The organism is Lactobacillus sp. CBA3605 (assembly GCF_002970915.1).
Classification (GTDB): Bacteria; Bacillota; Bacilli; order Lactobacillales; family Lactobacillaceae; genus Lactiplantibacillus.
This window is the reverse complement of sequence record NZ_CP027190.1, coordinates 1,325,024-1,382,694: the sequence shown is the minus strand read 5'-3', so window position 1 is coordinate 1,382,694 and position 57,671 is coordinate 1,325,024. Positions and strand designations below refer to the sequence as shown.

At 39.7% G+C, this 57,671-nt stretch carries 48 protein-coding genes and 1 pseudogene (1 of these 49 cut by a window edge); 37 read left to right on the top strand and 12 right to left on the bottom strand.

The genetic code is table 11. From position 1 onward, the window contains the following. Window positions 1-99 precede the first annotated feature (99 nt). The 4 genes from C5Z25_RS06735 to C5Z25_RS06720 all read right to left on the bottom strand — a co-directional run bounded on the left by C5Z25_RS06735 (window position 100) and on the right by C5Z25_RS06720 (window position 5,610). Window positions 100-1,092, bottom strand: coding sequence for a LacI family DNA-binding transcriptional regulator (locus tag C5Z25_RS06735; RefSeq protein ID WP_105451936.1), 993 nt, complete (start codon window positions 1,090-1,092; stop codon window positions 100-102). A 178-nt stretch (window positions 1,093-1,270) separates the two neighbouring features. Further along, the gene (locus tag C5Z25_RS06730) at window positions 1,271-2,404 is read right to left on the bottom strand and encodes a glycoside hydrolase family 88 protein (RefSeq protein WP_105451935.1); all 1,134 of its coding nucleotides are present in this window, start codon (window positions 2,402-2,404) and stop codon (window positions 1,271-1,273) included. A 19-nt stretch (window positions 2,405-2,423) separates the two neighbouring features. Then, complete coding sequence (locus tag C5Z25_RS06725; protein ID WP_105451934.1) at window positions 2,424-4,280, bottom strand: DUF2264 domain-containing protein; 1,857 nt, start codon at window positions 4,278-4,280, stop codon at window positions 2,424-2,426. 43 nt (window positions 4,281-4,323) lie between these two features. Then, window positions 4,324-5,610, bottom strand: coding sequence for an MFS transporter (locus C5Z25_RS06720; protein WP_105451933.1), 1,287 nt, complete (start codon window positions 5,608-5,610; stop codon window positions 4,324-4,326). 976 nt (window positions 5,611-6,586) lie between these two features. Here C5Z25_RS06720 and C5Z25_RS06715 point away from each other — a divergent pair. The 4 genes from C5Z25_RS06715 to C5Z25_RS06700 all read left to right on the top strand — a co-directional run bounded on the left by C5Z25_RS06715 (window position 6,587) and on the right by C5Z25_RS06700 (window position 9,432). Continuing rightward, entirely contained in the window at window positions 6,587-7,417 is an 831-nt protein-coding gene (locus tag C5Z25_RS06715; protein WP_105451932.1) for a hypothetical protein, read from the top strand. Window positions 7,418-7,491: 74 nt separating this feature from the next. Beyond that, entirely contained in the window at window positions 7,492-8,511 is a 1,020-nt protein-coding gene (locus tag C5Z25_RS06710; protein ID WP_105451931.1) for a sugar kinase, read from the top strand. A 78-nt stretch (window positions 8,512-8,589) separates the two neighbouring features. Next, entirely contained in the window at window positions 8,590-9,045 is a 456-nt protein-coding gene (locus C5Z25_RS06705; protein ID WP_105451930.1) for a YueI family protein, read from the top strand. Between the two features lie 147 nt (window positions 9,046-9,192). Beyond that, window positions 9,193-9,432 (top strand): hypothetical protein, encoded by a 240-nt coding sequence (locus tag C5Z25_RS06700; RefSeq protein ID WP_105451929.1) that lies wholly within the window; start codon window positions 9,193-9,195, stop codon window positions 9,430-9,432. A gap of 827 nt (window positions 9,433-10,259) precedes the next feature. Here C5Z25_RS06700 and C5Z25_RS06695 read toward each other — a convergent pair. Continuing rightward, entirely contained in the window at window positions 10,260-13,001 is a 2,742-nt protein-coding gene (locus tag C5Z25_RS06695; RefSeq protein WP_105451928.1) for a sigma 54-interacting transcriptional regulator, read from the bottom strand. Window positions 13,002-13,301: 300 nt separating this feature from the next. Here C5Z25_RS06695 and C5Z25_RS06690 point away from each other — a divergent pair, with 300 nt between their 5' ends. From C5Z25_RS06690 to C5Z25_RS06660, 7 genes and pseudogenes are all read left to right on the top strand, one after another. Continuing rightward, the gene (locus tag C5Z25_RS06690; protein ID WP_105451927.1) at window positions 13,302-13,706 is read left to right on the top strand and encodes a PTS sugar transporter subunit IIA; all 405 of its coding nucleotides are present in this window, start codon (window positions 13,302-13,304) and stop codon (window positions 13,704-13,706) included. A gap of 33 nt (window positions 13,707-13,739) precedes the next feature. Then, on the top strand, window positions 13,740-14,228 hold the full coding sequence (locus C5Z25_RS06685; RefSeq protein ID WP_105451926.1) for a PTS sugar transporter subunit IIB: 489 nt from the start codon (window positions 13,740-13,742) through the stop codon (window positions 14,226-14,228). A 2-nt stretch (window positions 14,229-14,230) separates the two neighbouring features. Next, a complete protein-coding gene (locus C5Z25_RS06680) occupies window positions 14,231-15,028 on the top strand; it encodes a PTS mannose/fructose/sorbose/N-acetylgalactosamine transporter subunit IIC (protein WP_105451925.1) in 798 nt (265 codons plus the stop codon). Next, on the top strand, window positions 15,021-15,857 hold the full coding sequence (locus C5Z25_RS06675) for a PTS system mannose/fructose/sorbose family transporter subunit IID (protein ID WP_105451924.1): 837 nt from the start codon (window positions 15,021-15,023) through the stop codon (window positions 15,855-15,857). Before C5Z25_RS06680 ends, C5Z25_RS06675 begins: the two co-directional genes overlap by 8 nt. 140 nt (window positions 15,858-15,997) lie before the next feature. Continuing rightward, on the top strand, window positions 15,998-17,113 hold the full coding sequence (locus tag C5Z25_RS06670; protein WP_105451923.1) for a glycoside hydrolase family 88 protein: 1,116 nt from the start codon (window positions 15,998-16,000) through the stop codon (window positions 17,111-17,113). 74 nt (window positions 17,114-17,187) lie between these two features. Beyond that, window positions 17,188-17,886: pseudogene (locus tag C5Z25_RS06665) on the top strand (HAD hydrolase family protein). An 18-nt stretch (window positions 17,887-17,904) separates the two neighbouring features. Further along, window positions 17,905-19,503: a glycoside hydrolase family 43 protein gene (locus C5Z25_RS06660; protein WP_105451921.1), complete on the top strand. Its 1,599-nt coding sequence runs from the start codon at window positions 17,905-17,907 to the stop codon at window positions 19,501-19,503. A 560-nt stretch (window positions 19,504-20,063) separates the two neighbouring features. On the opposite strand, the gene C5Z25_RS06655 is transcribed toward C5Z25_RS06660, so the two are convergent. After that, window positions 20,064-20,534 (bottom strand): NanQ anomerase/TabA/YiaL family protein, encoded by a 471-nt coding sequence (locus tag C5Z25_RS06655; protein ID WP_105451920.1) that lies wholly within the window; start codon window positions 20,532-20,534, stop codon window positions 20,064-20,066. 380 nt (window positions 20,535-20,914) lie between these two features. Between C5Z25_RS06655 and C5Z25_RS06650 the strand changes: the two genes are divergently transcribed. From C5Z25_RS06650 to C5Z25_RS06635, 4 genes are all read left to right on the top strand, one after another. Beyond that, entirely contained in the window at window positions 20,915-22,012 is a 1,098-nt protein-coding gene (locus tag C5Z25_RS06650) for a glycoside hydrolase family 88/105 protein (RefSeq protein ID WP_105451919.1), read from the top strand. Between the two features lie 99 nt (window positions 22,013-22,111). Next, window positions 22,112-23,575 carry an MFS transporter gene (locus C5Z25_RS06645; protein WP_105451918.1) on the top strand — a complete coding sequence of 488 codons (1,464 nt, stop codon included), beginning with the start codon at window positions 22,112-22,114 and terminating at the stop codon, window positions 23,573-23,575. 83 nt (window positions 23,576-23,658) lie between these two features. Next, window positions 23,659-24,504 carry a GRP family sugar transporter gene (locus C5Z25_RS06640; RefSeq protein WP_105452860.1) on the top strand — a complete coding sequence of 282 codons (846 nt, stop codon included), beginning with the start codon at window positions 23,659-23,661 and terminating at the stop codon, window positions 24,502-24,504. Window positions 24,505-24,527: 23 nt separating this feature from the next. After that, window positions 24,528-24,758, top strand: coding sequence for a hypothetical protein (locus C5Z25_RS06635; RefSeq protein ID WP_105451917.1), 231 nt, complete (start codon window positions 24,528-24,530; stop codon window positions 24,756-24,758). A gap of 93 nt (window positions 24,759-24,851) precedes the next feature. On the opposite strand, the gene C5Z25_RS06630 is transcribed toward C5Z25_RS06635, so the two are convergent. Further along, entirely contained in the window at window positions 24,852-25,538 is a 687-nt protein-coding gene (locus C5Z25_RS06630; RefSeq protein WP_234002723.1) for an SGNH/GDSL hydrolase family protein, read from the bottom strand. A gap of 19 nt (window positions 25,539-25,557) precedes the next feature. Continuing rightward, a complete protein-coding gene (locus tag C5Z25_RS06625; RefSeq protein ID WP_105451916.1) occupies window positions 25,558-26,397 on the bottom strand; it encodes a sugar phosphate isomerase/epimerase family protein in 840 nt (279 codons plus the stop codon). A gap of 190 nt (window positions 26,398-26,587) precedes the next feature. Here C5Z25_RS06625 and C5Z25_RS06620 point away from each other — a divergent pair, with 190 nt between their 5' ends. The 11 genes from C5Z25_RS06620 to C5Z25_RS06570 all read left to right on the top strand — a co-directional run bounded on the left by C5Z25_RS06620 (window position 26,588) and on the right by C5Z25_RS06570 (window position 37,407). Further along, entirely contained in the window at window positions 26,588-27,574 is a 987-nt protein-coding gene (locus C5Z25_RS06620; protein ID WP_234002722.1) for an AraC family transcriptional regulator, read from the top strand. 294 nt (window positions 27,575-27,868) lie between these two features. Then, window positions 27,869-29,290, top strand: coding sequence for a rhamnulokinase (gene rhaB / locus C5Z25_RS06615; RefSeq protein ID WP_105452857.1), 1,422 nt, complete (start codon window positions 27,869-27,871; stop codon window positions 29,288-29,290). Next, window positions 29,291-29,605, top strand: a complete 315-nt coding sequence (gene rhaM / locus C5Z25_RS06610) for an L-rhamnose mutarotase (protein WP_105451915.1) — start codon at window positions 29,291-29,293, stop codon at window positions 29,603-29,605. A 12-nt stretch (window positions 29,606-29,617) separates the two neighbouring features. Then, on the top strand, window positions 29,618-30,889 hold the full coding sequence (locus C5Z25_RS06605) for an L-rhamnose isomerase (RefSeq protein WP_105451914.1): 1,272 nt from the start codon (window positions 29,618-29,620) through the stop codon (window positions 30,887-30,889). A gap of 49 nt (window positions 30,890-30,938) precedes the next feature. Next, window positions 30,939-31,784, top strand: a complete 846-nt coding sequence (gene rhaD, locus C5Z25_RS06600; RefSeq protein WP_105451913.1) for a rhamnulose-1-phosphate aldolase — start codon at window positions 30,939-30,941, stop codon at window positions 31,782-31,784. 414 nt (window positions 31,785-32,198) lie between these two features. Further along, the gene (locus tag C5Z25_RS06595) at window positions 32,199-33,002 is read left to right on the top strand and encodes an SDR family oxidoreductase (RefSeq protein WP_105451912.1); all 804 of its coding nucleotides are present in this window, start codon (window positions 32,199-32,201) and stop codon (window positions 33,000-33,002) included. A 29-nt stretch (window positions 33,003-33,031) separates the two neighbouring features. Then, window positions 33,032-34,900 carry a BglG family transcription antiterminator gene (locus tag C5Z25_RS06590; protein WP_234002721.1) on the top strand — a complete coding sequence of 623 codons (1,869 nt, stop codon included), beginning with the start codon at window positions 33,032-33,034 and terminating at the stop codon, window positions 34,898-34,900. Continuing rightward, complete coding sequence (locus C5Z25_RS06585) at window positions 34,900-35,382, top strand: transcriptional regulator GutM (protein ID WP_105451911.1); 483 nt, start codon at window positions 34,900-34,902, stop codon at window positions 35,380-35,382. Before C5Z25_RS06590 ends, C5Z25_RS06585 begins: the two co-directional genes overlap by 1 nt. Before the next feature lie 27 nt (window positions 35,383-35,409). Beyond that, on the top strand, window positions 35,410-35,961 hold the full coding sequence (gene srlA, locus C5Z25_RS06580; protein ID WP_105451910.1) for a PTS glucitol/sorbitol transporter subunit IIC: 552 nt from the start codon (window positions 35,410-35,412) through the stop codon (window positions 35,959-35,961). 23 nt (window positions 35,962-35,984) lie between these two features. Then, entirely contained in the window at window positions 35,985-37,001 is a 1,017-nt protein-coding gene (gene srlE / locus C5Z25_RS06575) for a PTS glucitol/sorbitol transporter subunit IIB (protein ID WP_105451909.1), read from the top strand. Between the two features lie 25 nt (window positions 37,002-37,026). Further along, complete coding sequence (locus C5Z25_RS06570) at window positions 37,027-37,407, top strand: PTS glucitol/sorbitol transporter subunit IIA (RefSeq protein ID WP_105451908.1); 381 nt, start codon at window positions 37,027-37,029, stop codon at window positions 37,405-37,407. 540 nt (window positions 37,408-37,947) lie between these two features. On the opposite strand, the gene C5Z25_RS06565 is transcribed toward C5Z25_RS06570, so the two are convergent. Then, window positions 37,948-38,565: an HAD family hydrolase gene (locus C5Z25_RS06565; protein WP_105451907.1), complete on the bottom strand. Its 618-nt coding sequence runs from the start codon at window positions 38,563-38,565 to the stop codon at window positions 37,948-37,950. A 318-nt stretch (window positions 38,566-38,883) separates the two neighbouring features. On the opposite strand from C5Z25_RS06565, the gene C5Z25_RS06560 reads away from it, so the two are divergent. From C5Z25_RS06560 to C5Z25_RS06540, 5 genes are all read left to right on the top strand, one after another. Beyond that, window positions 38,884-39,732: a PRD domain-containing protein gene (locus C5Z25_RS06560; RefSeq protein WP_105451906.1), complete on the top strand. Its 849-nt coding sequence runs from the start codon at window positions 38,884-38,886 to the stop codon at window positions 39,730-39,732. A gap of 156 nt (window positions 39,733-39,888) precedes the next feature. Further along, window positions 39,889-41,880 carry a beta-glucoside-specific PTS transporter subunit IIABC gene (locus C5Z25_RS06555; RefSeq protein ID WP_105451905.1) on the top strand — a complete coding sequence of 664 codons (1,992 nt, stop codon included), beginning with the start codon at window positions 39,889-39,891 and terminating at the stop codon, window positions 41,878-41,880. Between the two features lie 28 nt (window positions 41,881-41,908). After that, window positions 41,909-43,375 carry a glycoside hydrolase family 1 protein gene (locus C5Z25_RS06550; RefSeq protein ID WP_105451904.1) on the top strand — a complete coding sequence of 489 codons (1,467 nt, stop codon included), beginning with the start codon at window positions 41,909-41,911 and terminating at the stop codon, window positions 43,373-43,375. A gap of 101 nt (window positions 43,376-43,476) precedes the next feature. Beyond that, on the top strand, window positions 43,477-44,961 hold the full coding sequence (locus C5Z25_RS06545; protein WP_105451903.1) for a glycoside hydrolase family 1 protein: 1,485 nt from the start codon (window positions 43,477-43,479) through the stop codon (window positions 44,959-44,961). A gap of 202 nt (window positions 44,962-45,163) precedes the next feature. Further along, window positions 45,164-46,366: an MFS transporter gene (locus tag C5Z25_RS06540; RefSeq protein ID WP_105451902.1), complete on the top strand. Its 1,203-nt coding sequence runs from the start codon at window positions 45,164-45,166 to the stop codon at window positions 46,364-46,366. A 45-nt stretch (window positions 46,367-46,411) separates the two neighbouring features. Here C5Z25_RS06540 and C5Z25_RS06535 read toward each other — a convergent pair whose 3' ends face one another. Then, window positions 46,412-47,341, bottom strand: a complete 930-nt coding sequence (locus tag C5Z25_RS06535) for a LysR family transcriptional regulator (RefSeq protein ID WP_105451901.1) — start codon at window positions 47,339-47,341, stop codon at window positions 46,412-46,414. Window positions 47,342-47,482: 141 nt separating this feature from the next. On the opposite strand from C5Z25_RS06535, the gene C5Z25_RS06530 reads away from it, so the two are divergent. From C5Z25_RS06530 to C5Z25_RS06505, 6 genes are all read left to right on the top strand, one after another. Next, window positions 47,483-48,373, top strand: coding sequence for a shikimate dehydrogenase (locus C5Z25_RS06530; RefSeq protein WP_105449404.1), 891 nt, complete (start codon window positions 47,483-47,485; stop codon window positions 48,371-48,373). A 22-nt stretch (window positions 48,374-48,395) separates the two neighbouring features. Then, a complete protein-coding gene (locus C5Z25_RS06525) occupies window positions 48,396-49,628 on the top strand; it encodes an MFS transporter (RefSeq protein ID WP_105451900.1) in 1,233 nt (410 codons plus the stop codon). Further along, a complete protein-coding gene (gene aroD, locus C5Z25_RS06520) occupies window positions 49,612-50,370 on the top strand; it encodes a type I 3-dehydroquinate dehydratase (RefSeq protein WP_105451899.1) in 759 nt (252 codons plus the stop codon). The genes C5Z25_RS06525 and aroD overlap by 17 nt, the downstream gene beginning before the upstream one ends. Before the next feature lie 72 nt (window positions 50,371-50,442). Further along, a complete protein-coding gene (locus C5Z25_RS06515) occupies window positions 50,443-51,357 on the top strand; it encodes an FAD:protein FMN transferase (protein WP_105452855.1) in 915 nt (304 codons plus the stop codon). 28 nt (window positions 51,358-51,385) lie between these two features. Then, window positions 51,386-53,653 (top strand): FAD-dependent oxidoreductase, encoded by a 2,268-nt coding sequence (locus C5Z25_RS06510; RefSeq protein ID WP_105452854.1) that lies wholly within the window; start codon window positions 51,386-51,388, stop codon window positions 53,651-53,653. Between the two features lie 126 nt (window positions 53,654-53,779). Next, a complete protein-coding gene (locus C5Z25_RS06505) occupies window positions 53,780-54,814 on the top strand; it encodes an aldose epimerase family protein (RefSeq protein ID WP_105451898.1) in 1,035 nt (344 codons plus the stop codon). A gap of 212 nt (window positions 54,815-55,026) precedes the next feature. On the opposite strand, the gene C5Z25_RS06500 is transcribed toward C5Z25_RS06505, so the two are convergent. Together C5Z25_RS06500 and C5Z25_RS06495 are read right to left on the bottom strand one after the other, a co-directional pair. Further along, complete coding sequence (locus C5Z25_RS06500) at window positions 55,027-56,976, bottom strand: sugar MFS transporter (RefSeq protein WP_105451897.1); 1,950 nt, start codon at window positions 56,974-56,976, stop codon at window positions 55,027-55,029. 221 nt (window positions 56,977-57,197) lie between these two features. Further along, window positions 57,198-57,671 carry the final stretch of a beta-galactosidase small subunit gene (locus C5Z25_RS06495; protein WP_105451896.1) on the bottom strand. 492 nt of this gene lie beyond the right edge of the window, so only the last 474 of its 966 coding nucleotides appear in the window; its start codon lies beyond the right edge, outside the window — the gene reads right to left on this strand; the stop codon is at window positions 57,198-57,200.

The window sequence follows — 57,671 nt, the reverse complement described above, 5'->3', positions numbered from 1 at the left end:
AATCGAGACGATTTTGGTGCTTTTAACCTTTGTGTATCATTAAAGAGCAAGGGTTGACAACGACATTGTAGCCAGCAATAGTCATCTTGAAGAACCATGTTATTTAACTAAATGAACAGAGTCACCGTGAATAACGTGACTAGGGACATAGACAGTTTGATTAGTGAGTGGTTGTTGTCCTTCAATACGGCTAACGAGACTATTACTAATCATTTCACTCCATAAATGCATACTAGGATCAGCTGTCGTTAACTTGGGCTGGAAAATGGCTAAGTTATGTTGGGTATTGTCAAAGCCGACAACACTAATATCTTGTCCAATGGTTAAACCAAGCGCTTTGGCTGCTTGATAGACACCATAAGCCATCATATCGTTCAAACAATAGAAGAAATTGTATTGGTGAGCTTGTAATAAACGCAGGGCGAGTTCACGAGCGGGTTCGCTACGGAAGTGAGCGTTAAAAGTATCTGAAGTTATATCATAGTGATGATGGCGCATAAAATAGTTATGATAGGTTTGCCAGCGGCGTTCAGAATTATAGGAATCGAGATCGTTTGTTAAAAAGCAGACTTTCGTATGGTCCGTATGCTCGTATAACTGGCTCAATTTGGCGGTAGATCGCTGATTGTCCGTGACGATGTTGACGACGTTGTCTAAAGTACTGTCACTAGCCATGAGGACAGTGGGCAGCTTGGAAGCAGTAACCATATTTTCCAGGTGTTGTTTTGAAGCTGGATAATTAAAGACAATTAGGCCATCAAATAAACTGGCATTTAGTAGGCGTTTACTATTATTAGCAATCATGACCAACGAGTAGCCACGCTTATGTAGTTCCTGATTAATGTCCTCCGCAATGGTGCTACTAAAGACGTTTTGAAAGTCATGAACTAGCATACCAATTAGCCTGGTATGTTGAGTACGTAAGCCCTGCGCAGCCATACTTGGTTGATAGTGATGTGAGGTTGCGATTTTGATGATGCGCTCACGTGTGGCGGCACTGACGTTTTTTTTGCCCTTAAGTGCGTTTGAAACGGTGGCCACTGACACATTCGCGAGGCGAGCAATCTCAGTAATATTCACCGGTTTACTCATGATCCGCCTCCATTCTTTTCTTTAAAGTCTAGATATGATTTTGGTTAAAGTCAAGATAAGCTGTGGATTCAGTCGTAACTTACAGAGACCGTCTGTGGTGCAAAGTTGGCATAGGGTAAACTAAAACCAGCGTCATAACATGGGAGGCACCACGTTATGACGCTAGTTTTGAAGTTAATTACCAAGGATTAAAGACGGTATCTTTATGAGCCAATTTCATGAGTGCTTCAACAAAGAAGTAATCAGCGTAGATGATTGGATATTCGTGGCGGTCTTCATGGTATTCAGCAGAGCAATGGGTAACGAAAGCATCATGGGTCGTGTCCCAATCAGCTCCAGTGTCAGTTAAGGTCTTAAGGATCCGTCCGGCAGCCTCACGATAGATTGCTTGGTCAGCTGGGTTGACTTGGTCTGCGAGTGTTAATAAGCCACTTGCAGCAATAGCTGCCGCTGAAGCGTCTTCCAACCAAGGCTCAGCTGGTTGACGAAAATCAATTGGGATTTTATTGCTTGCTGGAATATTAGCAATAAAGTAATTGGCAATTTGTTGCGCAGTTGCTAAGAAGGAACGGTCTTTTGTATGAATATAGCTGAGTGCAAAGCCGTAAATTCCCCAGGCTTGACCACGAGTCCAAGAAGAACCATGACCGTAGCCTTGACCACCTTGAGAATGTAAGTAATCTCCAGTTTCAGGATTAAAGACCGCAATATGTTTTACAGAGCCATCTGGCCGAATCATGTATTTCTGAGTGGTTAAAGCATGGGCATAGGCCATTTGTTTAAACCGGGGATCTTTTTCTGTGTCACTAGCCCAATAGAGTAAGGGAAGGTTCATCAGACAGTCAATAATAGCCAAGTCGGCACGATTACGACCATCTTCGTCATTCCAAGCTCTGAAATAGTGACCGGCTAAATTGAAGCGACCGGCCATATTGTTGGCAGCTAACAAAGCTCGATTGTGAGCGGTTTCATCTTGGTCGTCTTGAAAATGGGCAACAGCGGTCAATAACCATTTAAAGCCATTGTCGTGGTCTAAATGTACCGCTGACATTAAGTTGCCGTCTAGTTTATGCTCCACTTCGAGGGCTTGTTCACGGTAAATATGGTTACTGGTCAAATGGTACAGTTCCCACATAATGCCGCCCCAGAATCCGTTAGTCCACCAAAAAGGGTCTTGCTGATAAACGTTAATGAATTGGTGCTGGTCATCCGTGGTATAGGGAATAATACCGGTGTTTCGGTTAATAACGGCGGCCATTTTACTGGTCACTTTATGCAATGTTTGTTCTGCAAATACTTGATAATTTTCCATGTTAATTCCTCGCTAATTTTTAATTTGCTAGTTCGTTGAGGGTCACGTCTAAGTGTTGTGACCCGATGGTGATGTGTGCGAGTTGGCCGTCGAGATTAACGGTCATAGGTGGCACAGCGTCAGCTTGTTGATGAGCAGCCCCTAGACAAGCGGTGATCACCAGTTGTTTACCTGGGGTGACCGTCCCACTGATTAGTGGCAAAGCTGTCTTGGGGAAAAAGACATTCGTATTTGGTTCCGGTTCACTGATATTGGCTGTTAAGTTCGGCGTTAAACCGACAATGCCAGTTGCACCAACGGAACTATTGTAGATGGCCTGTTGGGGCTCGGTAGTTGTTAACGCAACGCCACCGTTGGGTGCACTGAAACTACCTTCCAATAAGTTCAAAGTGCGTGCTGTTTGAATCAGATGAATACGGATGTGCCAAGGATATACTGGCACAATAAAGTTATCGATCGTGACATCTGACCAAGGCTGCCATTGGGAATAAACGTAATCATCATGGATGGCAAACTTTTGATAGCCAAAGGCTGTCCGATAATCGGTTTCACTTTCACTAATGGCTAGGGTATTGTCGTAGGCACCCTGCTTAGGCAAGACGCTACCCTTCTTAACACTAAAGCCAAAAGTCGTGGAATAGACGTATTTTTCGTACTTATCTTCGCCATGAGCATGTTCGTGAGAATGTTGACCAGCTGTAAAGGCTTGGAGTTCCTGACCCTGATCAGCGTGAACAAGGAGCATGCGTGACGCTTGATTAACTGTTTGAACCGGAAAACTTGGTATTGTGGTTGGTAACTGCCAGAAGGAATCATCATCGGGTAAGGCTAAGACAATGAAATTTTTCAAAGCCCAATAAGGCGACCCCGGGGCATTGTAACCTTCAGCAAAGACTAAGTTGGGATAGCCGTAACCGATACTTAACAAGTTATCACTGGTGAAAATCGGCAAGCTAAACCACTGATGCATGTTTGCTCCGAGTAAATATTTGCCTTCAGCTTGAACCGTCGATGTGACAGGAAGCCTAGCAAAGGCGCTGGCAGCCCAAAAAGCCGATTGTGCAAAGCGGTAAGTTTGACTGCGGCCGAATGGCAGGGCCGTCCCGTTTTTAACAAACCAATTCTTAAATGTTTTAGAAAATAGTTGCGCACGCTGAGCAAATTTAGCCACATGTGATTCAGTTTTGTCCGTGGCTAGGATGCTGTACAAGATACCGTAGTATTGCATGGCAAATGGAATATAGTAGTCGATTTGATTGCGGTAGCCGTCAAAATACCAACCATCTTCAAGGTAATAACTATCGAGAGCTGTTAGGTCCTGATCAATTTGGTCAGTCACATCAGTTAACTGTGCTTTTTCGAAAAAGGTATTAACCAAAACCCGAAAAAAGAGCCAATTCGTTTGTGGAATCTTGCGGTGGTTGATTTGATCCAACCAGTGATAAATATTTTGTTGTTCTGTAGGGGTCAATCGATCATAGAAGAACGGCTTTGTTAAGATGAGCATGGTGGCTAATGAACCCATTTCGACAAAGAGTTGGTCATAATCGGTCAGGTCTCCCCAATAGAATTGTGATTTTGGGTCACAACCAGCAACAATACCTTGGGTTGCTGGCGTAAAGTATTGGCGATATTGCTCAGCACGTTCAGCAGTGCTACAGAGCGGGCCAATACCCCAAAGTGTGCGTAAAAAACCTTCGATTTCGCGGCGCTGTTCATCGTAAACTGAGCCAGAATCACTGATATGAACGCGACCGAGCTTTTTTTCATCCGCCATAAGTGCGTAGACCGGTTTGACCAAGGATAATAATGCTTGGACATAATCAGTTCGTGTCTTTAATGGGTTGTCTTTAAGTTGACTATTGAAATGGTTCATCGTTTAGCTCACTGTTCCTTTCATAATGACAGCTTATGATAACTTAACGAACACGACGGATAGCGGCAATTAAGATCCCACCGATGATCTCCATAATAACGGCAAAGATAAAGATGGCTTGGTAGCCGAAACTCCCGACGATGGCTGCGGCAACAATGGCACCAAGCATTTGGCCTAAAGTGTTCGCTAAATTAATCAGGCCCAAATCTTTACCGGCAGTATCGGAAGAAGGTAACACATCCATGTTTAAAGCACCATCGACAGAGTTATAAAGACCATTACCAAAAGCAGCAATTACGGCGTAAGCAAACATCGCCCAAGCGGCTTTAGCAAATAGTGGGAATAACGCAGCAATCCCTAACGCAAAGGTGGCAATGACGACGGGCATTTTAACTCGATTTAGTTTATCAGCTAATGGCCCACTAACGAGTGCAAAGAAGACCCCGATAAATAACATAATTGATGAGAAAATTGAAATTGAACGGCCGGCGTCACTAGTGCTTTGACCGATGTAATCAGTAAAAATATAGAGTTCAAAAGTCGTGACGATTGTTGAACCGACCACCATGAAGAATTTACCACTGAGTGCGAGATAGAAGTCACGGGCATCTTCAGTTGGGAAAAAGAAGTACTTTTTCAAAGTTTCTTTGTTTAACGGAATATGGTCTTCGACTAGGTTGTCTTTTTCATTCATCAATAAAACATGAACAATTGAAAGAACGATGGAAGTAGCAGCCATGACGTAGATCCCCACTTTAACATTGCCTAAGAATTGAGCAGCAATCAAAGCGAAGCCTTGTTGTGCGATGGTAAATCCAACGCCATAGAAGGTCGACACGGTTCCGCGCCATTTTGGAGCAACTCGATCGGAAATTTGTGGGTACATCGCAGCCGCAATGGCATTTTCACCGGCTGCGGCAATAATCCAAATAAATATAATAGCTTTAATCGAAGAAATGTTGGCGATAACGGCTAAAAGTACCGCCATCACAACAGCACCTAAAACAATATAAGGTTTTCGTTTACCAAAACGGGTTCGGGTCACATCTGAAAGGGCCCCAAAGGCAAGATTAGTAATCGCACTAGTAATTGTGGCGACCGTGGCTAACAGGCCAACTGCCCAAACCTTATTAGCAGGATCAATTTGACTAAATAATTGCGGTAATAAAACGTTACGCGCCCCAACAACGGGGCCATACCAGCAAAGTGGTGCGAGGAACATTGCTGAGGAAACTAGCCAGGGTAATTTGGGTTGTTCTGAATCTTTAATTTTTGCGTTAGTTATTTTGCCGACGACACTTGAAGTCGGTTTTTGATTTTTATCGGCCATTGTTTTCGCTCCTAAATATGTTTGACTTGTTGAAAAAAACTGATCATTGCGATGTAACTCTAGAATTCGCGCGATAATTCTAGTAAGTCGTTAGTGTACCGAATGAGGCCGACTAAGTACGACTTGAAATTATTAAGTCCTTAATAATTGTTTTAGTTAAACGTTTAACTAAAAAACAACGATTTAAAACTAACACCATATGTAAGCGCTGTCAATTGTCTTCGTGTGAAAACCAATAAAATGATTTTGATGACCATATAGAAAGTTTATAGTGTGAGTTAAGAGCGAAAGACCAGCAATCACGGCAATTATTAGCCTAAATGTGTTAATAATTAATGGTTTGTTCGGTCACTAAATTCAGTTGAAAAATTTGGGGCTACTTGTCTGATTGATTGTGGATACACTTTTTATGGTCTGAGATACATACCGGTATAGATCTTAAAAGTGGTGAACGGATTAAAATACAACTGAGCAGAAAATTGAGTGAAATTCAATCTCTGAGTGCTAATTAGTTTCTTGATAGCGTTTAATCACAGCGATTTAAAGCTCTTTTCGTAGCTATTGCTAAATGGCTTGTGGATTATTTTAGTCAGTAGTGTCAGTTGACTAATGATACTCTATTAGCAGTTTTATTAGCTTTTGTGGAGCCATTATTAAAGCAACAATAGTCGCCATATCGGCAAGATACGATTAAAATCATCTGGACAATTGTCAGTTATTATGAGAACTAGCAACTAATCGAGGATGGCATTATTGTTGGTATGGAGATTTATTGTCGACCAAAAACTTATGAAGTGTCCTTGATTTACGACGATTATTTATTTGGCAAAGCCATATTACGATTGAAGAGGAATGTGTTGATTTTATGGTGATTTGGACAGTAATTTAGATGTACTGGGGTGTGAAATGAGTTTAAATCGGGTACACTGAAAGTTGGTCTGAAAAGATGGCCTAGATTGACTAAGGAGGAATTAGATTGAAAATTACAATTAAATTATTGGATCAAGCTGGACAGGTTAAACAAGGAGTCTTTTCATACGATAAGGTTAGCAAGCCGTATCAAGTGACTGGCACTGACTTAGCAGTTTTAGGACTTAAGAACATGGTTTGGCAGATGGGTGAAAAGATTCAGGTTGACTTGGATCAAGGTGGACAGTATATCTGGGTTCAATTGGATGAAACTCTAGCCCCAACCTTGATTTATTTGGCACAGCCAAGTTGGACGTACACAGTTGCGACTGATAAGCATCAAATTGATACCGCTTTCTCTTCTGAGCGGCACTATGTTATGGTTCGCAAAGCAACGACAGTTGAAATAACGGCTTATCGTAATTTAGCCCTCAACCCTCACGATCAAAAGGCTGATACTGGTGCTTACCCACATGCGGTGACGAATGTGACGGCTGAAACGAATCCGGCCTTTATTGCGCAAAATGCGATTGATGGAAAACTGGCGAATATTTCGCATGGCTCGTATCCTTACGGTTCATGGGGTATTCATCAACAGTCAGATGCAGCTTTAACAATTGAATTTGCACATCGTGTGACCGTTGATTGCGTTAAATTAATGCTACGTCATGATCATTTGGAATGGGATCATGATGGTTATTGGGATCAAGTGACGTTGGGATTTGATGATGGCACCACGATTGATTGTCCAACGACTGCGACCGCTGAGTTGCAAACGTTAAAGTTTCCAGCTCACGTGACGCAAAAAATAGTATTGAATAATTTGAAAAAAGCCAAAAATAGTGCTGAATTTACAGCACTCACTCAAATTGAAGTATACGGTTACAATAAGGCTTAACGCGCGTTTTAAAAAAGGCTATTATAGAAAATATCAGGAATATAATATTTAAAAATTAGATTGGGTGTGTCAAGATGAAAGTTTTAACTTTTGGCGAAATGATGTTACGACTAAAGCCAAGTGAGAGTAAACGAATTTTACAAAGTGACCGTTTTGAAGCTACTTATGGTGGTGCCGAAGCCAACGTGGCAGTTTCATTGTCATTGCAAGGCGATCAAGCTGCTTATGTCACTAAATTTCCAGAGAATCTATTAGGTGATTCAGCCCTAGGAACTTTGCGCAAATTTGGCGTTGATACTCATAAAGTTTTACGTGGAGGGCCACGATTAGGGATTTATTTCTTTGAAAAAGGTACCAGTGTTCGTGGGACTAACGTGGTTTATGATCGTGCTGAAAGTTCTTTTGCCACATCGAAGGCTGCTGACTTTGACTGGGAGAATCTGTTATCAGACATTGACTACTTCTACTTTTCAGGGATTACCGCAGCGATTTCAAATGAATTGCAATCGGCAATTTTGAAAGCGGTTAAATACTGTGCTAAACATCAAATTACGGTTATTTTTGATACCAACTATCGTGGTAAGATGTGGACCCCTGTTGAAGCACAAGCCTTTTCAGCTAAGGTTATGCCATACGTTAACGTTTGCCTTGCTAATGATGAAGATTTTGAATCAAGCTTAGGGATTAAAGCCTTTGATGGTAATATGGCTCATGGGATTGATCAAAAAGAAAGCTTCAAAGTCGGCATGAATGCCGTTACCGATAAGTATCCGAATGTGCATACGGTTGCCAGCATCTTACGGAATATTAACTCAGTTGAAGACAGTCTTTGGTCTGCTTTGACCTTACGTGATGGTCGGTTCTATGAAAGTCCCGTTTACCAGTTGCACGTGTATGAAGGTGTGGCTAGTGGTGATGCCTTTGGTGCGGGCTTATTGCATGGTTTTCTCCATGGTTTTGATGGTCAAAAACAAGTCAATTACGCCATTGCAGCTAGTGTCTTGAAGCTGACAGTTAGTGGTGACTTGAACTTAGTTAGTGAAGCTGAAATTAGTGGGTTGATGGATTCCGGTGCGTCGGCAATGAATCGTTAGGCTTAGCTCTAATTTCGTCAAAATTTAGTTGATTAGTTAACTTGAAAGATTGGATTTCTTGAGTAGGGGTGATTACCCATGGCTGACAATGATCAAGCGATGGATAAACGTTTGCAAAACGCATTATTTGGAACGCCGCTGTTACATCCGGATGAACAAAATCGTTGCTTAGGAACTTTTCAAGAACGGATTGATTTGAGAATAAGTTTCCGTCAAGCCTTGCAACGAGACTTTTCGACCGAGATTTTATCAGAATTACAAAGACGAGAGAACCTAGGTTTGTTGATACATGCTAAGTTGGATAGTGATATTTTAAGTCGCTATGTTAAATTAGCCCAATCAGTTAGCGTACCGTTTGCAATCAGAAATAGTCAATATTATCATCATGATTGGGACAATGCTGCTATTATTTTATGTTCAGATTGTGCCTTAAATGTTGTTAATGTTAATATTGATGAACGCTTTCCGGCGCCAACCTGTGAGGCGGAAAAAGTTAAATCAAGGCGATTACGATCTTGGCTTCGACATTTATGAGACATTAATGTAAGCGCTTTGCGATAGCGGGTAGTGGCAAATTTTAAGTTTTTTAATATTGATTTTACGTTTCTTGCTGGAAACCTTGTTGACGGTAATCATTTCGATTTATATGATAGTTACCATATAGGGAAATGAGGGTTAATAATGGCAAAAGATAAAAAGGTAATGATTGATCCAGACAAGTTTGCTCGTGCCGTCGTGAGTGGTTCCAACTTAAAGGCTGAAGATGATTTACGAGCCAGCAAAGATGGCTTAAAACGTTATTTACAAGCTTACTTCTTGATAGAAAAGTTTAACAAACTTGAGTCAAATCAATTCAAGTTTACTAACAGTACTAATTTTGAGTACTTGATCAAAGCTTTAGATCAAATTAAAATGAACTAATTTGAAAAAGAGAAGTATGACATAATTTCTTGTATTAAAAGGTTCTTTGTCAATCAATGTTAATGAGGAAAACTGCGTTCAATGACGAATGCCCCCCAGAGTGAAAATCAAGTTCTAAAACATCTGTTGTTGGTAATTAAGTAAAATCTTGATTACTGGCGGCAGATATTTTTGTATGTGTTTTATTCGTAGTAACGAATTTATAATTGAAGTGCAACATATTTTCGAACAAAAAATCCCATAGCGGGTACAATTATGAAGCACTTCAATTAGCCATTCGAGCATAGAACAAACCATAAAACAACATGGTAATTACATTGTTGGCCAGGTTCGTCCGGATACTAATCATGACCCAAATAGAACGACTCAATTTGAGCAAGTTCACAAGCTAATTTAGCTTGTGAATAGGGAAGGCGATTTTGTTTTAAAGCGCCATTAACTAAGACTAAAAGAAGTACCAATTGCCAGCAGGTCATTCAATTATGTTAATTTTGTTCAATCAGGTGATGAGATATTGTTGTCTAGTCGTGGAGCATAAAACCAAAAAATTTCGTTGAATAGGTGCTCAGTGCGTAGGCTAGTGAACCTATTTCTATGACAATTTGTCGATGGGTTGGTAGGTTATTTGATTCGATTATTTTTTGTAATTATTCAATATAAAATTGATCAGCATGACTTGGACGCTCAGCCGTGAAGAAACTCCATAATGGTCATAATAAGGTTTGGTAGATAAGCCGCATTACTTTGATTTAAATACACAAAGCTGATTGGTAGCGTTGTTTAACACTAGTGTTCTAAATCAAATTTTATTTGCATCGTTTTTTACCTCAATCATCAAAGATAATATCGTATAAATAATTCAATTCGCCAGCCGCAATTTTTACGCCGTAAGTTGCCTCAATATCTGTCAAGGCGCGTTTGATTTGAGTAAGTCCTTGGGTCCGGTCCGCTAAGTTATCTGGAATATAGGTTAAAGCAGGCTCATTACGGATTAAGCGTTCAATGAGCGAACTAATATGGACGTAAAGCGTGGCTTGCTGGTTGTTAGATAAGTTAATTTGAACACCTTCTTCTAGTCGATCAATCATGTCGCTAATAGAGTGAATAACTTTCTTGACGTCTAAAATAGTGATGGCTGAAAGTAACCGTTCGATTGATAAATTTTGAACTAGTTGGTGATTAATGCTAGTAATTGTTTCTGAATCTGTGACCGTTGGAAAGATTTGTTTAATGATTTTGGTGCCACTACTTGAGACGAGGTGTTCAAGCGAGATGAATGGCATCCCATTAATTTTAGGATCACTAGTTCCAACAATCGCCTGAACAGCATATTGCTTAAAGATAGGGCTTTGTTGACCATATTTTTTTAAATAGGCATAGTCGACGGATTCAACTTGATAGTCTAGATTGGCAGGAATACTATTTTTAATTAGATCTTGGATCTGTTTAGCCGAGCCAATGCCAGTGTGACAAGTTGTGATGATCATCGGTGACTTTTTAATTACTGGGTAAGTTAACTGATATTTGGGTAGTAGTGTTTTCTGTATTTGGCGCCCAATTTCATCAATGGCCGTGCTCTTTTGAATCATTTCACCGATAAACAAGGCTTCTTGCGTTGAAACGTTATTAATGATTAGTACGGGTCCAGGGATTGCTTCTTTTAATGCTTCTGGCAAGGACATTAGTGAACCCATATCAACTAGAATAATTAAACCTTTATGGCAATCATTACTTTTAAAATATTGCAGCATAAATTCTTTAGCCTGATCAACTGAGGCTGATAAAGGCATATCAAACGCATCGAAGATTTTATGATTTAAGAAACGGTTGGTAACATCGGCAATACTGCTAGCAGTTGAAAAGCCATGTGCTAAGATAATTGCATGTTGACCAGTATCAACGAGATCAATATTTAAACTAATTAAATAACCAAGTAGTAAGATTTCATCAAAAGTATCAATTTTAAAGTCTAGCTTCGTTTTGATTAAATCCAGAAAAGCTTGCAGAAGTTGATATTCCATGGTAGCGTTCTCTTTTAATAATTGTAAAAGTTGCTGAATTTTAGCCATGGTCGTTGGTGTCAAACTTAAGTCAAAGTCGTGTTTACGATACATAAAATTCGCAATGGCGACAACTGCGTTTCCTTTAATCTTTACGAAAAAGGAAGTATCAAGGTAATTGAAGAGCTTTTGAATGACCTTGACCATGTATTTGAGTGCTTCATTTTCAAAATCACCATCTTGATGAATTAATCTGTCCATTAAGGCACTGGTTTCACGAGCAATGTGTTGCTGTAAGACCTTTGTCGTGATTTTTTGTTCTTTATACTGATTGTCTAATTGAACGAGTTTGGTGACCAACTCGTTAATCAAATTGTTATCATCATACCATTGAGCAACGTAATCATTCAGCTGGTCAGTTGGGTTAAAAATAACATCATCTTGGACAATCGTTTCTTGTTCATTAACTGCCAAGAAATCGGTTAAGGAACTACTACCGATTGTTTCAGAGTTAATTGTAATTTGGCTAGATTGGGTTGTCTGACTAAAGACTTGTGCGCATAAAATCTGAATGGTACTTTTTAACTCACCGACATTACTTTTATATTTAAAATTATAAAGTCGATTAATGATCCACGGACTAACGACGATCGTTCGGCCAATGCGCTTACCTTCGTCCAAAAAGGCTTTATAAATGTGTAGGCGTAATTCTAATTTAGACCGATCATTCAAGTCTGGAATAGTGATGGAAATTGGGATACGGCGCATGAAAGTCTTTAAAAAATTTTCTTGAAGATTTTCAGTTGTTGCGAAGATCAAACGGACATTAGAATGGCGAGTCCGATTGCCTTCGCCCATTCGTTGAAACGTCCCAGTATCCATAAAAGAAAAGAGCTTTTCCTGACTTTCAGCGTTCAAACGGTGACACTCATCGAGAAATAAAAAGCCACCATCCGCAGTTTCTAGCATGCCTTTGAAGTCTTCGGTGGCACCGGTGAAGCTACCTTTGGCATATCCGAAAAGGTTACTAGAGAGTAATTCTGGGTTGTGAAAATATTGGGCACAATTTAAAACGATAAAAGGTGCTTGTGGCGCCAAAATTCCAGTTTCAACACAATATTGGTGGGTTAATTTAGCTAGGTAACTCTTTCCAACGCCAGTATTTCCCGATAGGATAAAGGGCAAGCCGTTCGGTGGGTAAGTGACAGCAGTAATGATCCGATCAATACTGTCCTTCATACTGAGTTGGTGGCCAATAAAAGATTGAAAAACATTAGCATTGCCAGTTTGCTCTTGTTGGAGTGTCTTGATTGATGGATAAACCAATTGCTTCGGAATGAAAAACAATTTACAAAAAGTAGCCCGGTCAGCGAAATTCGTTGGCCGCGTTTTTATTTGGATGAGCTGTTCTTGCTTAAGTAGCTCGTTTAAATATTGACTGACCGTATTACGGCTTAGGCCAACTTGTTTGGCAAGTCGTTCAGTCGTGATAGTCTCAATATCTGCCAGCTGGTTAACTGCACTTGTTGCAGCAATTAGGGCTTGTTTTACTGTTTTGATACCTGTCATAAGAAATCTTCCTTTTAGTTTCGACACATTGTAAAATGTGATTTTTTCTGTCGGAGTTAATCTAACATGCTTGATTTGTTTTTGCAAGGGCTTTCATAGCCTCGCTAGTGGTAACGTTTTGGAAACTTATAAGTTTTTCTCGACTAAAGTTGGCATCATTTTTGCATATATATTAGTGAGACCCGCTGAAACGTAACAAACTTGATTCAGTGGTGGCTGGGTGTCACCGGTAGTGATCGTTGGATACATCGTGAAACTGATCGAAGCACCAACTAATAAATTGTAAAGGAGGTCACTTGTGTGAGTCGAAAAATTTATTTTATTTCACACAATGATTTTGCAGAAGGCCTAAAACGATCAGTTGAAATGATTGCTGGTAAACAGCCAAATGTTACTGCTTATGGGCTGGAACCTGGTGGAGATCCTAATGAAATTGTTCGCCAGATTGAGGCTGATATCGCCACTACGGATACGGTAATTATTTTAGGTGATTTGGAAGGCGGTAGTGTTTGTAATGCAGCATTACGATTAACTGTTCGACCAAATGTGGCTTTGATCGCTGGTTCGAATTTAGCCTTGGCATTGCAGGTTGTGCTGAGTTCACAAACGGCTAACTTAGATGATGAGATCGAGGAAGCGCGTAAACGAATTAAGAAGTTAAACCTTAAAGTTAGTGCGGTTAATGACGTTGAAGGATTATTTTAGTTTGAAATTTTGAGAAATGTGAGGCGTTGACAAATGATTAAGATGTTGAGAATTGACGATCGGCTAATCCATGGGCAAGTGGCAGTGACCTGGTCAAAACAGTTAGCCGTCAATCGGATTATTGTGGCGAGTGATTCTATTAGTCAGGATCCAATTCAGGTTAGTGCGTTAAAGATGGCCGCACCGGAAGGAATTAAGGCTTTTATTTTACCAGTTGATAAGGCTGCTAAGATGTTGAACGATCCACGAGCTGATCGATTGAAGATTTTACTGGTTATGAATAATCCGGCCGAAGTTGCGCAATTATTATCGGAATTAACCACGCAACCAAGTGTTCTAGATGTTGCAAATTATGGTCGGGTTGCAGGAATTGAGGGTCGCCATAAGATCACGGATACCGTTTATTTAAGTGATGATGAAGTGACAATTTTCAAAACAATGGCCACTAAGGGAAGCCATTTCATCTATCAACCATTACCAAATGATGCTGTTAAGTCTGTCGATGAATTATTGGAGGGATAATTATGATTATGCAAGCATTGGCTGTTGGCCTCGCATGTGCGCTAGTTAAATTTGGGGCTTGGTGGGGGGTCATGGGCTGGGATCGTCCAATGGTAGCCAGCACGATTACTGGGATTTTGTTAGGTCATCCAGTTGAAGGGATGACAGTGGGGGCCGCACTAGAACTTGTTTACATGGGGACGCAATCGATGGGTGGCGTTTTGCCGCAAGATTACGGTCTTGGTGGTGTTTTCGGATGTGCATTTGCAATTTTAGCGACTGCTAAGCCCTCAGTAGCAGTGGCATTATCAATCCCATTTAGTATGTTAGGCACCCTGGTTTACGATCTGTTCAAATTCTGGGCAACGTCATTAATTACCCGTTTCGAAAAACATCTTGAGGATCATCAAATTGGCGCATTTAAACGACTTTGGTTCACACAAGCAACGGTCTATCTGACCATGTATTTCTTGATTGGCTTTATTAGTATTTTGGTAGGAACAAATGCCATTAAAGCGTTAGTTAATAATATTCCAACGGCCGTCATGTCGTCATTGACGGTGGCTGCTGGGATGCTACCAGCATTAGGGATGGCTCTGCTAATGATCACATTGTGGGATAAAAAGTTAGCACCATATTTTTTCATTGGTTTTGGTTTAGTAGCCTTCTTCAAAGGAACTTTAATTGAAATTGCTTTTTTAGGTGCAGCAATTGCTGTATTAGCAATTATTGGTCAATTAACAAATCATAAAATGGATAAAGGTGCAGCGACGACTGAAGATGCTGCTACTGGTGAAGAGGAGGACTTCTACAATGACTAATTCAACTGAAACAACTTTTTTACCTGATAAAAAGGCTGAAAACCATTTTTATAATAATTTGTTTTGGCGTTCACAATGGTTAATGTTCTGTACGTCATATACGAAACAACAAGCGGTAACTTTTTCATGGGTTTTAATGCCGTACCTTGAAAAAATCTACGGAAAAGATACGCCGGAATTTTATGATGCAATGTTAAGACACCAAGACTTCTTCAACACGAATGTCACAGCTGCACCATTTATTTTCGGGATGGTTACTTCAATGGAAGCTGAAAATAAGGCGAATGGGATTGATCCAAAGAGTATCGGTGCTTTGAAGTCCAGTATGATGGGACCGTTAGCAGGTATTGGTGACTCATTAGTCTCTAATGGGATTCGTTTGATTGCAACTGGGATTGCGATTGGCTTCTTCAAACAAGGCAGTTGGTTAGGACCGATCTTGTTTATGCTGCTATTAAATGTTCCTAATTGGGGTATTAAGTGGGTAGCAGGTAAATATGGTTATAAGTTGGGAAATAATTTTATTGTAAATGCCATGAAATCAGGGACACTCAATTTAATCACAAAAGCAGCATCTATTTTAGGCTTGATGATGGTCGGAGCAATGTCAGCACAATATGTGACGTTTACGACCTCACTAAAAATTAAAACAGCCGCACAAACACTGGATCTACAAGGTATTTTTGATTCAATTTTGCCAGATCTATTACCGTTGGCTTTGGTATTAGGCTGCTTCTTCTATTTGCGTAAAAAGAATAAGCCGGTTCGGACTTTGGTAGCAATTGTTATTCTAGCTTTTGTACTGACATTTTTGGGAATTACTAAATAAGTGATTAACTAATATCAATATTATGAACTAAAATCCTCAGGCAGATATTTAGTTTACAAATTAACTTTAAGTGATAGGGCTGGATGATTAATTGTCCAGTCCTATTATTTAAATCAATGTGAAAGAGACGGTATTTACTCATGGCAGATTGGGCGACAACGATATTACAACAAATTTATCAAAAGACTACTGCAAGCGTGCAACGATTGGGACCAAATAATATTCCATATATGGCTACGGCAGATCATTATCAGACTAATATGGTTGAAACTGATATTACCTGGTGGACGAATGGTTTCTGGGGTGGACTCTTGTGGCAATTGAATCATTATCAAGCAAATCCAGAATTAGTAACTGCAGCTAAGGAAAATGAAGTCGCTTTGGACCAAGCCTTTCTCAAGTATGAAGGCTTACATCATGACGTCGGCTTTATGTGGCTGCCAACAGCAGTAGCCGACTATCGGTTAACTGATGACGATCGTGCTTATTGGCGTGGCCGTCATGCTGCAGACCTGTTAGCGGGTCGTTATAATTTGGCTGGCCATTATTTACGTTCTTGGAACCGTGATCGTGCGGGTTGGGTCATTATTGATTCAATGATCAATATTCAGCTTTTGTATTGGGCAAGCGAAGCGACACAAGATCCTAGATACAAGTTAATGGCAAATGAACATGCTAATACTGTCATGCAGCATCATGTTCGTGCGGATGGTTCTGTAGTCCACATTGTTGTTTTTGATCCGAACACTGGTGCTGAGGTAGAGACCTTGGGCGGCCAAGGCTACGGAGTAGGTAGTAGTTGGAGCCGTGGTCAAGCCTGGGCGATTAACGGTTTTGCTTTAGCATATCGGCATACCCATAATCTGGCCTATTTAGAAACTGCGAAACGAGTCGCTCATTATTTTCTAGCTAATATTGCTGAAAACAACACCATTCCTGCTGTGGATTTTCGGGCCCCGAAGATACCATTGATGGTGGATACGTCTGCAGGGGCGATTGCTGCTTGTGGCTTGTTAGAAATTGCGCAGCATGTCCCAATAGCTGAGCAAGCCTTATATCAAAACGCTGCTCAGAAAATATTGAAACAACTTGTTACCCAATATGGCGATTTAAACCCAGCACATGACGGTGTTTTAACCGGAGCTACTACCGCTTATCATGATAAAACTGGTCAAAATGTTAATTTGAATTATGGTGATTATTATTTAGTAGAGGGGTTACTGCGTTTGTTAGGGAAAGACCTTTTATTGTGGTAGTTCGGCAAGCTTATCAGGTGCTCTGTTCAGACTTGGATGGGACTTTGTTAAATCAGAATAAGCGGGTATCCTCGATGGATCAAGTCGCTATTCAGCGCTGACGGGCACAAGGAAAGTTATTTGGGATTACTTCCGGTCGTGCACTGTCAGGGTTAGCGAATGTGACGGCAATGCTACAGTCACCACCGGATTTTATTGTGGCCTTAAATGGGGCCTACATTCAGACGATTGATCATCAAATCGTGCAACAAGAACTTCCAGCAGCAGTTAGTTATGAGATTTTATTGCGTTTACAGGAACAACATTATGATTTTTTGACCGCGACAATTAGCGGTGATTCTTGGCGTGTTGTTTCAGTTTCTCGGCAACATCATGAGCTTACTTTTTCGGCATTGTTCACTAAACTAGCAACAGGCCAGTTAATTGATAAAGTTTCTATTAAGACTTTGAAGGCTAATGATGATGAATATTTCAAATTACTGTTGTCAGATTTGACTGTCGAGGTCACTATTTCAGATGTTTGTTATGTTGAGGTGACGCGACAGGGTGTAACGAAGCTTAGTGGTCTCAAGATTGCTTTAAATGACCCTAAAACTTTAGATAACGTTGTGGCAGTTGGTGATTACTTAAATGACCTAGCAATCATAAAAGGGGTTGGTAGAAGTTATGCGGTGGCTAATGCGTTGCCGGAAGTACAGAAAGGTGCAACATGTGTAACCGTAGACCATAATCATCAGCCGTTACAGGCAATCATTGATGAATTGTTAAATTAGGAGTGGAGGAATTTCAGGATGCCAAAACAATTTAAAAATCCAATTTTACCGGGATTCAATCCTGATGCAAGTATTTTAAAAGTTGGAACAGATTATTATTTGACCACGTCGACATTTGAATGGTGGCCGGGAATTGAAATCTATCATTCACGAGATTTAATTAATTGGCAATTGGTCGATAATCCGTTAACCCGTGTTGATCAGGTAGATTTGCGTGGCAATTATAATTCAGGGAGTATCTGGGCACCACATCTTAGTTATGCCAAACACAAATTTTGGTTGATTTATACGGATGTTAAGACAACGGGTGCTTATAAGGATACATTGAATTATATTGTTTCAACAGATCGAATGGGTGGAACGTGGAGTGCCCCAACTTTCTTGATGGCTAGCGGCTTTGATCCGTCAATTTTTCATGATGATGGACATAGTTACGTTATTAATATGTTATATGATCATCGTTTGGATCGGCCAGGATTTTCCGGGCTAGTGATTCAGGAATTAGATTTAACACAGCGGCGGTTGGTTGGTAGGCGTGTCCATTTCTTTACTGGAACAGATTTGGGAGTATGCGAAGGACCGCAATTGCTAAAAAAAGATGGTTGGTATTACTTATTATCAGCAGCCGGTGGTACTGGATACAGTCATGCCGCAACGGTTTGCCGTAGTCGCCAGGTTATGGGGCCATATGCGGTCTCACCGTATCAGCCGTTGTTGACCACTAAGGATGACCCGTGCAACCCACTTCAAAAAGCAGGTCATGCTAGTTTTATTGAAATTCAGCCAGATGAATGGTATTTAGTACACATCATGGCCCGCCCTTTACGACCAATCAATATTCAACGAGGCAACTGTCCACTTGGTCGTGAGACTGGGTTACAACGCTTAGTCTGGACTAATGGTTGGCCACGACTAGCCAATCATACTAATCACCCAGATTTATACTTTGAGGCCCCGACGATTGCTCAAAATGTTTTTCAACGCACTGATTATTCGCAACAAATCGACTTTAGTCAATTCAAACGATTACCGATGACTTTAAAAACGTTACGAGGTCCGTTAGAACAACGAGCGTCATTAATCGATCACCCAGGATATTTACGCTTATATGGTGCCCAAAGCATTACTAGTTTGCATACGCAAACGCTACTGGCTCGGCGGTGGCAATCATTTAATTTTCATGTTGAAACGCAGGTTACCTTCAGTCCGCATAATTTTCAACAATTGGCAGGTCTAACTCTGTTTTATGATACGGATAATTATGAATATTTACAGTGGTCTTATGATGAAACTTGCCAGCAAGCCTATTTACAGCTTGAAGTAGCAGAATTAGGGGAACACCATTATGTTTCTAATCGTCACTATTTAGCGGCTAAGACGGTTAAACTGGCTGTGTTAGTTCAAAAAACACAAAGCCAGTTTTATTATGATGAAGGGCAAGGTTGGCAGTTGATTGGGATTAGGTTACCAGCTGAACGGCTGTCGGATGATTATATTAAAGATCATGGTAAATTAGCTTTTACTGGTGCGATGGTCGGTATTTGTGCACAGGATTTAGATCAACATTTGAGCTTTGCTGATTTTAAATATTTCAATTATCAAGAACAAGCGGATTAGCTTTTATTATGGTATTAATAATGTCAACCCGGATGATCAAGGAAGTTGGTCATCTGGGTTTTGTTCGTGGTATGGCAAAACTAAGAAATGTGGTGAATTAAAATAGAAAAGTCGATTTTGTTACCCAAGATTTATCAGAAATATTTTCAGCCAATAAGTTATCTAATCAGCGTGAACTATCAAATATCTATGCCATCTCACGGGATACTATTCAAAAAGCGATTCGATAATTAACTGATATAGGGGCTCTTAATACCGTTCAGAGGTCGATGATTTTTGTTAAGCAAACGGTCCAGCAGAACTCGTTAATGTATAATTCCTTGACATGATGCCCGCATGATCGCATTCAATTGAAAGTGATTTATTTGTAGCAAGTATTGGCGGATGAAAATGAGTAACGAATCTTTGGCCTGAAACGGTAGCAACCTGTCTGGTGTCGACGGATTTCTCCATCAACACTAAATATCATAGAACTTAAAAAAGTGCCGCTCAGAAAACCTTGACGATTCTCTGAGCGACACCTTTTGAGCTTAGCAATCAACTAGGAATAACTGCAATTGTTAAAAAACGAGTGAATAAGGAACCTTCACAACAATCTTTTTAACCTTAACGGAGTCTGCAACTTGAAGACATGGTTTGTGAGCATCTTCTGGCAAGAAGATAGCGAAGTCACCGGGACGTAAGATGATACGAGAATAGTTACCTTTAAAGTCACCATAATAGAGGGCATCGTTCTTTTTCAGGGCATCTTCAGCGACAATTAATTGGTCCAGGTGAGTACTCTTGATTAATTCAGTCCCTGAAACGACAAACTGAATATCAATGTTCTTTTGATGGCTTTCCCAGCGACCGTTATCATCAGGTAAGCTATCGAATTCTTGTGCGACACCAAAAATTTGATTAGTTAAGTCAAACCTACCTAATGGGAAGTTATCCAAATCATCGCGGTTTAATAAATCAAAAACAGGTTTAAAGGCCGGAATAGTCGCCAAAAACTTGGCGGTACTATCATTCTTATTTGTTAGAAACATAATTATTTCCTCCTTGTTGAATTAAGTATAGCAAATTAATTGTAACCGTTTTCGTATATTTGGTATTGAATTTTTAGATAATTGAATTTTTCCGTAAAACGATTAATCTGTTGAAAATCAAATGTGGTTGAATTCACATATGGTGAAAAATTATTGTAATTGGTTTAGAAATCGTTAATTGATTGTCAAAAATATATGTTGCAATAATGTTGATATAGCAGTATTTATTGTTTTGGAAAACGGTTTCCTTTAAATGTGGTACTTTTGTCTGGAATATTGGTATTGCGGTGAAAGTAGATAAGTTATTAAATAGTAATTGTAAGCGATTACAATAAAGGAAAAATTAGTCTTTCATATAGAAAGCGAAAGGTGTGTGTAGAATGGCACAATATAAAGAGAAGGATGTCGAAAGTAAAGTTGATTTACTGATTGACAACGAAATTAATTTGAGTGACCCCACTGGAGAATTCTCCATTAAGGTTGCCGATGGTTCTATTATTGATAACAAAAGTTTTGACTTCTGGGAATGGACTTCTGGTGTTGGTTTATACGGAATGATGAAGTATTACAAATTAACCCGGAAACAAGCAGTCCTTGATCGGATTATCAAGTGGTACGATGATCACTTCGATGAAGAACCTGTTGAGAAGAACATTAACACCATGGTTCAAATGTTAACTTTAGCTTATCTTTATGAAGAAACTGGGGATAAGAAATACTTGCCACACCTTGAAGCTTGGGGCGATTGGCTATATTACCGTTTGCCACGGACTGAAAAAGGCGGTTTCCAACACGTTACTTATGGTGACTTGAACCCTGACGAAATGTGGGCCGATACGTTAATGATGAGTATCTTAACGTTAGCTAAGTTAGGCAAGACCTTGAACAAGCCTGAATATGTTGAAGAAGCGAAGAAGCAAGTCTTACTACATATTCAGTTCTTACAAGATAAGAAGACCGGCCTTTGGTTCCATGGTTGGAGTTTTAAACGTCGTGATAACTTTGCTGGCGCTTTCTGGGGTCGCGGTAATTCATGGATCACAATTGCTTTTCCAGAATTACTTTGCTTATTAGATTTGCCAAAAGGCGATGCTTTCCGTGAATTCATGATTATGAACTTGAAATATCAAATTGAAGCACTTGCTAAGTATCAAGATGAAAAGACTGGTTTATGGCATACCTTAGTTGATGACCCTAAAACTTATTTGGAAGGCTCAGCGACTGCTGGATTCACTTACGGTATCTTAAAAGCGATACATGAACATTATATTGACGATAGTTATCGTGATGTTGCCATGAAAGGGATTCATGCCTTATTCAACAACATTGATGAAACTGGAGCGTTGGCTAAGACCTCTGCGGGGACACCAATGGGTGAAACTAAAGATTTCTATAACGGTATTAAAACTTCTAACATGCCTTATGGTCAATCAATGGCTGCATTAGCTTTAACAGAATATTTGAAGGAATTTTTCTAAACACATATGATGAAAGCGCTTGCTGGTTAGTTATTCTCTTGCCATCGTTAGTTTAGGCAATCCAGTAGGCCATGTGAAAAATATAAGGAAGTGTTTTAAATGAAAGCAACTACTGATACTGTATCAGATGCTGCACCAACGGCCAGCGGAAATCAAATGATTAAAACGAAAGCTAAACCATTTGGGATGCGCGACAAGATTGGTTACATGTTTGGTGACTTAGGAAACTGTTTCATTTTAGGTTTAGTTAACAGTTTTTTGACTATTTATTATACGAACGCCTTGGGGATTTCTGGGGCTGTCGTTGGGATTTTATTCTTAACAGCTCGGATTATTGATGCCTTTGCAGATGTTACAGTCGGTCGGATGGCCGATATAGCGAAATTGACTAAAGCTGGTCGGTTCCGTCCATGGATCCGCAAGATGAAATACCCATTCACTGCAATCACCGTTATTTTATTCTTGCCTTTCGTTAACAACTGGGGTATGAACGCTAAAATTGTTTACATCTTTATCACTTATTTAGTTTATGGTGTCTTGAACTCATGTATTAATATTCCTTATGGTTCAATGGCTAGTGCGATTAGTGATAATCCTGATGATCGGGCTTCACTTTCTACTTTTCGGAGTGTTGGTTCTGCCATTGGTGGTGCCACAACTGGGTTCATGATTCCATTATTGGTATACAAGACTTTAGCAAATGGGCAACAAGTCGTTTCAACTAACCGGTTCTTTATGGTTTCAATGTTATGTGCCATTATTGCGTTCATCGCTTACAACATTACTTATCGTATGACGACTGAACGGGTTCAAGTTGAAAAGACTGAAAAAGTCAGTGCCGGTAAATTAATTAAGGGTTTATTTACTAACCGGGCTTTAATGTCATTGGTTGTTTGTGATTTATTCATTGTTATCAACCAAAACTTATCGGGTACTTTAGCAACTTATCTATTTACTGATTACTTTAAGAATAAACAAGCACTGTCAATCGCTTTACTGTTCACCTATGGGACTGTTGTTGTTTTAGCACCATTTGCGACTAAGCTAATCAAAAATTTTGGTAAACGTGAGGCTTCTATCGTTTGTTTAGCTTTTGGGACTGCTATGTATTTGTTGATGTACTTTATGCACATTACTAATCCATGGTTATACTTGGGTCTCCTATTCTTAGCAACCTTAGGTTCAGGGATGTTCAACTTAATGGTATGGGCCTTCATTACTGATGTTATCGATTACCATCAATATTTGACCGGTTTCCGTGAAGACGGTACTGTTTATGGTGTTAATTCCTTTGCTCGAAAGGTTGCTCAAGCTGTTGGTGGTTTCATCGGTGGTTTCATGTTAACTGCAATTGGTTATGTTTCTTCTACTACTGGTGGGGCAACGCAAACAGCTGCCGTTACTAACCGAATTTATACGATTGCCAACTTAATTCCTGCAGCTTGTTTAGCAATTGGTTGTTTGATCCTAATTTTCTGGTATCCATTGAGTAAGAAGAAGATTGATGCAGTTGATGCTGAATTAGCAGCTCGTCGTGCTAAAGAAGCTACAACTGAAGATTAGTTCAGTTAAGATTTAGAAAATAGACGGTGTTCACCAAATGGTGGTGCCGTTTATTTTTTAAGCAGATGAAATCAGGTAATCTTATGTGGGCAATATTAATTGGGTTAGTCCCTGCAATCTGTTGGGGTATTTTACCAATTTGGATTCGTAAGATCGCTGGTGGGTCGTTTCGTCAACAGATGATTGGGACGACCATTGGGATTACGTTAGTTGCAGCAATATTAACCTGGCTTTTACATTTAACCGTGACTTGGCAAGCTGGTTTGATTTTCTTTGGTTCTGGTTTTTGCTGGAGCTTTGGTCAGAGTGGTCAATATAACGGTTACGAGAAGTTAGGGGTTAGCACGACGATGCCGCTGTCGACGGCGTTACAAATTATTGGTAACAGTATCATTGGTGGCTTATTATTTCATGAGTGGCATGGGGCGCAGGATATTATGTTCAGTCTCGTGATGTTGATAGTGATTTTACTGGGAGTTTATCTGACAAATGGTAAGTTGAAAATTACAACTGTTCTGTCAAAACAATATTTTATTTTGATTTTTACAACTATCGGTTATTGGGGTTATTCAGCTTTACCACATTATGCCCAAGTTAGCTCGAATTTAAACGGCTTTTTACCGCAAGCTTTAGGCATGGTGACAGCTGCATTAGTGATTGGCATGCCTAAGCCACATGAAGTTTGGCAATTCGCAACGTTGAAAAGTATTTCTTCGGGCATCATTTTCTCAGCGGCGGCAGCGACCTACTTGGTTTCGCTTTCTTTGAATGGCATGGTCAACGCATTTATCTTGTCACAGTTAAACGTGATTGTGTCAACGCTAATTGGTGGTATAGTTTTGCATGAATTGGTTCACAGGCAAGTTAAGAAAATCGTTTTGGGTTTGCTTATCTTATTAGTGGGCGCCACGGGACTAGTCATGTTATAAATGAGAAATGGAGAGTGTTAATTATGGCAAAAAATAAAATGAAATTAGATGAAGAAAAATTTGCTTATGCAGTTGTTCAGAATTTTCATCCAGAGGAAGCCGATGATTTGAAGGCATCAAAGGCAATTTTGAAGCGGTATTTGACGGCTTATTACATGGCTGAACGATTTAATACGCTGGAAGATCGTCAATTCGATCAAGGAATGGATTTTAGCTTACTCGCATCAGGTATTGATGCAATCACTTTGCGTTAAAATTAAGTCTTAGGAAAGCATGACTAAAAGCGACCCACCTCACTAGTAAAACTACTGGTGAGGTGGGTCGCTTTTTTGATGAAATGAACAGTTCTAAACGAATGATAATAACTTGTTAGTTACCGATGTGTCGTAAAAACGACGATAGCCATCGGCGTTTGGATGGGTTCCAGAACCACCATAGGCATAGTTGCCGCCATTTTCGTCCGGTTGGTCATAAGAATAGTTATATTGATAGTTTTTGACAAACGTGTTAAAACTACCAGCGTTAAACAGATCTACCACATCAAATGACCACTTGTGACAAATAGTCATGGCTGTTTGATACATCTTCTCTTGAATTGCAAATTCACGTGCAGGAGTCTTGTGAGTTGCTAAAAGAATAAACTTGGCACCAGAGTATTTTGTGGTTAGTGTTTTACAGATGGATTCAAGCCCACCACAATAGGTTTTAGAGTCCAACCGGGTATCGAAGTCGTCAGTGATTTCACCAAATCGTTTTGGATCATTGGCAACTTCAGGATAAGCATCATTAGCCCAAGAATCAAAGATGATGAAGTCAGGAATAATACTTGGTGCAGAGACAATTTGTTTTAAAATATTATTGGAATCGCTAGTCCGGGTGGTGGCACCATTGATGGCGAATTTACGATATTGCAAGTGGTTGTCTCTGGCAACGTCTTCGACAAAGCTTGTATTGGCTAAGTGACCATTAACGATACTCGAACCAAAAGCATAGAGCATTTTACCTGCTAAAGGGTTAGTTGATTGAATTGACATTTTAAGTTGATCCTTTACTTTAATTAATTTTTTGCGCAATTGCTTGTAGGCGAGTTAATGATTGCTCAATCGAAGTTGTAGATAATTCATCGGCAATAGCATAGGCTCCGGGTTGAGCGGCATTGATCGTTTTGAATAGTGCTTCAATGTCTACTTGGCCTTCACCGATTGGTGTAATTTCAATATGATCAGTTTTGTAGACAAAATCCTTGATATGATAAGCATAAATCCGGTCACCAAAGTCGTGAATGCCTTGCTTAAGAATCTTAACGGGGTCATCGTCGGCGTTCATGACTAATGAGCCAGGGTCCAATACGATTTGTAAGCTTGGTGAAGGAATTGCTGCGAGTAATTGTTTTGTGACGGCTAAAGAATAAATTGGATGGTTAACGCCGGGTTCAATACCAATTAAACAGCCCACTTTTTCGGCAGTTTTAACTAAATTGCGGATGATTTCGATTGTTTCGTCAATCTTGACGGCTGTGAAATTATTAGGTGTCTTATGAAAAGTTGGATCGACACTTCCAGTTTCAGTAGCTACTAAATCAGCACCGAATGAATGAGCCGTAGTTAAATACTTCTTGAATTGATGTAAGACTCGTTGGCGTTTGACCATATCCGGGTCAATAATATTGCAGTAACACCCGAGCACGGCAATTTTAACGCCGTTTTGATCAAAGGCTTGTTTAACACGGTTGCCTAAGCCGAAATTAATGTGAGCACCATTCTGAGTTAAACCAGCTAAAGAAACACGTGGTGCAAACTGAATGTATTGAAATTGATGTTCCTTCAAGCTAATAGCTAGCTTCTCAGGATTATCGAAAATATGAATATCATGAGCACGAATACCGATTTTCATGACTAATCACCCTTCTGAAAATATTTTATTAAATGAATTTATTTATGGTTAGCAAATTGAACAAATTAAATAAAGGTCCGCACAAAAAAAATATGACACCGCTTCCAATAACATTAAACAATGATACAATGAGTATTGCAATATGATATTTTTACTAGATGTGTATTGGATTTACAGGGGATGAATAAATATGATGGATAAGCAATTAGATGCGCTTTTACACCAACTAACTGCTGTTGAAGAAGTTCAAAAGCAGACGCATAAATACGTGCAGGATTTACCGGATGATACAATTGATGCCAGTAATGATGATTTTATCTCTTTGAATAACCGTCATTTTTTTAAGAATAAGGATATCTATGTCAGTAAACATAATCGATATGCCAAGTACCCACTTCATACTCATCAGTTTTTAGAGTTAAATTATATGTACTCTGGTCATGGTGTGGAATATATTGATGGTAAGCGTGTTGAATTGAAAGCAGGGGATGTTGTTCTGCTTAATATTGGGAGTTCACATAGTTTAGAGGCTCTTGGTGATGACGATATTCTGATTAATGTTTTGTTTAGAAATAAAGATATTCACCTTGATTTGCTTGATAAATTATATGATTCAGATAGTATTCTTTTTAATTTTTTAATGAATACAACGACTAAGGATCAAACAGAACCGTTGTTTATTTATTTTCACAAACATGGTGATTCTGATGTTATCCATATAATTGATACTATTCTGTCGGAGTACTATTTTTCTAGAAATTTCTCAAATCAAATTATTAGCAGTTATTTGCCAATCTTGTTAATTACGTTAGTTCGTGATTATCAGAGCGAAATTATGAATAAATCCAAGCAACGATTGAACGATCCAGTGATGCTAACGGTCCTCAAGGATATTGAAAAGGGCTACGCTACGGTTTCTCTGCAGTCAGTATCCAAAGAACTAAACTATAATCGCTATTATTTAAGCAATTTGATCAAGAAAAAGACCGGTCAGACCTTCACAGAGCTTTTAAATCAGCAGAAGCTGTTACAAGCGCAACTATTGATCACTTCAACTAAGTTGCCGATTTCACAAATTATTCGGCAAGTTGGTTTTTCCAATAAAAACTATTTCTATAATAAGTACCAACAAAAATATGGACATTTGCCAACAGAAACAAGAAATCATAATGCCTAAAAATAGTGTTAAACGGAGCCTGATATTAACTTATCGGGTTTTTTAAGTTTTTACAGTTTCCAATCAGGAAAATAATATCTGCAAATATGATACTTTTCCTCGCATTTTGTGACATTGTGACGACCGTTGTTAGCGCATACAATTATAGTGTAATCAAGACAGGGGACATAAAAGACTATCTTGATAGAAATGATATTAATGAATAATATAAGTTGCTGTGAAGCAGGACGAGGTGAATGATCAGTGAAAAATGTCTATGTTGCAGTCGATATTGGTGCGTCTAGTGGACGCCTGATGTTAGCGGAATGTGATGAAAACAAACACATCAAATTAAAAGAAATTCATCGTTTTAAAAATGGATTTAAAAAGAATGATGGTCATGACCGTTGGAATATTGATTATTTGATTCATGAAATTATGACTGGGCTGACTAAAGTGAAGACGGCCGGATACCAACAAGTCTATCTAGGTATTGATACTTGGGCAGTTGATTATGTCCTTGTTGGTGAAGATGGGCGCAAGCTTGCCGATCCAATCAGCTATCGTGATAATCGGACGTTGCATGCCATTTCAGATTTAACCAGTGATTTACCTAAAAATTATTTGTATAAAAAAACTGGTATTCAGTTTTTAGATTTTAATACGTTATATCAATTATATGAAGAAAATCAAGATTTATTAGGTAAGACTGACAAAATTATGATGATCCCGGATTATATCGGTTACGTATTGACGGGCCACTCTGTGACAGAAGTCACGAATGCCTCAACGACACAGATGTTAAATTTACGAGCCGGATTATTCGATGAAGATTTATTGAAGAAAATTAATGTTCACGATAGTCAATTTGCAAAACTAGTTGAAGCTGGAACTTATCTGGGACCCCTTACTGATCATTGGATGAAGTGTTTCGATTTACCAGTGACTAAAGTGATTACAGTTGCGACTCATGATACGGCTTCTGCCGTTGTTGGGACTCCTAGTGTTGGTGATGATTGGGCCTTCTTAAGCTCTGGAACTTGGTCGTTACTCGGAAAAGAATTAAACACTCCTGAGAGTGGACAAAAAGCCTTTGAAAACAACTACACTAACGAATGGGGTGCTTATGGGACTTACCGGTTTTTAAAGAATATTATGGGACTTTGGATTGCCCAGTGCATTAAGCGGGATCTTGGCGATTGTTACAGTTTTAGTGAGTTAGCAAATATGGCTGCTCAGGAAAAACCTTTCCAACAATTTATTGATATTAATGATCCACAGTTCATTAAGCCATTTAATATGGTTAATGAAATCCAGATGTATTGTCGGGAGACCCACCAAACGGTTCCACGAACGCCTAGCGAAATTATGATAGCGGTTTATTCAAATTTGGCCCTGTTCTATGCAAATGAGGTTCAAAAGCTTGATCAAATTTTAGGTTGTCAAGTGACCACCTTAAATATTGTGGGTGGTGGTAGTAATATTGCATTATTAAATCAGATGACTAGTACGTTAGCCAAGGTTGAAGTAGTTGCTGGTCCCAACGAAGCGACAGCAATTGGTAATGTGTTAGTTCAAATGATTAGCACTGGTGATGTGGCCGACTTAAAAGCTGGGCGTGAAATGATTGGTCAATCATTTGAATTAAATCACTTTATTCCTGAAACTGATAAGTATTCAGGTGTTCTAAATAGCTATCAAGACTTTTTGAAGAGCCATAGTAAGGAGTTGGCATAGATGGTTAGAATAGGTCAAGTCATGTATCTACATAAGGATGCTTATGCAGAATATAAAAAACGTCATTCGGAATTGTGGCCAGAAATGCGTGTAACATTGAAGGAATATGGTGCTTCGAATTATTCGATTTTTCTAAATGAAGCGACTGGTCAAACTTTTGCTTATTTAGAAGTACCAGATGAAACAACCTATAACATGATTGCCGATACAGCGGTTTGTAAAGAATGGTGGCGTTATATGGAGCCACTAATGGATACAAATCCTGATAATAGTCCCGTCACAACAGATCTGAAGGAAATGTTTCATTTAGATTGAGGAGGAATTGTAATGGTCAAAACAGATGAAGTAGAAAGAGCTTATCAAGTTGCTAAAGCGCGTTACGCTGAATTAGGCGTTGATACTGATAAAGTCATGGCACAATTGACACAAGTTAAATTATCAATTCATTGTTGGCAAGGCGATGATTTGCATGGATTCTTGAATCCTGATCAAGAATTAACTGGTGGGATTGGTATTTCCGGTAATTATCCTGGCCGCGCCCGCACCCCTGATGAATTGACTGGCGATTTACATGAAGCTTTGAGTTTGATTCCAGGTAGTCACAAAGTGCAATTACATACCATTTATGGTGTGACTAATAAGAAGAAAGACTTCAATGAAGTTGAACCATCAGACTTTAAGTATTGGGTTGATTGGGCTAAGCAAGAAGGCGTTGGGTTGGATATGAATCCTTCATTTTTCTCAAACCCGATGGTTAAGCATAATTTTACTTTAGCTAGTCCAGAAAAAGCAGTTCGTGATTACTGGATAGAAGTTGGTAAGAAGTCTCGGGCCATTGCAAATTACTTTGGTGAAGAACTTAATCAACAATCGGTCAATAACTTCTGGATTCCAGATGGCTTTAAGGATAACCCGATTGATAAACAAGCACCTCGTGAACGCTTGATTGAATCTTTGGATGAAGTCTTTGCTAAGAAGTATGACGAAAAGAATACGATTGAAGCCGTTGAAGGTAAGTTATTCGGAACTGGAATTGAATCGTACACTGTTGGTTCACATTTGTTCTATAACAACTATGCAATTAGTCGTGGCAAGCTTTGGACAATTGACGCTGGTCATTGGCACCCAACAGAAGATGTTTCTGACAAGTTTTCAGCCTTCTTACCGTTTGGTAAAGGTTTGATGTTACACGTTTCACGTCCAGTTCGTTGGGATAGTGATCACGTTGTCATCTTTGACGATGCTTTAACTCGTATTACGCGTTCCTTAGTTCGCGATAATGAATTAGGTCGGACTAATATCGGCTTAGATTTCTTTGATGCGACAATCAACCGAGTTGCGGCTTGGGTTATTGGTGCCCGTGCTACTCAAAAGGCATTGTTGCAAGCGATGTTAGCACCAATTGATGATTTGAAGGAAGCTGAATTGAATTTTGATTTCACCAAGCGTTTAGCAGTCACCGAAGAATTGAAGTCATTTCCGTTTGGCGCAATCTGGGATGAATTCTGTTTGCAAAATGATACCCCAGTTGGAACCGATTGGTTGAATGATATTCACAGTTATGAAAAAAAAGTTCAATTTCCACGTGACAATCAATAATTAGATTTTGTAGATTGCCAAAATAATAAATTAAGAAGAGGTTGTAAAAATGAAAGACTTTATTGAATCACCATATGTTCGTGATATGGCTAAAACAACTAACAATTTGTATCGCCATGGTTGGGATGAACGTAATGGTGGTAACGTCAGCTTACGCCTCACCAAAGATGAAGTTGAAGCTTTTACTGGGACTGATAAAATTCTACGCGAGATTCCCATTAAGTTTGATGCTAGTGAACTAGCTGGTAAATATTACTTAGTTACAGGGACTGGGCGCTACTTCAAGAACATGATCGATTACTCAGAACGTGATATGGGATTAATTCGGATTAGCAAGGCTGGCAACCGTGTTGACTTGATGTGGGGCTTCAATGATGGTGGTGAACCAACCAGTGAATTTCCAGCTCATTTGATGAGTCATATCGAACGTCTTAAACAAAATCCTAATCAACGGGTTATCATGCATTGCCACCCAACTAACTTGGTAGCGATGACTTTTACTATTCCACTATCATCTAAGCGTTTCAGCCGGACTCTTTGGAAGATGCATCCAGAATCTATTGTTGTCTTCCCAGAAGGTATTGGTGTGATTCCTTACATGTGTCCAGGGACTAACGAAATTGGTGAAAAGACTGCGGAAAAGATGCGTGATTTCCGTGTCGTTGTTTGGCCACATCATGGTGTCTTTGCTGCTGGTGACTCATTGGATGAAACCTATGGTTTGGTTGAAACCGTTGAAAAGTCAGCCTTGATTTACACGACGATTCGTCAACAAGGCGGTGAAATCTTACAATCAATCACTGATAAAGATTTCCGCAATTTAATCAAGCGTTTTGATTTAAAGGCTAACGAAGATTTCTTAACACCTGATGCTGCAACTGAATTAGTTAAATAATCAAATGAAATAGTAAGTTTTAAGTGTCGACTTCTTGTCATGAAAATGAAGAACAATACAAAACTAAATATTTTTAAACTCTTTGTCAAGCAGTGTTGATGAGGGAAGTTTGGGTTCAATTCATTTACGAATTGAGCCTTTTTTATTTTGAATTCAATCTATATTCTATAATTAGAATTCAGAAACTTGTTAACCGGTGTTGATAGGTGAATTTTTGGGTATACACCAGGTCTAGATGCTTTTTTAATAAATTAGAAGTCATAAAAATATTGTTTGTTTAAATTAGATTTTTAGGTTTATTTGAATTAGTATACCAATTTAAAAAGAAGGTGAAAAAAGACTGTATTAATAATGTATGCGTTTTCTTGTATGCTTGTTAGTGAAAATAGGAAACTATAAAAGGAGAAAAACGTAATGGATAAATCGTGGATTAATATTGCAGGTAAGGTATATGTTGTTACTGGTGGTTCGTCAGGCATAGGCAAGGCAATTGTGACAGAATTGTTGGGTAATGGTGCAATTGTGTATAATGCAGATTTAAATAAAGGAGAAATTCAAAATAAGAATCTATACTTTGTTAAAACAGATGTTACTAATAATGAGGAAGTTAATGGTTTAGTTAAACAAGTCGTAAAGGAACAACAGAAAATTGATGGGTTAGTTAATAATGCTGGGATTAATTTGCCACGACTATTGGCAGATGCAGCAGAACCGCATAGTCAATATGAGTTTACCGAGCATGATTTCGAGAAAATGTTTGCCGTAAATGTTAAGAGTGTCTTTCAAGTATCTCAAGCAGTAACGCATCAATTTGAAAAACAAAGGTATGGTGTGATTGTTAATATGTCTTCCGAAGCTGGACTGGAAGGATCACAAGGCCAGAGTGTTTATTCGGCAACTAAAGGTGCCATTAATGGTTTTACGCGTTCTTGGGCTAAGGAGCTAGGGGAACATAATATTCGAGTTGTAGGTGTTGCTCCGGGTATCATGGAAGCAACTGGCTTACGAACTCGCACATATGAAGAAGCATTAGCATATACACGGCATAAGACGGTTAAAGATATTCGTGTTGGGTACGAAAGTACTTCTACTACACCGCTTGGCCGGAGCGGTAAACTTTCGGAAGTTGCAGATGCCGTCAATTACTTACTTTCAGATCGGGCAAGTTATATTACGGGTGTAACGATTAATGTTGCGGGTGGTAAGAGTCGCGGCTAGCCTTCGGGTCTGGGTTAGGATGTGGTGTAATGATGAATAGACTAAACTTTGAGATTTTAATCTTTTTTATTAATAATGATGCACTGACTTTGAGGGAGCTTCAAACGCATTTTTCTGTTTCTAGAGTAACGATCAAAAAAAATATTCGTGAAATTAATGAGTATTTAGATGGTAGTGCCAGTATTAATACTAATCAATCAAAATTTTATTTAATAATTAACAATTACACGGTAATTGCAAAAGTACAAACTGATTTTTTGAAAAAAGATTTAGATTTCAATGACCCAGCTAAAAGACAAGCTACAATTTTAAAGACACTTTTAAAGCGGACCGGAGAATATATAATTTTAGATGATCTAGCAGAATCATTGACGATTAGCCGTGGGACAGTGAATAATGATTTAAAAGTGTTAAGAAATAAACTAGATTTTTATAATGTCAAAATTGAGACTAAAACAAATCGTGGTATACATTTAGTAGTTAAAAATGATTATATGTATGCTGTTATTACGCGAATGCTGGTTGGAAAGTACTATGAATTGGGGAGTACTTGGGATGTGCCCGCTGATATTAAGTTGACCGAATTAGTTAAACAGATTGATAGCAGTGATGATACAGTTATGATGATTAAGCGAAATATCTCAGTTATTAAATGGTTGCATAAATATAATATTCGAATTAATCAACCAATACCTCAATATTATCAGTTACTAACATCCGCAACTACTAAGAAATTACGTAACTTTATTACTGATATTGTTGGGGATTCGTTGAGTATTGGGGAATGGGATTTTATCTCTTATCCGTTTAATATAAAAAAGATAACGACAGATAATGCCACATTAATTAGAGCAGCTTTAATGGATGTTAATAGATTAATGAAAACAATTTTCCCCAGCTTAAAACAGAAGTTGGATATTAATTTAGATTTTAAACGACTACTAGTAGAGTTGCAGTATCATTTGCTATTTTTAATTAATCGGGCTATTTTTGATGTCAAAGCAGAAGGATTCATTTCAGAAGATGTGCTGAATAAATATCCAGTTTCAACCGAATTAGCGCAATTAACACTTGTAGCAATTGCTAAAAAGCTACATATAGGAATTCGAAATCAAGAATTAGGTTATCTAACAGTTTACTTTCAGATGGAACTAGAAGAATATATGGCTGCACCACTAATACATCGAGTGGGATTAGTTGGACCTATTAGTGTTGGTATGAAAAAGTTTATTACTGAAAAGTTAAAGGAATTACTGGATGATAGTCTTCAGGTTGATATTTTTAATTCAGAAAGCGATTTGGAGAATAGCTCAGAAAAGTATTTGTTAATATTTTCAAATGGATTTTTAACTAATAATATCTTAATTGATCATACGCCAACCATCAGATTAAATGCAGTTTTCAATCAAGGGACGCTTCGAGAAAGATTGCAAATATCAGTAGTTGATGAAGCGATTGGTCGTGGATTATGTAACTTTAGAGTTACAAGATTTAATGGGGGACAAACATATTTAACTGGAGTTAGCCAGCTAATTAATCAGGAAATTTTGGATGGACAATTAACATCTGGATTTATTAATGATTGGCATAAACGAGAACAGCTTTCCAGTAGTATTTTTGGAAATGGAGTAGCGTTACCTCATGTTATTGATAAGTCAGGATTGCGGCGGATTTTAGTGACAGTTGGCTTATTTCATAAACCAGTTATTTTTGACAATCAAACTGTCAATGTTGTTTTTTTGGTGGCGATACCATATCAATTAGATGCTAATTTAAGTCGAATTTTGTCACAAGTTTATGATCTAATCAGGAGCATTATGGCTAATAGTAATATTTATAATAATTTGAAAAATTATGACGAAAATCGTGGATTAAATCAATTAATGGAGGCGATTTAATGTTAATCTATTTTGGTATGATTTTAGTTGGTGCTTTTATATTACAAGGGTTACTAGGATTAAAGCAGATTGAAAATTTTTCAACTACATTTCATCGACTCCGATTAATGGCACCAGTAGCAATTGGTAAAAATCCTAAAAAAGTACGTTCAGGAACATTGATTCTGGTTGCGGTGAATGCAGATGGGAACATTATTGAAGCGCAAATGATGAAAGGCGTTACAATATTTGCTAAATTTACAGAGATAAAAATATTACGACAAAAGAATTTGGCTGAGGTTGCGGCTTCCTATCAACAACTAAGACAGTTTGATAGGCTGACTCGAATATGTTTATTAGACGCATATAAGAGTTATAGTGACTATCGTTCTAAGAAGCTCATACCTGAAGATTTTGACAGTACTGTAAAAATTTGGAGTTTACCAATGGTTGAAAAAATCAAAGCATTTTATTATAAAGTGCTTAGTAAACCAAATGATTAATAGATGAATTAAAGGAGCATAGTTATTATGAAAGTAGTTACTGATCTGGCCACTGGGTTTATGGGACTATTTCAAAGTGGAGGAAAAACTCTAATTGGATGGATGACATCCATTATACCTGTGGTTTTATTATTGTTAGTATTAATGAATGCGATTATTGCGTTCGTTGGTGATAAGAAGATGGCTAAACTCGCTAAGGCCTCTTCTAAAAATCCTTTTACACGATACTTGATTTTACCATTTGTTTCAGCTTTTATGTTAGGTAATCCTATGGCCCACTCAATGGGAAGATTCTTACCAGAATATTATAAACCTAGTTGGTATGCGTCAATTGCACAATTTTGTCATACTAGTAATGGTGTTTTTCCTCATATTAATCCATCTGAATATTTTATTTGGCTGGGTATTGCTCAAGGGATTCAAAAATTAGGACTAAATACGATGGATTTAGCAATTCGATATATGCTAGTTGGATTATTTATGAACTTTATTGGTGGATGGATTACTGATTTTACAACTGCTTATGTTTGTCGACAACAAGGGATTACTTTGTCTAAAAAAGTTGAATTGAGTGTGTAACTAAGAAAGTGAGAATTAGAATAATGGCAAAAGAATTTCGTAGTATTAAAGTTGTTAAGGGATCCGGTGGTTGGGGCGGTCCGCTAATTATTACGCCAACGGCGCAAAAACATAAGTTTGTGTATGTAACAGGAGGTAATAAGCCAGCGATAGTTGATAAGATTGCTAGACTAACTGGTATGAAAGCAATTGATGGATTTAAAACTTCAATTCCGGATGAAGAGACGGCTCTGGCAGTCGTTGATTGTGGTGGAACTTTACGTTGTGGTATCTATCCCAAAAAAGGTATTAAAACAATTAATGTTTTACCAACAGGAAAAAGTGGACCTTTGTCACAGTTTATGAACGAGAGTAATTATGTTTCTAATGTAGATGTTGAACAGATTGAATTAGTTGATACGAATGCAGATTCAGGAGCTGAACACGGAAATGAAAGCGCTAACAGTGACGATCTTATAGACGATGATAAATTTGATAATACCAAAACTTTAACTGCGCAAACAAAAAATCCGGGTATTCTGACTAAGATTGGAATTGGAGCCGGTCGGGTAGTTTCGACTTTTAATCAAGCTGCTAAGGACGCGGTACAAACGGTTATTAATACAATTATTCCCTTCATGGCCTTTGTCGCACTATTAATTGGTATTATTAATGGATCTGGTATTGGTAAAGCTTTTGCTAGTGTTATGGAACCGTTGGCAGGAAATGTATGGGGACTTATGATTTTAGGCTTTATTTGTTCTTTACCATTTCTATCACCTCTACTTGGTCCAGGGGCGGTAATTGGTCAGGTTATTGGAACATTAATTGGGGTTGAAATTGGTAAGGGAAACATTCCTCCTCAATATGCACTGCCGGCATTGTTTGCCATTAATACGCAAAATGGATGTGATTTTATCCCAGTAGGTCTTGGATTAGCTGAAGCGGACTCAAAAACAGTTGAGGTTGGGGTGCCATCCGTGCTGTACAGTCGATTTATTAATGGGGTTCCACGTGTTTTTGTAGCATGGATTGCCAGTTTTGGATTGTATGCAAAATAAGTTGTTTGTGAAGGTGGTTTAAACGATGAAAAAGCAAAAAAAATTTTTCTCAACAAAAGTAGTAGAGATTGGTGCTGAAACGGTGGATTTTAAGATGATCGACATGGCAATATTATTTGGTGATGAAGCACCAGCGGCATTACGACCGTCATGTTTCATTATTAAGATAGAACCCATTAAAGAACAAATTATTTCTGGAATGATGCTGAAGATTGACGAACAGAAGTATATAATTACTTCAGTCGGGACTGAAGTACAAGCTAATTTGGGACGGCTTGGTCATATGGCCATCAGTTTTACGGGTGCTACGAGGGCTAAGCTTCCAGGTACGTTATATGTTACTAAAGGTGAGTATCCGAATTTTAAAGTTGGAAGTAGAATTGAAATTTTGGGTGCTACTAGCTAAGGTGATAAATTACAGGAAATTAAACTAGGGTTTGGGATAAGAATTTTAATTATTCTATAAAAAGAGCAGAGAAGGTTCTCTGGTATTCTTATTTCGATAAAACAAAAAGAAATAAAGATACTTTCCTTGCAAATGCATTATACCGGTAATTAAACAACTTTAAAACTAGAACTTGACTGATCTACTCCTAAAATATATCGTTTGAATAATTAACGGTTTAGCTGAAGTCATTTCTACGGATATGCAGACGATAATTGCACTTCTATGCAACTATACTTGAACTAGACAAGGTCTATCGGGTTACTGAGTATTTTGAAGATCCAGTTCATTAAGAACCGGCAACAACGCCTTAGCATGAAGTTGGAATAGCATTGATGACCAATAATATTTCAAAATTGATCAAGGTATTACTAAGAAGAAAGTGAAAAGTTGATAAAAAATTCTCAAAAAACGAGAATTTTTTATCAACTTTTCTTTTAAATCAGGGTTATAACCCTAACGCTTAAAAAACTTATCAACACCCATCGAAAAGAACCATCATTACAAGCTCAACAGTTCATAGGGTTGTTTCAACTGATAAGTTGCTTCAGAAAAATCAACACTAGGTAGGGCTCCCCAAGAAGCGCTAGCAAAGTCGATTTTAGCGTCAAAAGCTGCCTGCATGTCATAGATAGTATCGCCAACATAAATAGTTTCATTTTTAACTAAGTTGTTTTGTTTTATAGCAAATTCCAGTGGTGCCCCACTTGGCTTATGTTCACTAGTTTTATCAGCAGTTACGATGATTTTAGAATTAGTGATTTCTGGAAAATTAGCTAGGTCACTCTTAACTTCGGGCATGGTTCTTGAGGTCACGATTCCAGTGTTAATACCATTGTTATTCAGGTGTTCCCAAGTATCTCGAATACCATCAAAGAATTGTAAATCATCTTTGTAAGCACTAATTGCTTTAACATAGTTGGCTGCAATTTCAGCGACTGGTTCGATTTGTAATTGTTTCAGAATTTTATCAGTGGGTAAACCGACCAAATCTCGGAGCTGTTGTACAGGAATATTGATACCATAGGTCGCAATAACATCATGGAAGACAGTTGCAGCAATGGAAGCTGAATCAATTAAGGTATTATCAACATCGAATAGAATAGTTTTATATGTCATTAAAAAGTTGGTTCCTTTCAAATTGTAAGTATCTTCTTTATAGTTTATCACGATTATAATGATAAATTGATAAATAAATTTTCATCGTTGATCTGTCTACACATTTAATGAATTGGTATACCTGTAAAAAAACAATTTTAATTAAATTAACAAACGCCATTGACAACGCTTACAATCCTTGCTACTATTAATCCATAAATAAAGCGTGTTACTGACTCGATCAGGCATGAGCCTACTATATTAGTATATCAATTCTTCATTAGCGGGAATTGGACTACTTTTAAAGTAGGCTTTTTATTTAATCCGGGAGGCGCAGATATGAAATTCATCAGAAACTTTAATAATAATGCGGCCCTGGTCGAGGATGCAGATGGTGTTGAATGGGTAGTCATTGGTAATGGCGTGGGTTTTGGTAAACATCATGATGACCTGATTGATGAAACTAAAATTGATCGACGATTTATTGCTACCATGACGGGCAACTTAGATGTGGATAGTTTTAAGGACTTGCGGCCGCAAGCACTATCGATTACAGCTAAGGTGATTCATTTGGTTGAACCAATTTTAGGATTGAGTTTTAGCGATTACCAGTATTTCGTTTTAGCAGATCACATTGATTTTGCGATTAAACGTGCTAATGATGGTATTGATGTTGATAATGGTACTGTTCGGTGGGAGGTCCAGCGGCTCTTTAATAAGGAGTATCAAGCGGCACAACAAGCGGTCGCACTAATTAAAGATTGTGCGCAGGTGGCATTACCTAAGAGTGAAGTCGTATTTATGACGTATCACTTTGTCAATGCGGCTTCGGATGGTTCTAAGTTACAGGAAACCATTAAAATTACGAAACTCATTAGTGGGATTATCGACATTGTTCAGTATCAATATGGTATTACACTTGATTCTGAGTCATTCAATTATAATCGGTTTGTGGCGCATTTACGATCATTAATGGTTCAACGTGCTAGTCACACACTTTCAACGGGCAGTGATTTAGATCAATCATTGCTCCAGCTAATGATGGTTAAATATCCCAAGGCGTATCAAACAGTCGAGCGGATTGATGATTTTTTACAGAGTAAGACAAATTGGACGTTATCACCAGATGACCAAGTCTATTTAACGTTACATATCTGGCGGGTAACGCATCGACAGAAAACTGAATAACCGAAGATTAAGTAGGTGTGTTACTGGTCAAGCAGGCATGAACCCAAATATCTTTGCTTAAGCATCATCACCATGAGGGGACTAATGGTGGGGCCTTTAAGCAAGGACGTTTGGGTTTTTGTTTATCCAAGTCGAATATTTTTAGGAGGAAACAAGATGGCTTATGAAGAATTAAGTAAAAAGATTATCGCCGGAGTTGGCGGTAAGGATAATGTTAACAGTGTGGTGCACTGCACAACGCGGTTACGGTTCAAGTTAAAGGATGAAAGTATTGCAAAAACAGCTGTTTTAAAGGATACCGATGGTGTCATTACGGTGGTGCAATCAGGTGGGCAATATCAGGTAGTTATTGGTAATGAGGTCGCTGATGTGTACGAAACGTTAATCAAAGTCGGCGGTTTCGCAGATGGCGGGACCGTGCCAGACGATGATGCTGATGACGCCAATATGAGTATTTTTGATCGGTTCATTGACTTGATTTCTGGTATTTTTAGTCCTATTTTGGGTGTTTTGTGCGCAGCTGGGATGATTAAAGGTTTTGATGCGATGTTCTTAGCGTTTGGCTGGTTATCAGCCAATTCTGGGACCTATCGAATTTTATATGCGATTGGGGACGGGTTCTTTTACTTCTTACCAGTTGTGTTGGGGATGTCCGCAGCTAGCAAATTCCATCTCGATAAGTACGTCGGCATGGCAATTGGCATGGCACTTTGCTATCCCGATATTGTGGCCTTAAACGGCAGTAAGACAGTTTTAACGACATTATTTAGTGGGACTTTCTTTGAATCTTCTATTCATGCTACTTTTTTAGGAATTCCAGTTGTTATGATGAGTTATACGTCATCCGTTATTCCGATTGTTTTAGCCGTTTGGTTCGCTGCTAAAGTTCAAAAATTGGCTAAAAAAGTCATTCCAACAGTGGTTAAGACCTTCTTGGTACCATTTATTACGTTATTAGTAGCAGTTCCAGTGACCTTTTTAATTATCGGTCCCATTGCCACTTGGCTCAGTGATGGGCTTTCAACGGCCTGTGTGGCGCTTTATGACATTAGCCCAGTATTAGCTGGTGTCATCGTTGGGGCTTTCTGGCAAGTCTTCGTCATCTTTGGGGTTCATTGGGGATTTGTTGCGGTGGCGATGGCTAACTTGGCTTCTAAAGGTTATGATCCAATTGTCGTCTTATCATTGGCAGCCTCTTTCGCTCAAACGGGCGTGGTTTTAGGAATCTTGCTACAAACTAAGAATCAAAAAACACGTGGAATTGCTTTTCCAGCCTTCATTTCTGGAATTTTCGGTGTTACCGAGCCAGCTATTTATGGGTTAACCTTGCCACGGAAACGGCCCTTTATTTTAAGCTGTATTGCCTCTGCTGTTGGTGGTGGAATTATTGGTCTTGCCGGTACTAAATTGTGGATGATGGGTGGCATGGGTATTTTCAGTATTCCAGCTACGATTAATGCTAAAAGTGGCATTAATGGAGCTGTTTATGGCTTAATCATTGCAATGGGTGTTGCAGCGGTCCTAGGTTTTGCCTTGCAAATGTTATTTGGGCGGCAAAGCGTTGACGCTGGCGATTCAGCTGCTAAAGCGCCATCGACGGCTACCCCAGAACCAGTTATGGCGGGAGTGAACGTGGAAGCGGTCACCGGTACTACGGCTACGGCGCTAAAACCAGCTGTGACCTATAACGCTGTGACACAACTTAATAGTCCGGTTACAGGACAGATCCTGCCGTTGAGTGCCATTAAAGATGAAGTCTTTTCATCAGGTGCGATGGGGCAAGGAATTGCGATTGAACCAACCGAAGGCCTCTTAGTAGCCCCGGCTGATGGGACAATTGCCTTGGTTTTTCCAACTGGACATGCTGTCGGGTTGAATACGACGGCGGGCGCTGAACTCCTTATGCATATTGGTATGGATACGGTTGAATTGGACGGACAAGGGTTCGAAACTTTAGTTAGCCAAGGCGATACTGTTAAGGCGGGACAACCACTAGTCAAGTTTGATATTCAAGCGATTCAAGCGGCTGGATTCTCGGTTACGACCCCAATCGTTGTCACTAATTCAAAAAATTATCATCACGTTGACTTAATCAATGAACAACAAAAAACAATCAAAGTCACTGAACCATTATTGTGTTTAGACTAGTCGTTAATGAGTGAAAGGATGGTTAAAAATGTATTCAAAAACAATTCCAACTGGCTTTCCAAAGGGGTTCTTATGGGGTGGTGCAACAGCCGCTAACCAAATTGAAGGCGCCTGGAACGTGGACGGTAAAGGTTTAACGACGGCCGAAGTCGTTAAAAAAGCTGAGAATCGTCAAAATATTGATCAAATGAATGCGGTAACGGCAACCAGTATTCAAACGGCGATGGCTGATGCGACTGATACGTTATATCCGAAACGACGGGGCATCGATTTTTATCATCATTATCGCGAAGATATAAAACTATTTGCGGAAATGGGGTTTAAAGCGTTTCGATTATCGATTGCATGGTCACGTATTTTCCCTCAGGGTGATGAAACCGAACCAAACGAAGCCGGGTTGAGATTTTATGATGCAGTTTTTGCTGAATGTCACAAGTATAATATTGAACCGGTAGTCACAATTTCGCATTATGAAATGCCACTTAACTTGACAGTCACCAATAATGGTTGGGCGAGTCGTCAAACGATTGCGGATTTTACACGCTATACCAAAGTTCTTTTTAACCGGTATCAAGGTGTTGTGAAGTATTGGATGACGTTTAACGAAATTAATGCCTCAACGTGGGGATTTATGGGAACTGGTGCGGTGGATAGTGATTTAGATACTGCGGGGCAAATGCAGTTACGTTATCAAGCATTACACCATGAGTTTGTCGCTAGCGCTATTGCGGTCCAACAGTGTCATGAGATTGATCCAGCTGCTAAAATTGGTTGCATGTTAGCGCGGATGCAAACTTATGCAAACACGCCTAATCCGGTAGATGTTCGGGCTGCTCAACTTCAAGACCAGCTAAATTTATTTTTTACGGATGTCCAAGTGCGTGGGGAATATCCAACATATATGAATCGTTATTTTGTCGAGAATGGTGTCACGTTACAAATGGAACCGGAAGACGAAGCGCTGTTACAGGCTGGGAAAGTTGACTATCTTGGTTTTAGTTACTATATGTCGTCGGTGACTTCCGCCAGTGATCATGTCGAAAAAGCAAGTGGTAACTTAAATATGGGCGGGAAGAATCCGTATTTAGAAACTAGCGATTGGGGCTGGCAAATCGATCCGATTGGGTTACGCGTCACATTGAATGAGTTTTGGGATCGGTACCAGGTACCGTTATTCATTGTTGAAAATGGGCTCGGTGCTTTGGATAAACCCGCAGCGGATGGCAAAATTCATGATGACTATCGAATTGATTATTTACGGCAACATATTCAGCAAATGCAAGAAGCGATTAAAGATGGTGTTAATTTGATGGGCTATACGATGTGGGGACCGATTGATTTAATCAGTGCGTCAACTTCTGAAATGTCTAAACGATATGGGTTCATTTATGTCGATCAAGATGACGCTGGGCAAGGAACGTTAAAGCGTAGTCGTAAAGCATCCTTTGACTGGTATCAAAAAGTAATTGCGACTAATGGTGCCAAATTAGAGTAATCGCTTTCAAAATCGTTTGAAATTCAACTACAAAGTTCGTATACTGAATGTAAGGGCTAACATTTAGTTCTAAAGCATAAGTCGGAAAGGGTGCAAAGCAAATGTCAGAATTTCCAGAAGGTTTCTTATGGGGTGGCGCTACCGCTGCTAATCAACTAGAAGGTGGCTATGCAGAAGGCGGCCGGGGGTTATCCATTGCGGATGCGTTACCAGGTGGCAAGAATCGGTTTAAAATTGTTTCACAACCAGATTTTGATTGGACGATTGATGAAGCTAAATATACGTATCCCAATCATTTAGGGATTGATTTTTATCATCACTATAAGGAAGATATTGCCTTATTTGCGGAGATGGGATTTAAATGCTATCGGTTTTCGATTGCTTGGTCACGCATCTTCCCGGATGGGGATGAAACGCAACCGAATGAAGCCGGCTTAGCCTTTTATGATGCGGTGATTGATGAATGTTTAGCGCATCAGATTGAACCAGTGGTCACCATTTCACATTATGAATTGCCTTTAAACTTAGCGAAAAAATACGGTGGTTGGAAGAATCACTACTTGATCGAATTTTATGAAACCTTTGCTCGGACAGTGTTAACACGCTATGCAGATAAGGTGAAGTATTGGATGACCTTTAACGAGATTAATAGTGCCGCCCATTTTCCAGTGATGGGTCAAGGCATGGTGCCATCAAGTGGCGCCGATGATAAAAAGAACGTCTTCCAAGCTTGGCATAATCAGTTTGTCGCCAGTGCCAAAGCGGTTAAAATTGCCCATAATCTGAAAAAAGAGCTCAAAGTCGGTTGTATGATTTTATATGCGACGAGCTACAGTTATGATGCTAATCCTAAAAATCAGCTAGCTAACCTGCAACAAAGCCAAGACTTTAACTTTTTCTGTGGTGATGTGCAAGTTCGTGGTGAGTACCCAGCCTATACGAAGCGCCTATTGGGGCAATATGGCTTGAAATTTGAAGATTTAGCAACGACGGATGGTGAATTAGCGTTATTGAAGCAATATCCAGTTGACTATGTTGGCTTTAGTTACTACATGTCAATGGCCGTTGAAACGACGGATCCAAACACGGCTACCGTTGCGGGTAACTTAATGGGTGGTGTCAAGAATCCGTTCTTGAAAGCCAGTGATTGGGGTTGGCAAATTGATCCAACCGGGTTACGAATTGCTTTAAATGAACTTTATGATCGTTATCAAAAACCACTGTTTGTCGTTGAAAATGGTCTGGGCGCAATTGATAAGCCGGATAAGGATTTTTACGTGGATGATCAGTATCGAATTGATTATCTGAAGCAACATATTCAGGCCATGGCCGGGGCGATTGCCGATGGTGTTGACTTGATGGGCTATACGCCTTGGGGCTGTATTGACTTAGTCAGCGCTTCAACGGGTGAGATGAGTAAACGGTATGGTTTCATCTATGTTGATTTAGATGATGAGGGTCAAGGCACGCTAAAGCGTTATCGGAAACAGTCCTTTTTTTGGTATCAAAGTGTTATTGAAAATAATGGTTTGACGAAGAAAAAGGCTAAAACTGATGATGAACGTGCTCAGGTCGACTTAGATTAATTATAGCGATTGAAGTAGTACTAGTTACCGGGCTCAGCCAGTTGTGAAGACGGCTGGGGGTCGTTGAAAGCTAGTACTATTTTATTTTGGCAGCAGGTTGCCTTGACAAACCCAGGTTTTTACCTTTTAATGATTGTGTTAACAGGTGAGCAAAGTGCTTTGTTACTCAATTCAAATTTAAGCAAAGCACAGGTGAAGACGGATGACTCAGATAGAACGGACTCGAACGACGATTTGCTTATACCTCAACTATCTTGTCCATGGGATGGCCATTGTTATTTTAGCTCAGAACATGACTGTTCTAGGGCAGCAGTGGCACGTTGATGATGCCGGCGTTTCATTGGTTATTTCATCGTTAGGTATTGGCCGCTTGCTAGTGTTGTATATTGCCGGCACTTTTTCAGATCGCATTGGGCGCAAGTTCTTTGTGCAAATTGGTGTTTTAACGTATACGCTGTTTTTTATTGGCATTATCCTATCGAAGAATATTCTAGTGGCGTATGGTTTTGGCATTTTAGCGGGGATGGCAAATTCCTTTTTAGATTCGGGCACTTATCCGGCATTAATGGAACTATATCCGAAGCGACAAGCGACTGCCAATATAATGATCAAGGCGTTTGCATCGATTGGTGAGTTATTATTACCAATCATTGTGGCAGGGCTGGATCATTTAACTTTATGGTATGGATGGTCATTTTTACTATGCGTTGGCTTGCTAGTGGTTAATTTTATTTTTTTACGTCCTCGTCAATTCCCAGAACTATCCACAGTTGCGACTAAAACGGCTGTGACAAAAGTGGTGCCAAAATCAAACAGGCTAAAGCCACGACAGTTAATATTAGGGATTGTTTTAACTGTTTTTGGCTATGTCTCGATGGCGACTTTTTACTTGGTGAGTCAATGGTTAACTAAATATGGTAGCGAAGTGGTTAAGCTTAATCTGGTGCATGCGCGGATGTTGGTTAGTATCTATAGTATTGGCTCGATCCTTGGCGTAATTGTGACTGCTATTTTAGTTGAACGAGTAATTAAGGCTGTGTGGCTAATGCTAGTTAATACTTTAATCTCGCTATTGGCGCTAGTTGTTTTAACTTTGGTACCAACGATGAGTGTTGCCCTGATTTGTTCGTTTATCATTGGTTGTTCAGCAGCTGGTGGCGTGATGCAATTGGGACTAACTATTATGAGTGATGTCTTCCCACGGGCTAAGGGCCGCATTACCGGTATTTACTATACGGCTAGTGGGTTAGCTTCATTTACGATTCCAGTGTTTACTGCTTGGATTTCGCGCGTCAGTATTCGAAATATTATGTGGTTTGATGTTGGGATTGCGATTGTTGGGGTTATCTGCAGTCTCATCGTTTTAAGTTTATATCGTCCCCAAACAGCCGCTACAAGAATTTGAATTCTTGTAGCAGCTGTTTTTTTGACCAATTCTCTACGTTAGGTCCTAAATTAAGCGATCTTGATTCGTATAATGTTGCCAGCAATAGCTACGAATAAATTCTTGAAAACGATGAACAGAGGGCGTGATAAAGTGATTTTGTTTTACAATTAAATATATTTGGTGTTGTAAAGGCTGATCCTTAAGGTGCTTTAAATGAACATTGGTTTGATTGAGCAATGGTAAATAAGGCATCAAGGCGACACCTAAATTGTGTTGAACAAAGCCAGCCATCGTATGGTCTTCTTCGACTTCATAAGCAACCTTAGGGGTTACTTTAGCCTGTGCTAAGATTTGATCGATTAAGGGTCGGAGCCCACTATTCTTAGAGAAAAGAATCATTGGATAAGGAGCTAAATCGGCGACCTGTAAGGTCTCTTTTATTGCTAAAGGATGCTGACTAGGAATGGCAGCCACAATTTCTTGTTGCACTAGTGGTATAAAATCAAATAGGTTATCAGCGACTTGTTCACCAAATTTTTCGATATTAGAAGCCAAAATTAAATCGTATTTTTCAGTGGCTAGGTCTTGTAATAATTCGTTGGAGTTATTTTGACCAAGTTCAAAGTTAATGGCTTTATTTTGAGAATCGGCTTGAAAGTTAGTGAGTAGCTCTGGGACGAGTTGTTGACCTAGGGTGTAAGTAAAGCCCAAATTAACATGACCAGTGTCTGGATTCATCAATTGGTGAACCAATTCATTGCCTTGTGATAAATCATTTAAGCTGGCAGTGATGTATTTTAGATAGACCTCGCCAATCGGAGTTAGCTTAATATTACGACCATCAGGTTCAAAAAGTGGCACGCCTAATTCTTTTTCTAACTTTTTAATGGCATAGCTTAGCGAGGGTTGCGAGATACCAAGGCTGTCAGCCGCTTGCGACATATGTTGTGTTCGTGCTAATTCTTTGAAAAAAATTAAGTGACGTAAATTCATGAAAATGGTACCCCTTTCAATCATAGATTATTTCTATTGATTTATTAATGTAGCCCTATTTAATATAATAGATCAATCTGCTAAGATGACAAGTGAATTGAGTAACAAAATATTATAAATTATATTTAGGAGTGAATTATTATGACAGAACGAATTGACGGACATACATTATTAATCGGCTTGATGGCTTATCCAATTAGACATTCAATGTCACCAACGATGCATAACAATGCTTTTGCTAAACTAGGCTTGAATTATGCTTACTTAGCATTTGAAGTGACAAATGAGACGTTACCAAGTGCGATTCAATCAATTAGAACTTTAGATATGCGTGGGTCTAATATTTCAATGCCTAATAAACAAAAAGTTATTCCATTGTTAGATAAATTAGATCCTGCCGCTGAAATGGTTGGGGCAGTTAATACAGTTGTCAATGATAATGGCGTGTTAACTGGATATACAACTGATGGCATTGGTTTTATGAAGTCTTTGGCAGATGAAGGTATTGATATTCGTGGTCAAAAGATGACTTTAGCTGGGGCCGGTGGTGCTGGTACCGCAATTGCTGTTCAAGCAGCTTTAGATGGTGTTAAAGAAATGTCGATCTTTAATATGCATGATGCTTCTTGGGAAAATGCAGAACGTAATGTTAAGTTAATTAATGAACGGACCGATTGCAAAGCAACCTTACATGAACTTGAAAATCGGGCTGATTTCAAACAAGAAATTCAAAGTTCTGATATTTATACCGATTCAACTGGGGTTGGGATGAAGCCTTTGGAAGATAAGACACTAATTGATGATCCAAGTTGGTTGCGTAAGGACTTGATTGTCTTTGATACAGTTTATGCGCCACGGACAACTAAACTCATGAAAGTTGCCCAAGCAGCTGGGGTTGAACATGTCTTTAACGGTTTAGGTATGATGCTTGAACAAGGCGCCGCAGCCTTTAAATTATGGACGGGTAAAGAAATGCCAGTTGATTATATTCGCCATATTTTATTTGATGAAGATGCTGTTGACCATAAGTAAAAGTTGCGCTTAGGAGGATATTATGAAAAATAAGTATATGCCAACCGCAATTAGCCTATACCTAAACTACTTTATTCATGGGATTGGGGTCATTATTTTAGCCCAAAACATGGATTCATTGGCTGGACAGTGGCATACCAATACGGGCGGTGTCGCGGTCGTCATTTCTTCATTAGGAATTGGTCGCTTAATTGTCTTATTGGTTTCAGGATTTTTATCAGATAAATTTGGTCGTAAGCCATTCGTTGTTTTAGGGGTCATTACCTATTTGCTGTTCTTTGTGGGGATCTTAATGAGTCCGTCAATCTCAATCGCATATATTTTTGGGATTCTAGCAGGGATCGCTAACTCGTTCTTAGATTCTGGGACTTATCCCGCTTTAATGGAGATGTTTCCGAATGCTAAAGGAACCGCAAATGTCATTATTAAAGCATTCATCTCAGTTGGACAATTTGGATTACCCTTATTGGTTAGCTTTTTAGTTGCTGGTAAGTATTGGTATGGTTGGTCATTTATTCTGTGTATCGTTGTCTTAGTCATTAACTTGATTTTCTTATTAGTTTCTGGAAAATTTCCAGTTGCCAATCAGGCTAGTACCGCGACGACTACTGCCACTAAAGCTGAAACAGCTGCTAAACCTAAAGGTAGTTTATGGTTTGATGGCACCTTGTTTATCCTCTATGGTTATGTCTCACAAGCCACTTTTTATCTTGTTAGCCAATGGTTAAGTCAGTATGGGACGCATGTTGCTGGCATGGGTGACACTGGGTCACGGGCATTAATTAGTTACTATAGTATCGGCTCAATTGTGTGTGTCTTAGTAACCGCGGCTTTGGCCAAACGCGCCGTGAAAGAAATTCAATTTTTAGGTATTTATACGTTAATGTCATTTTTATCCCTTTTATTGATGTACTTATTCCCAACGGCGATGATGTGTTCAATTATGTCATTTGTCATTGGTTTCTCAGCTGCCGGTGGGGTCATGCAATTAGGATTAACGGTTATGTCGACCTTCTTCCCACAAGGTAAGGGAACAATTACCGGAGCCTTTTATACGGCTGGTTCAATTGCTTCCTTTACAATTCCGCTAGTTACTGGAATGATGGCTGATAGTTTAGCTAATATCTTTTTGTTTGATGTTATTATTGCGCTGATTGGTTTTATCTTAGCGGTCTTAATAACGATTCGTTATTATCATTTATTTGGCAAACCCACTCAGAAAGGAGCCAGTCTCAATCATGCAAAAAATCGTTAAATTACGGCACTTAACCTTAGGTGCTGGCCGGCCTAAAATTGCGGTCCCAATTACGGGTAAAACCACGGCTGAAATTCTTGCGGCCGTGCCAGCGATTAAAGCGGCCCAGCCAGATTTAGTTGAATGGCGCATTGATTTTTATGAAGGTGTTACGCAACCAGACCAATTAACACAAATGGGTCAACAGTTACGTCAGGCGTTAGGCGATTTAGCCCTGTTAACCACGTTTAGAACGCAAGGCGAAGGTGGCGAATTGGCGTTAAGCGATGTCGCTTACTTCAAAGTTAATGCGACGGTATTAGCGGGTCATTTTACGGATGCGCTAGATATTGAACGGTATCATGATGAAGCTGATGTGAAACAATTAGTTGACCAAGCACATGCGCAAAAGGTTGTCGTTATTATGAGTAATCACGATTTTGACAAGACGCCAGCGCAAGCTGATATTGTGGAACGGCTGACCAGTATGGTGGCTTTTGGCGCAGACATTGCGAAGATGGCGGTCATGCCACAAACATCAAATGATGTGTTAACCTTACTAGCAGCGACTAACGAAGCGCATCAAAGTCTGACTCAACCAGTGATTACCATGTCCATGGGTGATCTTGGTAAAGTATCACGCCTAGCGGGAGAAGTCTTTGGTTCTTGTTTATCCTTTGCGACAGTTGGTGCCGCCTCAGCTCCTGGGCAGATTGCCTTGGACCGGTTACGGCCAACGTTAACAGATTTGAAGTTAAGCTAAATAAAAAAGGAGCTGTGACCATTGACGGAATCGCATCAGGCACATAAAAAATACGTTTCCCAGTTTACGTTAATGGGCACGGTTATCTCAATTACGTTATTTGAACGGAATCAACCGGTTGTTGAAGCTGTTTATGACTATTTGCAACGGATGGACCAAGTCTTTTCGATGAATCGGCCAGATTCGGAATTAAGTGCAATTAATCGACAAGCCGGTCAGCAGCCGGTTGCAATCAGTGCTCCGGGGTTTCAATTAATTGAGGCGGCACTAGCCTATACACGCCAATATCCGGCTAGTTTTAACGTGTTGATTGGACCGTTAGTCAAGTTATGGCGGATTGGATTTGGCGGGCAGCAAGTGCCTAGTTCAACGCGTATTCAGGCGTGCCTAGCCTTGATGGATCCTAATCAAGTTAAGTTAGATTCTGTTCGACAGACTGTTTATTTGCAACAACCAGGCATGGTGTTAGACTTAGGCGCCATTGCTAAAGGCTACTTTGCGGATCAAATTGTGTTGCAATTACAGCAAGCGGGGGTCACGCAGGCAATCGTTAACTTAGGTGGTAACGTGAAGTTATTGGGTTCGCAGCCGTTTACTGCGGACCAGCGCTGGGAGATTGGTATTCAGAACCCAACGGCGTCACGCGGACAACCATTACTACAAGTTCAAATGCCGGCTAGAACGGTAGTCACATCTGGAATTTTTGAACGGTATTTTAAAGTTGGTCAGCATGTGTACCATCATATTTTAGATCCACAGACGGGCTACCCAGTTGAAAATAAACTGGCTCAAGTCAGTATTATTACCGCACAGTCAGAGTTAGCTGAAGTTTTAGCAACTGTTTGTTATTTTCAAGGTAGTCAAGTTGGTATGGCGACCATCGAGCAATTACCAGGAGTCGAAGCAATTTTTATCGATCGTCAACAACAAGTTAGCGTCACGAGTGGCTTGAAGCCGCGACGTAAGGGAGTGTATTCAATTGAGTAAAGCAGAACAACAAATTAAAGGCCAAGCCATGGGCCATAATGGCATTATTAGTTATGAGGTTGACGTTCAAGATGATAAAGTAGAAGATTTGAAAATCTTGAAACATTCTGAAACGTCCGGAATTTTTAATCAAGTCATTGATAAATTAAAACAAAATATTATTGATGAACAGTCATTCAATGTCGATACGATTAGTGGTGCCACTGTAATGACGCAAGCGTTATTAACGTCTGCCAAAAAAGCGGTCGCTGATGAAGGGATTACGTTAACGCCAGTACCCAAATCAAAAAAGGCCATGACGACGCAACATCGTCGTACGGATGTTGTCATCATTGGTGGCGGTGAAGCTGGTTTGGTTGCGGGTTGTCGGGCCTTAACCCTGGGTCAAAAAGTCATTTTAGTTGAAAAGAATGGTTATCTTGGTGGTGCAACGATTCTAAATGGTTCCAATGTCGTTGGGACGGGATCTAAGGTATCCGCTCAAATTTTCGATAACAATCACGATACTCCTGAGATGTTAGCGCAAGATGTTGCCCGTGAAAGTTTAGAGACCAACTATCCCGCCTTAACCAAGTTAATGGTTGATCATATTGGACCAGCGATTGATTTTATCAGTGATTTTGCGGACTTACATTACCAAAAAGCCCAAACGCAAACGCCTGAACATTCTATCAATCGGCAAATCGAACTACCTTCAGCTAGCAGTTATGAATTGATTCAAAAAGTATCACAGGCCTTTACGGCAGCGGGTGGCGAAATCTTATTAGATACCCCCGTTCAATCGTTAACCTTTAACCGCCAAGGCCAATTGAATGGCTTAGTAGGCAAACGACATGGTCAATTGATTAAGATTAAAGCGCGCTCAGTTGTCTTAGCTACTGGTGGTCACGGGGCTAATCAAAAAATGCGTGGCGCCGAAAGCCAAGGAATTGATTATTACGGCCCGATGACGTCCACAGGTGATGCCTATGAATTTAATGCAGACTTAGATTTACAAACTCATGATTTAGATTGGTACAAGATCTATCCACATGGGGTTGAAGTAGAACCAGGGGTTGCTAAGTTAACAACCTATGCCTCAAAACAAGCTACGGACATGGGTGCCATCTATGTGAATACTAAGGGTGAACGAATTGTTAATGAATCTAACGTATACACTGCCTTTCGGAATGCCATTTTAAAGCAAGCGGACAAAACAGCTTACTTATTAATGGATGAACGAACTTGGAAACAAGTTTATGATCTCTTGATTTTACATGACTTCACGCCCCAAGAAATCAAAGGGTTCTTTGCGGATTCAACTAAGCGACCAGTTTTCGTCAAGGGTGACTTAAAGACGGTTGCTAAAGCGGCTGGGGTAAATGCCGATCGGCTCGCACAGACCGTTACTGACTATCAGGGTTACGTTAAAGCTGGCCATGATCGTGAATTTGGTCGTGATCCGAAATATTTACATCAATATGAAGGCGATACTTATTATCTCATCGAACAGCGTGACCGGTTTGCGACCACGCTAGGTGGTTACACCACGGATTCTAAGAGCTTACAATTATTGACGAGTAAGAATGCTTTAGTGGCGAATTACTTTGGTGCTGGTGAAGTTATCGGGGGTGCCAATGGTCACGATTCAATGCCAAGCATGATGAACACTTGGGGAATTGCCTCCGGTTACGTTGCGGGTGCTGCGGCGAGTGAGAATGCTAAAGCGCAACAAAAAGCCGGTGACGATGAGGCTAATATTGTCGCAATTGTCGGCACCAACGCCTCAAAATCATATAATCGAAAACTTTTGTATGCGATGAAGGACTTAATCGATGCACAAGCTAGCTTAGATATTTGTGAGATTAAGGACCTGCCGTTGTTTAACGAAGATGATCTGGATAATGAACCTGAGACTGTCAAAGCGCTAGCGGCTAAAATTGACGCCGCTGATGGCGTCGTCATTGCGGTACCGGAGTATGATCATTCCATTCCAGCCGCTTTGAAGAGTGCGATTGAATGGTTATCGTGTGCGGAACATCCGTTTAAGGATAAGCCAGTTATGATTGTGGGGACATCCTTAGGGATTCAAGGAACCGTTCGCGCTCAAATGAACTTACGGCAGATTCTGGATTCACCTGGGGTGGATGCTAAAGTAATGCCGGGTAATGAATTCATGTTACCGCAAGCGGGTAGCAAATTTGATGAAAATGACCATTTAGATGACGATGGTAGTGAGCATTTCTTGAAGCAATGTTTCGGGAATTTCTTAGATTACATTACCGCAGTAGAAGCTAAAACGACCGTACAGGCCTAATTGAAAAAGCGTTAGTCTTTCGAAATCGAAGGACTAACGCTTTTTAGTTAAACTTTTACTAAAATAATATCAATTCCAGTTTAAATAGGCTATAATTGATAATGAAAGCGTTTTAAATATGGAGGGATTGCCTTGGAAACGAAAACAACAGTTTTTGACCAGTTAGACGGTCAAGATATTATGCGATATACGTTAATTAATGATCACCAAACCCGTATTTCAGTTTTGAGTTATGGGGGAACGTGGCAGGAGTTCGTAGTTGTGGAAAATGGTGTCGAGCGGCCTTTAATTTGGGGCTTAGACAATATGGCGGACTATCAACGCGTCGGATACTGTTTATGCCAATCAATTGGTCGTGTCGCAGGTCGTATCGGTGGCGCTAGCTTTAAAATTGACGATCAGCATTATGACGTTGATATGAATGAACAGACGCATTCCTTACATGGCGGTCGACATGGCTTTAACACCTTGAATTTTACCGGTGAATTAAGCCAGACACGTGACAGTGCTAGCGTGACTTTACGACGTCAGATTACCACGACGACCGATCAGTATCCTGGTAATTTAGACGTTCAAATTAAGTTTACCTTGGATAACCAAAATCGTGTTTCGATTGCTTTTACGGGTGATACGGATGCAGCAACGCTCTTTAATCCAACAAACCACGTTTATTGGAATGTGGCGGATGATCGGACTACGTTGGCTCATCAATGGCTCCAAATTCATAGTGCTAAGCGCTTAGAATTTGATGCTGAAAAGGTGCCGACTGGCCAACGATTGCCAGTTGTTAAGACTGCGTATGATTTCAATGAACCACAACCAGTTCAAGCTGCTTTGGATCAATTAAAAGCGACTAGCAAAGGGATTGAATTTGATGATGCGTACGAAGTGACCCCTAGTGCGACGACGCCTATTGCGGTTATTGGTGATACCGAGCAGCAACGGCAAGTGAAGCTCTATTCTGATCGGAATAGCTTGATTATTTATACGGCGAATCCTTTTGATACGGCTAAGGAAGCCACTCATCAATATACGGCGTTAGCGACGGAAGCTCAAACCTTACCAGATGCGATTAATCATCCTGATTTTGGTGACATCGTATTGCGGCCAGGGTATCCTGTAACGCATACCATTAGTTATCAATATGAAGCATTAAACTAAACGGCTAAAAGTTAGGGCCCCATCAATTTGATGGGGCCCTAACTGTACCTAATAATTATATTATTATCATAACATAAAGTTTACATTTATACTTTGAATAACGAATTTTAACAGTGAAATCAATGGTCCGGCTGGCACCTAGGGCAATTGTGGACAAAAAAGCAATCCGCACCGGCCAATAGCTGGTTTGGATTGCTTCTTCAATGACTTTATTATTTTTTAGCAGCGGGACTCGAAAGTTTTAAAATTACCTCGCCGTGTGTAGCAGTTCCGGTATGTTTCAAGTAATCAAAGCTTTGAATGGCTTGATGGTTGGTGATGACGACCATAACGGTGTCGTCTAAACCAGCTTTGGTAATTGCCGGTGCCCAAAATTCAATCAATTCTTGACCTTGAGTGACCCGGTCGCCTTTTTGAACATATTGTACGAAACCAGTGCCACGTAAGTTAACGGTCCCAATTCCGATATGAATTAAGGTTAGGATTCCGGAGTCTGAGCGAAGACCGATAGCATGACGTGTTGGGAAGGTTGCTTCAACTATCCCGTTGAAAGGTGCATAGACACCACCATCCGTCGGTTTAACTGCAAAACCACGGCCCATATCGCCACTGGCAAATGTCTGATCACTAACGGCACTTAACTTTTGTAAAGTTCCACTGACAGGTAGTTGGTAACTGGTTGTTGCAGTTGTTTCAGCTTCAACCTCTGCTGGGGTTTCGTCGGTATCGAGATGCTTGTGCCAAGTCTTTTCGAGTTCGTCAACGATGCTAGCATGCATCGTTTCGTCTAGAGTAACTTTTTTAAAGAAGATAAACGTTCCGATTAGAATCATCAGTGCAGGGACGCCGAACATCATAAATTTAAAGATCATTTGACCATGGGTGCTAATATCACCCGCAGTTGCGCCTGCAGTCATCCCGGCCCAAACGGCAGTTAAACCAACGATTCCGTTGGAAACGGCCCCACCAAGTTTATCTAACAATGGGCGAACTGATAAGGTCAACGATTCGTCACGGTGACCAAACTTTAATTGACCATATTCTACGGAATCACTTAAGACCATCAGGACAACTAAGAAAATTAATGGTTGTGGAATGTAGAATAAGACAGCAGCCGTCAAAACTAAGGCTAAAGATTGACCGGAGAATGTGAATAAGGCTAAGGCAACCATCATGATGGCAATTGCTAAGAAGAAGACTTTACGGCGACTGAATTTCTTGGCTAGTGATGGGAAAGCCAAGACAGAGAAGATGCCGATGATGGCGTTCAAGCTAGCTAGCAAAGTGTATTCAGAAGCGTTCCCTAAAATATAGGTGAAGTAATACAGTTCCAAAGAGTTGGTGATGGCAATCCCAGCCGTATAAATCCCATAGGTGAGAGCTAACCACATTAATTGATCGTTACGACCCAAAACTTTGAAGACGTCTTTGAAAGTCGTTTTCTCAGTGTTTTGACGTAATTCGGAATCATTTTCTTTGGTGCCGGCAGCGACTGCCATCGCAGAAATCCAAGAAACTAAAGCGATGATTAAGCCAAAGGCTAACCAACCACGGTTATCACCTTGACCACTGTTGGCGTTAACTGAGAAGTATAAGACGATTGGCATAACGACGATTCCAACTAAATTGGCACCGATATTTGAGCCCACTCGAGCGAAGGTGGCCGTCTTTTCACGTTCTGCCGAGTCAAATGAAATTGCCGGAATCATGGACCAAAAACCAACATCTTTAAAGGAATAAAAGATATCCATCGTGATGTATAAAATAGCAAAAATAATTAAATATAGGATGGGGTTAGAAGCATTTAGCCCACCCATGTCAGTGAATAAAATAGCTAAGACAATTGAACCAATCGTTCCACCAATGACAATCCAAGGTTTGAAATGTCCCCAGCGTGAGCTGGTGTTGTCGATGGCGTTCCCGATTAAGGGGTCAATCGCCAATTCGACGAATCGTAAGGCAGCGATAATTAACGTAATGTACGCAATCATCTTGGAGCCTTGAGCACCGCTACTCTTATCAAATAAATGGGAAGTGACGAACATAATAAAATACGTGGATAGCGTTGCATAGAACGCATCATGCCCGAAAGCTCCAAAGGAATAAGCTAATTGCGAAGTTACGCGTCGCGATTTACTTTTAGTCGTTACAGGATCAGTCATAGTATCGCCTCACATCTTTCTCGTTATAAATTACAAGTCTTAATGTAATCGTTTTCAGTAAAGATGTCAATGATTATTTTACTAAAAAGTTTAACAAACCTTTTACCACTGATGTTAATTCAGCTGTTGAAGCGGTGTGGGGACTCATGATTGAGCACTCGAATTTTGGTGTTTAAAAAAAGAGCTTGGGATTAACCCAAGCTCAAAATTTTAAATAGATGTCAATGTTTAGGACTAATGGTAAAGTCAAAATCAATGGCTTGACTAGCAGGAATTTGATACTGGGTATCGACGTCGGCACCCCAACTATCAATGCCGCCAACCCCGCGGACAGCGCCGTAAATCGTTAATACGGTTCGTCGTGGTAAGGGTAACTCTTCCATGTGAGTCGCGTTTTCGAGTTCTTCAGCCGTATAAGGCAAGCAACTAAAAGCGAAGGGGCGTGTTGCTTGTTCAAAGGTTAGGGCAAATGGCGTCCTGGTTTGATCGGCGTTATTTTGCGTTTGATTACGGGTTACGGTGACTTGCTGGGTCGCCATATGCATCCCACAATCTTGCGGTACGAGATAAGGGGTGACTGGCAAGCCGTCGATGTGGTAAGTCCCGTGGGCCGCGCCAGCTTGACGATCAGGGTAGGTTTCGCCGGCGAGACCAGTGTAGTCGAAACCAGTTGCAGTAGTTGGCATGATCAAGCG

What these genes read in the sequence shown, in the direction of transcription:
- C5Z25_RS06685 (WP_105451926.1), top strand. Translation starts at nt 13,740, where the DNA reads ATGATTAAGATGTTGAGAATTGACGATCGGCTAATCCATGGGCAAGTG.
- C5Z25_RS06645 (WP_105451918.1), top strand. Translation starts at nt 22,112, where the DNA reads ATGAAAGCAACTACTGATACTGTATCAGATGCTGCACCAACGGCCAGC.
- C5Z25_RS06720 (WP_105451933.1), bottom strand. Translation starts at nt 5,610, where the DNA reads ATGGCCGATAAAAATCAAAAACCGACTTCAAGTGTCGTCGGCAAAATA.
- C5Z25_RS06670 (WP_105451923.1), top strand. Translation starts at nt 15,998, where the DNA reads ATGGCAGATTGGGCGACAACGATATTACAACAAATTTATCAAAAGACT.
- C5Z25_RS06555 (WP_105451905.1), top strand. Translation starts at nt 39,889, where the DNA reads ATGGCTTATGAAGAATTAAGTAAAAAGATTATCGCCGGAGTTGGCGGT.
- C5Z25_RS06500 (WP_105451897.1), bottom strand. Translation starts at nt 56,976, where the DNA reads ATGACTGATCCTGTAACGACTAAAAGTAAATCGCGACGCGTAACTTCG.
- rhaD (WP_105451913.1), top strand. Translation starts at nt 30,939, where the DNA reads ATGAAAGACTTTATTGAATCACCATATGTTCGTGATATGGCTAAAACA.
- C5Z25_RS06545 (WP_105451903.1), top strand. Translation starts at nt 43,477, where the DNA reads ATGTCAGAATTTCCAGAAGGTTTCTTATGGGGTGGCGCTACCGCTGCT.
- C5Z25_RS06655 (WP_105451920.1), bottom strand. Translation starts at nt 20,534, where the DNA reads ATGTTTCTAACAAATAAGAATGATAGTACCGCCAAGTTTTTGGCGACT.
- C5Z25_RS06590 (WP_234002721.1), top strand. Translation starts at nt 33,032, where the DNA reads ATGATGAATAGACTAAACTTTGAGATTTTAATCTTTTTTATTAATAAT.
- C5Z25_RS06570 (WP_105451908.1), top strand. Translation starts at nt 37,027, where the DNA reads ATGAAAAAGCAAAAAAAATTTTTCTCAACAAAAGTAGTAGAGATTGGT.
- aroD (WP_105451899.1), top strand. Translation starts at nt 49,612, where the DNA reads ATGCAAAAAATCGTTAAATTACGGCACTTAACCTTAGGTGCTGGCCGG.
- C5Z25_RS06510 (WP_105452854.1), top strand. Translation starts at nt 51,386, where the DNA reads ATGGGCCATAATGGCATTATTAGTTATGAGGTTGACGTTCAAGATGAT.
- srlE (WP_105451909.1), top strand. Translation starts at nt 35,985, where the DNA reads ATGGCAAAAGAATTTCGTAGTATTAAAGTTGTTAAGGGATCCGGTGGT.
- C5Z25_RS06605 (WP_105451914.1), top strand. Translation starts at nt 29,618, where the DNA reads ATGGTCAAAACAGATGAAGTAGAAAGAGCTTATCAAGTTGCTAAAGCG.
- C5Z25_RS06680 (WP_105451925.1), top strand. Translation starts at nt 14,231, where the DNA reads ATGATTATGCAAGCATTGGCTGTTGGCCTCGCATGTGCGCTAGTTAAA.
- C5Z25_RS06530 (WP_105449404.1), top strand. Translation starts at nt 47,483, where the DNA reads ATGACAGAACGAATTGACGGACATACATTATTAATCGGCTTGATGGCT.
- C5Z25_RS06710 (WP_105451931.1), top strand. Translation starts at nt 7,492, where the DNA reads ATGAAAGTTTTAACTTTTGGCGAAATGATGTTACGACTAAAGCCAAGT.
- rhaM (WP_105451915.1), top strand. Translation starts at nt 29,291, where the DNA reads ATGGTTAGAATAGGTCAAGTCATGTATCTACATAAGGATGCTTATGCA.
- srlA (WP_105451910.1), top strand. Translation starts at nt 35,410, where the DNA reads ATGAAAGTAGTTACTGATCTGGCCACTGGGTTTATGGGACTATTTCAA.
- C5Z25_RS06525 (WP_105451900.1), top strand. Translation starts at nt 48,396, where the DNA reads ATGAAAAATAAGTATATGCCAACCGCAATTAGCCTATACCTAAACTAC.
- C5Z25_RS06515 (WP_105452855.1), top strand. Translation starts at nt 50,443, where the DNA reads ATGGGCACGGTTATCTCAATTACGTTATTTGAACGGAATCAACCGGTT.
- C5Z25_RS06565 (WP_105451907.1), bottom strand. Translation starts at nt 38,565, where the DNA reads ATGACATATAAAACTATTCTATTCGATGTTGATAATACCTTAATTGAT.
- C5Z25_RS06675 (WP_105451924.1), top strand. Translation starts at nt 15,021, where the DNA reads ATGACTAATTCAACTGAAACAACTTTTTTACCTGATAAAAAGGCTGAA.
- C5Z25_RS06735 (WP_105451936.1), bottom strand. Translation starts at nt 1,092, where the DNA reads ATGAGTAAACCGGTGAATATTACTGAGATTGCTCGCCTCGCGAATGTG.
- C5Z25_RS06635 (WP_105451917.1), top strand. Translation starts at nt 24,528, where the DNA reads ATGGCAAAAAATAAAATGAAATTAGATGAAGAAAAATTTGCTTATGCA.
- C5Z25_RS06700 (WP_105451929.1), top strand. Translation starts at nt 9,193, where the DNA reads ATGGCAAAAGATAAAAAGGTAATGATTGATCCAGACAAGTTTGCTCGT.
- C5Z25_RS06550 (WP_105451904.1), top strand. Translation starts at nt 41,909, where the DNA reads ATGTATTCAAAAACAATTCCAACTGGCTTTCCAAAGGGGTTCTTATGG.
- C5Z25_RS06585 (WP_105451911.1), top strand. Translation starts at nt 34,900, where the DNA reads ATGTTAATCTATTTTGGTATGATTTTAGTTGGTGCTTTTATATTACAA.
- rhaB (WP_105452857.1), top strand. Translation starts at nt 27,869, where the DNA reads ATGTTAGCGGAATGTGATGAAAACAAACACATCAAATTAAAAGAAATT.
- C5Z25_RS06630 (WP_234002723.1), bottom strand. Translation starts at nt 25,538, where the DNA reads ATGTCAATTCAATCAACTAACCCTTTAGCAGGTAAAATGCTCTATGCT.
- C5Z25_RS06535 (WP_105451901.1), bottom strand. Translation starts at nt 47,341, where the DNA reads ATGAATTTACGTCACTTAATTTTTTTCAAAGAATTAGCACGAACACAA.
- C5Z25_RS06725 (WP_105451934.1), bottom strand. Translation starts at nt 4,280, where the DNA reads ATGAACCATTTCAATAGTCAACTTAAAGACAACCCATTAAAGACACGA.
- C5Z25_RS06625 (WP_105451916.1), bottom strand. Translation starts at nt 26,397, where the DNA reads ATGAAAATCGGTATTCGTGCTCATGATATTCATATTTTCGATAATCCT.
- C5Z25_RS06560 (WP_105451906.1), top strand. Translation starts at nt 38,884, where the DNA reads ATGAAATTCATCAGAAACTTTAATAATAATGCGGCCCTGGTCGAGGAT.
- C5Z25_RS06540 (WP_105451902.1), top strand. Translation starts at nt 45,164, where the DNA reads ATGACTCAGATAGAACGGACTCGAACGACGATTTGCTTATACCTCAAC.
- C5Z25_RS06595 (WP_105451912.1), top strand. Translation starts at nt 32,199, where the DNA reads ATGGATAAATCGTGGATTAATATTGCAGGTAAGGTATATGTTGTTACT.
- C5Z25_RS06730 (WP_105451935.1), bottom strand. Translation starts at nt 2,404, where the DNA reads ATGGAAAATTATCAAGTATTTGCAGAACAAACATTGCATAAAGTGACC.
- C5Z25_RS06695 (WP_105451928.1), bottom strand. Translation starts at nt 13,001, where the DNA reads ATGACAGGTATCAAAACAGTAAAACAAGCCCTAATTGCTGCAACAAGT.
- C5Z25_RS06650 (WP_105451919.1), top strand. Translation starts at nt 20,915, where the DNA reads ATGGCACAATATAAAGAGAAGGATGTCGAAAGTAAAGTTGATTTACTG.
- C5Z25_RS06620 (WP_234002722.1), top strand. Translation starts at nt 26,588, where the DNA reads ATGATGGATAAGCAATTAGATGCGCTTTTACACCAACTAACTGCTGTT.
- C5Z25_RS06660 (WP_105451921.1), top strand. Translation starts at nt 17,905, where the DNA reads ATGCCAAAACAATTTAAAAATCCAATTTTACCGGGATTCAATCCTGAT.
- C5Z25_RS06705 (WP_105451930.1), top strand. Translation starts at nt 8,590, where the DNA reads ATGGCTGACAATGATCAAGCGATGGATAAACGTTTGCAAAACGCATTA.
- C5Z25_RS06640 (WP_105452860.1), top strand. Translation starts at nt 23,659, where the DNA reads ATGTGGGCAATATTAATTGGGTTAGTCCCTGCAATCTGTTGGGGTATT.